A 57,671-nucleotide genomic window follows, 5' to 3' on the forward strand; every position below is an offset into this window, starting at 1 on the left:
CCCCCGCCGCCGCGCCTCCGGCGCGGCAGCATTACAGCAACCCCCGCCGCCGCGCCTCCGGCGCGGCAGCTAGCTCAAGTGCCGTAGCGGCGTTGGCGGTTGGCGTAGGAGCGCAGCGCGCGCAGGAAGTCGACGCGGCGGAAGCTGGGCCAGTGCACGTCGCAGAAGTAGAACTCCGAGTGGGCGCTCTGCCACAGCAGGAAGCCCGACAGGCGCTGCTCGCCGCTGGTCCTGATCACCAGGTCGGGGTCGGGCAGGCCGCGGGTGTACAGGTGGTCGGAGATGTGGTCGACATCGAGGATCTCGGCGAGCTCCTCGATGGACGTGCCCGCCTTCGCGTGCTCGTGCAGCAGGGAGCGGACCGCGTCGGCGATCTCGCGGCGCCCGCCGTAGCCGACGGCGAGGCTGACCTGGGCGCCGCCGGTGCGGTTGACGGTGCGCTCCTCGGCCGCCTTCAGGGACTGGGCGCTGGCGGTCGGGAGCAGGTCCAGGGCGCCGACCATGCGCAGCTGCCAGGGGTTGCCCTCGGCGGCGAGCTCGGCGGCGAGGTTCTCGATGATCTGCAGCAGCGGGTCGAGCTCGGCGGACGGCCGGGACAGGTTGTCGGTCGACAGCAGCCACAGCGTGACGTGCGAGACGGTCGCCCCGTCGCACCAGCGCAGCAGCTCCTTGATCCGCTCGGCGCCGACGCGATGGCCGTCGTTGGGGTCGACGTAGCCCATCTCGCGCGCCCAGCGTCGGTTGCCGTCGACGATCACCCCGACGTGCCGCGGCTGAGGTTTGCCGTGCAGCCGTCGGGCGAGACGCTTCTCGTACAACGAATACACCACGTCACGCAGGCCCACGGTCGAGAAGAGTAGCGACCTACCGGGCAAAGCGACACCGTCAGGCGTGCACCGGACAGTGCTGAACGGCGGGTGGGAGGGCGGCCGATCTCCTGACTGACCGGCCGCCGACCAGGGGCTATGCGGCGTCGAGGCGAGCCTTCAGACCGTCGAGTTCGGCCCAGAGCACGCTCGGCAGTTTGTCACCGAACCGCTCGAACCACTCGACCACCTGGGGGATCTCGGCGCGCCATTCGTCGGCGTCCACCCGCAGCGCCAGGGCCAGGTCCTCGGCCGTCAGGTCCAGGCCCTCGACGTCGAGCGAGCCGGGTGCCGGCACCCGGCCGATCGGGGTCTCCACGGCTGCCGCGGTGCCTTCGATGCGCTCGACGACCCACTTCAGCACGCGGGCGTTCTCGCCGAAGCCGGGCCACAGAAAGCGGCCGTCGTCGCCGCGGCGGAACCAGTTGACGTAGAAGATCTGCGGCAACTTGCCGGGATCCCCCGCGTAACCCTTCCCCATCCCGATCCAGTGGGCGAAGTAATCGCCGGCGTTGTAGCCGATGAACGGCAGCATGGCCATCGGGTCGCGGCGGACCACGCCGACCTTGCCGGCCGCCGCGGCGGTGGTCTCGCTGGACAGGGTCGCGCCGAGGTAGACGCCGTGCGTCCAGTCGCGCGCCTCCGTGACCAGCGGGATCGTGGTCTTGCGCCGGCCGCCGAAGAGGATCGCGTCGATCGGCACGCCGCGGGGATCGGCGTACTCGTCGGCGAGGATCGGGCACTGCTCGATCGGGGTGCAGAACCGGGAGTTCGGGTGCGAGGAAGGCTCGTCCGACGAAGGGGTCCAGTCCCGGCCCTTCCAGTCGGTGAGGTGCGCGGGCGGCTCGCCCATGCCCTCCCACCAGATGTCGCCGTCGTCGGTCATCGCCACGTTGGTGAAGAGCGAGTTGCCCTTGGCGAGGGTCCGCATCGCGTTGGGGTTGGTCTTCCAGTCGGTGCCAGGTGCCACGCCGAACAGGCCGAACTCGGGGTTGACCGCGTACAGCCGGCCGTCGTCGCCGAACCGCATCCAGGCGATGTCGTCGCCGAGCGTCTCGACCTTCCAGCCGGGGATGGTCGGCTCCAGCATCGCCAGGTTGGTCTTGCCGCAGGCGCTGGGGAACGCCGCCGCGACGTATTTCACCTGGCCGCTCGGGCCGGTCAGCTTCAGGATCAGCATGTGCTCGGCGAGCCAGCCCTCGTCGCGGCCCATGACGCTGGCGATGCGCAGCGAGAAGCACTTCTTGCCCAGCAGGGAGTTGCCGCCGTAGCCGGAGCCGTAGCTCCAGATCTCGCGGCTGTCGGGGAAGTGGGAGATGTACTTGGTGTCACTGCACGGCCACGCGACGTCGTCCTGCCCGGGCGCGAGCGGTGCGCCCACCGAGTGCAGGCAGGGCACGAAGGTCGCGTCGGCGCCCATCCGGTCGAGCACGTCGGCGCCCATCCGGGTCATGATCCGCATGGAGGCGACCACGTACGGCGAGTCGGTCAGCTCGACGCCGAACATCGGCTGCTCGGCGGTCAGCGGGCCCATGCAGAACGGCACGACGTACATGGTGCGGCCGCGCATCGAGCCGTCGTACAGCTCCGTCATCACCCGCTTCATCTCCGCGGGGGCCATCCAGTTGTTCGTCGGGCCGGCGTCGGCCTCGTCGGCGGAGCAGATGAACGTGCGCTCCTCGACCCGGGCCACGTCCGACGGGTCGGTGCGGGCCCAGAACGAGTTGGGCTTCTGCCGCAGTCGCACGAGCACCTGTTTGTCGACCAGCTCGTCGGTGATGCGGCGCCACTCCCCCTCGGAACCGTCGCACCACACGACGCGGTCGGGTCTGGTGAGCTCGGCGACCTCGCGAACCCACGCGAGGAGCTTGGGGTGGGCGGTGGGTGCCTGGTCGAGGCCGGGGACGGTGACCGGTGCGGACATGTTCGAGATCTCCTCGTGGTCGGCGTTGACCTGGGCGTACAAACCCTGACAAAAGCAACGCAATGCAAATGCCAAAGCACGGCGCGCGATGCTGCGAGCGGCCGTGGAAACGTTCGACTGATTTCCCTCAGCGTAAACCGGCCACACTGGCCGGGCAGTGTGAGAGCTTGTGAAAACCTGCACAAGGGACGAAGAATCTCGCACCCGTTCGCAGAATCACGCGTGAACTTTTCGTCAACCGCGCACCAATGCGCAAAGTGTTCGGTCTGGGGCACGTGGGCCCGCTGAGGTCACCGGTGCCGTACCCTCTGCGACGTGACGGAACTGCAGTCGGTAGCGGCCGGGCCGGGCCCGGGCGGCCTGCGCGGGCTGTTCGCCCGCTTCGAGCACCTCGTGCGCGAACTGGGCAAGTTCGGCACGGTGGGGATCGTGTCGTTCGTGGTCGACGTGACCATCTTCAACGTGCTGCTCTTCAGCGGGACGCCGACGCTGATCGCGAAGACGATCTCCACGGTGGTCGCCGCGACGGTCGCGTTCATCGGCAACCGGTTCTGGACCTGGCGGGACCGGGAGCGGACCAACCTGCGGCGCGAGTACAGCCTGTACTTCCTGTTCAACCTCGTCGGGCTGGCCATCGGCCTGGCCTGCCTCGGGGCGAGCCACTACGGGCTCGGCTCGGTGTGGCCGTTCTTCCAGGGCAAGATCGCCGACAACATCGCGGCCAACGTGGTCGGCTTGGTGCTCGGCACACTGTTCCGCTTCTGGTCATACCGGAACATTGTTTTCCGCAAGGCCGCCGAACCGGCCTGATCCGCTTTAAACTCGGCAGCAGGTAACGACCTGGTTGCGCAGTGGTCAAGATGCGGGTGAGCTGGCCCGCAGTCTGCGGTGTATCCGGGGCGATGGTTGGTGACCTACCGTAAGGTTGCACGGTGCGCCTTGCCAGCAACCTCCGCGACCGGTTCGTCCCCGAGCGGCATCGTTCGCTCGTCACCGAACTGTTCAAGTTCCTGTCGGTCGGCGGCATCAACACGGTCATCGACTTCGCGGTGCTCAACCTGCTGCTGTCGATCGGCCCGCTCAAGGCGAAGATCGTCGCCGCAGTGGTCGCGACGACCGCGTCCTACTTCCTCAACCGGCAGTGGACCTACCGGGCCAGCGACCGCAGGAGCATGCGGCGCGAATACACGATGTTCTTCGCCCTCAACGGCATCGGCCTGCTGATCCAGGGCGCGGTCCTCGCCGTGGCGAAGTACGGGCTGGGCTTCAGCGAGACCAACAGCGCCGACCGCCTCGCGTTCAACATCGCCAGCGCGCTCGGCATCGGCATCGCGATGGTGTTCCGCTTCTGGGCGTACCGGACGTTCGTCTTCCACGCCCCGGTCGTCTCGGACGACCCGCAGGTGATCGCGGACGCCGAACTGGAGGCCGAGGTCGAGGCCCTCGAGGTCGCGCTCACCGACGTCGCCGTCGCACCCGTGCCGCGGCACTCCCACGACGACGAGCTGATGGACGAGCTGGAGTCCCCCGCCGGCCACCGCTGAACGTCCGTGTTCCGGAAGGCCTGATGCACCAGGCCTTCCGGATGACGCGAAGCGTCAGGAGGTCGCGTCGTTCTTGATCTCGTCGACGAGCGCCTGACGGTCGTCGTCGCCGAAGGTGTGCTTCTGCCGGTCGGCGTCGACCAGCTCGTAGAGCATGCTCTGGGTCTTCTCCACCTGCGGGATGTCGGTGAGCTGGACCTGGCCCCGCTCGCCGGCCGACTCGATGGTCAGCGTGCCGCAGCCGAGCATCCGCTCGAACAGCGAGTGCGAGAACGACACGTCGTTGACCCGGCCCAGCGGGATGTCCCGGCCACTCCGCGAGAACACGCCGCTGCGCATGATCACCCGCTCGTTGGTGAAGACGTAGTGGGTGGTCTTCCACTTGATCCACGGCCACACGGTGACCACCAGCACGACCACCAGGCCGACGCCGGCCGCGATCAGCGTGCCGATCGTGCCCACGCCCGTGAACAGGGAAACGGCCGCGATCACGGCGGCGGTGAGGACGAACCACAGCACCGGCAGGAACAGTGCCTTCCAGTGGGGGTGCAGGTGCAGCACCACCTGCTCGTCCTTGGTCAGGACGCTTTCCGGGAACCCCACGCCAACCTCCTCGTTCATGAATGTCGAGGTGAGGCTAGACCCTTCGCGGCGCGCCCGACATTGGCCTACCCGGTCGTCTCGTGAGCCGGTCCTTGCGTCGGGTCTGTGGTCTGGTCGGTGCGCACGTGCACCACGTCGCCCGCCGCGACCGTGTGCACCTCGCCCGAAGGGTCCGTGACCTGCAGCCGGCCGTCGGGGTCGACGCCGGCGGCGATGCCGGTCAGGGTGCTGCCGCCGGGCAGTTCGACCCGGACCCGGCGCCCGATCGTCCCGCAGTGGAAGAGGTACGCCTCGCGAACGCCGGCGTCGTCACCGGCCTGCCACCGCCCGTACACCTCCTCGAAGCTGCGCAACAGGGCGCGCAGCAGCGGGTCACGATCGGCGCTGGTGGCACCCGCGAGCGCGAGTGACGTCGCGTCGGGGCGGGGCAGCTCATGTTCACGCAGCGTGGTGTTGAGCCCGATGCCGACCACGACGGCCCCGTCACCGACCCCCTCGGCGAGGATGCCGGCGGTCTTGCGGTCACCCTGCAGCAGCAGGTCGTTGGGCCACTTCAGGTAGGCGTCGAGGCGGGCCACCCGGCGCACCGCCTCCGCGAGGGCCACCCCGGCGAGCAGCGGCAACCAGCCCCAGCGGGCCACCGGCACCGCCGGGCGCAGCAGGATGCTCAGCGCCAGGCCGGCCCGGGGCGGCGACTGCCACTGCCGGCCCAGCCGGCCCCGGCCCGCGGTCTGCCGCTCGGCGACGATCACCAGGCCCTCGGCGGCGCCGGCCCGGGCGGCGGCGGCCACATCGGCGTTGGTCGAGCCGGTCTCCTCGACGACCCGCAGGTCCGTCCAGAATCCTCCCGGGACGACCAGCGCGCGCCTGAGCGCCGCGGCACGCAGCGGAGGGCGCTCGAGGTCGGTGTAAATGTTCACAGGTCGACCGTATCCCCGCGCGATTACGATGCCGAACGTGACCATTGAGCAGGTTGGTGTCGGCGCGGACATCCACACGACCGCCGGGAAGCTGGCCGATCTGGGCCGGCGCACCGACGAGGCGGTCCACGCGGGCTCGGCCCGGGCGGTGGAGAAACAGCACGCCAGGGGCAAGAAGACGGCCCGCGAGCGGATCGAACTGCTGCTGGACCCCGGCTCGTTCGTCGAGCTCGACGAGCTCGCCCGGCACCGGTCGACGAACTTCGGCATGGAGCAGTCCCGGCCGTACGGCGACGGGGTCGTCACCGGTTACGGCACCGTCGACGGGCGCCAGATCTGCGTGTTCGCGCAGGACTTCACGATCTTCGGCGGCAGCCTCGGCGAGGTCTTCGGCGAGAAGATCGTGAAGGTCATGGACCTGGCGATGAAGATCGGCTGCCCGGTCGTGGGGATCAACGACTCCGGCGGCGCCCGCATCCAGGAGGGCGTCGTCTCGCTCGGCCTGTACGGCGAGATCTTCTTCCGCAACGTCCGCGCGTCGGGCGTGATCCCGCAGATCTCACTGATCATGGGTCCGTGCGCCGGCGGCGCGGTCTACTCCCCCGCCGTCACCGACTTCACCGTGATGGTCGACCAGACCTCGCACATGTTCATCACCGGCCCCGACGTCATCAAGACGGTGACCGGCGAGGACGTCGAGTTCGAGGAGCTGGGCGGGGCGCGGACGCACAACACGAAGTCCGGCAACGCGCACTACCTCGCCTCCGACGAGGACGACGCGATCGAGTACGTCAAGGCGCTGCTGTCCTACCTGCCGTCCAACAACATGGACGACGTGCCGGTCGTGCCGCTGCCGGCATCGCTCGACCTCGAAGAGGACGACCTGGCGCTGGACACGGTCATCCCGGACTCGGCGAACCAGCCCTACGACATGCACACCGTCATCGAGTCGGTCGTCGAGGACTTCCTCGAGGTGCAGCCGCTGTTCGCGCAGAACATCCTGATCGGCTTCGGCCGGGTCGAGGGCCACCCGGTCGGTGTCGTGGCCAACCAGCCGATGCACTTCGCCGGCTGCCTGGACATCGACGCGTCGGAGAAGGCGGCGCGGTTCGTGCGGACCTGCGACGCGTTCAACATCCCGATCCTCACCTTCGTCGACGTGCCCGGCTTCCTGCCCGGCGCGAGCCAGGAGTGGGACGGCATCATCCGGCGCGGCGCGAAGCTCATCTACGCGTACGCCGAGGCCACCGTCCCGAAGGTCACCGTCATCACCCGCAAGGCCTACGGCGGCGCCTACGACGTCATGGGCTCCAAGCACCTCGGTGCCGACCTCAACTTCGCCTGGCCGACGGCGCAGATCGCGGTCATGGGGGCGCAGGGCGCGGTCAACATCCTGTACCGGCAGGAGCTGCGGGACGCGAAGGACCCGGCCGGGCTGCGAGCCGAGCTGATCCAGGAGTACGAGGACACCCTCGCCAACCCGTACGTGGCGGCGGAGCGCGGCTACATCGACGGGGTCATCCCGCCGTCGACCACGCGGGTGGAGATCGTGCGGGCGCTGCGGCTGCTGCGGACCAAGCGGGAGACGCTGCCCCCGAAGAAGCACGGCAACATCCCGCTCTAGGTGGGTTCAGGCGGTCACTCTGAACGACGCCTGGATGATGTTGTACTTGTTCACCGTCGCGAAGTCGTCCCACACCCCGTCCGGGGTCTGCCAGTAGATGGCGTGGCCCCGGCCGGGGTTGACCCGGCAGCCGAGGTTGGAGATGTGCAGCCGCCCGCTCGGCGCCGTGAACCGCCACTGCCAGTCGGCGCAGGCCCAGCCGTCCCGGAAGGTGAACGGCTGGATGTGGACCTGCTCGTAGTTGGGGTACATGCCGTCCTTGAGCCGCGACGCCTCCTGGTCCTTCCAGTCGGCGACCGGGTCTCCCTTCGGCGGGTTGAACGACGTGTCGATCGCCATCTCCCACCGCCCGTCGAGCGGGTCGGTGAAGGAGATCATCGACGGGTAGCTGGCCTTCTTGACCGAGCGCTGCCAGCCGTTGGGCACCGCGACCGCCCAGCCGTACTTGTCGTCGGTCTCCCAGTGGAAGCCCGGGGGCAGGTCCATCACGGTCGCCCCGACGCTGCCGCGCACGACCGGCGACACGCTGGGGGTGGGGCTCACCGAACCGGGCCCGGGGGTCTCCGGGGTCACGGCCGGCCCGGCCGGCAGGTTGGTGGTCTGCGCGCCCGGCGGCAGGGTCCGCTGCGGGTCGTCGTCGCCGGAGTCGGCGATCAGGACGATGGCCCCGACGAACAGGGCCAGCACGATGAGGACGCCCGCGATCCAGCGGGCGCGGTGCCGGCCGCGCGGGACGGTGTCGAAGGCGCCGCTGTCGTCGCTGGCGCTCACCACCTCCGGCCGCACGCCTTGCGCGTTTCGCGCATACAGGCCGGCGCCGACGGGTGGCGGCACCGCCGCGCTGCCCCGCGCCTTGCCCGGGAAGTCGATCGGTGCGGGTGACGGGCCCTGGTGCGTGGTCGCGGCCTCGGACGGCGCCGGGCTGGCCTGCTCCAGGCCCGCGGGCGGCGAGCTGACCGGCGCCTCGGGCCGCGACGCCGACCCGCCGAGCGGGTGCGACGAGCCGCGGGAGGAACCGCTGGAGGAGCTGCGCAACCCGGTCGGATGTCCTTCGCGTGACCGGCGCGGCCGGGGCAGGGTCCAGGTCCAGGCCCGGCCCTCGCCGGACGCGGCGCGCTGCAGCAGCCGCTCGGTCTCCGCGACGCCCGCCCGGGCCCGGGGGTCCTTGCGCAGCAGCGCGTTGAGGACCGGCTTGAGCACGCCCGCGCGGGTCGCCGGGTCGGGGTCCTCGGTGGCCAGGGCGGTCAGGGTCGCATAGGTGGTGGAGCGCGCATACGGGGAGCGGCCCTCGACGGCGGCGTAGAGCGTGGCGCCCAGCGACCACAGGTCGGACTCCGGGCCCGAGATGCCCTCCCGGGCCCGCTCCGGCGAGATGTACTGCGGCGACCCGAGGATCAGGCCGGGGCGGGTCACCGCGCCGTCGCCGCCCTCGAAGACGGCGAGGCCGAAGTCGGTGAGCACCACCCGTCCGGTGTCGGCGAGCAGCACGTTGCCGGGCTTGACGTCGCGGTGCAGCACCCCGGCGGCGTGCGCGGCCTTCAACGCGTTGAGCACGGCGAGACCGATCTGCGCGGCCCGTTCGGGCGGCACCGGACCGTCGTCGGTGATCACCTGATGCAGCGAGCGCGACGGCACGTACTCCATCACGATCCACGGTGCCTGCTCCGACTGCACGACGTCGTAGATCCGCACCACGTTGGCGTCGTTGAGCCGGGCCGCGGCGCGGGCCTCACGCAGAGTGCGCAGCCGCAGCTCCTCGCGCTCCTCGGGGGTCAGCCCCTCGGGCGGGATGACCTCCTTGATCGCGACGTCGCGGCGCAGCATCTCGTCCCGCGCGAGCCATACCCGGCCCATGCCGCCGGCGCCGAGCGACTCGATCAGTCGGTAGCGCTCGGCGATCAGGGATCTGGACTGCATCATCACCGCAGACGCTACCCAACGAGCGCCCGTTCCAGACAGCCCGGATCCTGCTCAGATCACTCTTTTCAGTCGGTGCGGGACCGCAGGACCATGATCAATAGGATGACGAGCCCGATACCGACCAGTCCGGCACCGATCAGGGCCACCGGCAGGATGCGGAACGTGTCCAGCACCTTCTGCTGGGTCGGTGCCGCATCGTCGGCGGTGTACGTCACCGTCACGGTCACGGTGTAGAGGTCGACGTCCTTGCCGGCGTCCTCACCGATGGCGACGGTGCCCGGGATCGACAGCGGCGCGTTGCCGGGCGCGGGGTCCAGCGTCGCGCCGATGCTCACCGTCGCGCCGCCCGCCACGGGGGTGGCCGGGCGCTGCACCGTGCACTTCGTGGGGTCGAGGAAGCCCAGCGGCGTGGGCAGCGTCGCCTCGCTGTTGTCGTCCGCCGGGAGCACGACCCGGCCGGTCGAGCCGTCGGTGCACTCCAGGTCGAGCACGACGGGGCCGTCGCGGCCGCTGGTGCTGCCCGCGAACCGGACCGTGACCTGCAGCTGGTGCGCCTCCTCGAACAGGTAGCTCGCGGTGCACTTCGCGGCCGGCTCGGCGGCGGTGAGCGGCACGACGTCCGCGCCGACGTTGGGCAGCTCCTGCGACTCGCCCGGGTCGCAGGCGAAGGAGCTCAGGCGCCAGCTGCCGTCGACGGTGGCGAGCGGCGGCAGCGGCGTGACCAGGTATTCGCCCAGCGGCAGCGCGCCGGGCACGCCCTGGGCGAGGGCGGCGTCGCCGAGCGCGGTGGTGGTCGCGACGCCGGACCAGCCGGGCGTGCCCTGGGCGAGCGGCGCGATCACGAACGACGCCGCCCCGATGCCGCCGACGGTCACCGACCGCAGCTGGATCGTGCCGCCCTTGCGGGTGACCCGCAGCGTGCAATCGGTGGGGGTGCCGGCGGCGACCAGGACCGTGACGGACAGCCCCTCGGGCTTGAGCTCGGTCCCCGCGCAGCTGGCCCCGGCGAGGGCCCACGCGGCGGCCTCGCCGGCGGGGGCGGTGAGCGTCACCGGATACGCGCCCGGCAGCAGGGTCGACAGGTCGGCACCGGTCGCGACGACCGCGGACCCGTCGCCGCCGGGCGCGGCCTGCAGCAGCCGTGGCGGGTCGGCGCCGCCGCCCGAGGCCACCGACACGTTGAACGCCCCGCCGGGCGCGTCGCCGAACAGCCGCAGCGTCAACCCGGCCGGCGCGACCGGCGGGGTGTAGGTGAACGTGCAGGTGACGACCTCCCCGGCGGCGAGGGTCACGGTGGCGGTGCCGGTCGGCACGTCGGTCGCGGTGAGGCTGCGCCCGGCGCCGCTCTTCGCGCAGGTCAGGTCGGTGAGCGTCCAGCCGGCCGGGGTCCGCGAGACGACCGTGCCGGGCGACCCGCCGGAGCTGCGCACCAGGGTCGCGTCGGTGGTGGTGTCGGCGTAGATCCGCTTGTCGGCGGTGTAGCTCGCGGAGGCGTCGAAGGCGAAGCGCTGCGGGTAGCCGACCGGGGTCGCGGTGCGGGCCTTGACCACGAGCGTGCCCGGGGCCTGCGCGGACCTCACGTAGTACGCGAAGCAGAACACGTGCCGCGCCCCGGCCGGGAAGCCGAGCCACTGCACGTTGCCGCCGGAGTGCCCGTCGGCCGCGCAGCGCAGGGCGCCGAACCCGTAGCCGGGCCGCGGGCCGGCCAGCAGCGGGTCGCCGGGGGTGCCGCCCTGCACCCAGAGCTGCCGGTGCGTGGACGCGCCGGCCTGCTCCGGCGTCAGCTGCAGGGTCACCGCACCGTCGATGAGCTTGTCGGTCTTGTGCCCGGTCGCGTCCAGCAGCGGCACCTGGGCGACGGTCTCACCGGAGTCCACGGCGGGCGTGGTCACCGTCGACAGCGGGCCCTTCTTCTCCTGGCCGGCGCCCAGTGAAAAATGCCATCCGGGCAGGGCGGTGCAGCCGCCGCCGTTGGCCGCCTCGACCGCCGGGTCGACCGCCTGGCCGTCCTTGTACGCGTTGCCCCGGCCGGGCGCCGACGCCGCTTCGAGGTGGTCGTCGCGGACCCGGTTGGCCATCACGTCGGCGTAGGAGTCGCAGGACCGCGCCACGAACGTGACCTGGTATCGGAGCGAGGCGGAGATCGACGCCGGTTGCTCGCCTTCCCGGGCGTGCGCGGGCACCGCGGGCAGCAGCACACCGAGGAGCACGCCGACCACGAGCATCGATGCGGCCCGGAGTGGGACGTTCGTCAATGCGTCCCCCAACCTCGCCATCGACTCCCGTTCCGTTTGAGTATGCGCCGCCGATGCATGCGTATGCTCGCAAGACGGCAACGTTTCGCACACTTTCAGGGGGTCACGGTGGCCGAGGAACCGCTGATCAAGGTCGTTCGGGGGACGCCGACGGCGGAAGAGGTCGCGGCGATCGTGGGCGTGTTGTTCAGCCGCCCGGCCGTTACCGCGGCGCCGGCGCAGGCGCCGGTCCCGGTGTCGCGCTGGCGCCAGAGTGCCCGTCCGGGCGCTCCTCGTCGCTGGCTGTAGACTTCCGGTAACGCGTTCGGAGATCGATTAGGATCGGTTTGCTAGCGTCGTGAAGAAGGCCGCGCGACGTCGGTTCGCCGATGCCGTGCAAAGGGTTTCGCGAGCCCCACAAGGGGTTTCGGTGCTGCTCCCAGCCGGTCGTCCGGTGAGCGCGCGGAGGTCACGGCGCCTCGTCCTGGCGGGGCGGCGGTCCGGGTGCGGGGTGCCGGCGGCGTGGGATCGCGATCGGTGGCAGGGCCGGCAGGGTCGGCCAGCGGCGGGCCTCGCGCTCGTCCTGCAGGAACTCCGCCTGGGCGAGCGTCGGCAGGTCCTCGACCAGTTGCTGGCCGCACGACCGGCACAGCAGCGCGGCGGTCGGGACCCGGTCGTAGCAGAACGGGCACTGCCGCGTGTCCAGGGACCGGCCGCGCTCCACGCCGATCCAGGTCATGAACTTGATGATCACGAAGAGGGCGACGGCCAGCAGCAGGAACTGCAGCAGGTCGTTGAGGAACTGGCCGTACTTGATCGGCGTGCGGTGCACCGTCACCGTCAGCTGCTGGAAGTCGGGCTCCCCGACGACCGAGGCGACCGCCTGCAGGAACAGGTTGGTGACGAACGACTGGACCAGCGTGGCGAACGCCGAGCCGATGATGAAGCCCAGGGCCAGGTCCAGGACCGTGCCGCCGATCGCGATCGCCTTGAACTCGGCCCAGAGCTTCCGCATGGCCGCGATGGTACTAACGTCCGTCCCGTGAAGACGTTCATCCTCGCCTCGGCCAGCCCCGCCCGCCGCAACTTGCTGCGATCCGCCGGCATCGATCACCAGGTCATCGTCAGCGGCGTCGACGAAGCCGCGGCGGAGGCCGAGTTCGATCCGTCCGGCGGCGGCACGCTCGCCACGGTCCTCGCCGAGCTCAAGGCCCAGGCGGTCGCGGCGGCGCTGGAGCCGTCGCTGCGGGGGGCGCTCGTGCTCGGCTGCGACTCGATGTTGTCCTTCGAGGGCGCGGCGCTCGGCAAGCCCGTCGACGCCGCCGACGCGGTGGCCCGCTGGAAGGCGATGCGGGGTCGCTCCGGCGTGCTGCAGACCGGGCACTGCCTGATCGACACGGCGACCGGCAACAACACGTCGAAGACCGTCGAGACGGTCGTGCACTTCGCCGAGCCCAGCGACGAGGAGGTCGACGCCTACGTGGCGACCGGTGAGCCGCTGCACGTGGCCGGCGCGTTCACCATCGACGGGCTCGGCGGCGTGTTCATCGACCGCATCGAGGGCGACCACGGCAACGTCGTCGGGTTGTCGCTGCCGACGCTGCGGGTGCTGATGGCGATCCTCGGGGTCCGGCTGACCGACTACTGGTCGGGCCGGATCGAACCATGACGGCCCCCCCGGCCGAGCCGGATCGAAACCACGACGGGCCACCGGCCGAAACGGACCGAAACCACGACGGGCCACCGGCCGAAACGGACCGAACCGTGACGGGCCACTGGTCGGGACGGACCGAACCATGACGGGCCACTGGTCGGGACGGATCGAACCATGACGGGCGACCGGTCGGGCAGGATCGAACCATGACGAGACAGACGCTCTCCCTCACCGACGCGCTGCACGCCTACGTCGTCGCCAACGGCAGCGAGCCCGACGACCTGGTGCGGGACCTGATCGCGGAGACCGCGGCGGTGCTGCCGGACGACGCGGTCATGCAGGTGGCGCCGGAGCAGGCGGCGCTGCTGACCCTGCTGACCCGGATCACCGGTGCCCGGCGGGCGGTGGAGATCGGCACGTTCACCGGCCTGTCCTCGATCGCGATCGCCCGTGGTCTCGCCGACGGTGGCCGGCTGACCTGTTTCGACGTGTCCGAGGAGTTCACGTCGATCGCCCGGCGGTACTGGCGGCGCGGCGGCCTGGAGGACCGGGTCGAGCTGCGCATCGGGCCGGCCGCGGAGACCCTGGCGGCGCTGCCCGAGGAGCCGCACCTCGACCTGACGTTCATCGACGCGGACAAGACCGGCTACCTCGGCTACTGGGAGGCGATCGTGCCCCGCACCCGGCCGGGCGGCCTGATCCTGGTCGACAACGTGCTGCGGCACGGCCGCGTGCTCAACCCCGACCCGGACGACGCGGGCACCCTCGCGATCGTCGAGTTCAACCGGCGGGTCCTCGCCGACGACCGGGTCGAGTCGATGATGCTGCCGATCGCCGACGGGCTCACACTGGCTCGACGGCTCTGACCGGCACCGGGGGCAGGGTGGCGCGTTCCAGGCGTGCCACCACCACCGCGCTGAGCAGCAGGAACGCCGGCACGAGCAGAAACGCGGTGTGCGGCCCGACCTGGTCGGCGATCGAGCCCAGCGCGAACGGGGCGACCGCGAAGGAGATCCCGACGGCGAAGGACGCCCGCGCGGCCGCGAGGTCGGGCTGCCCGTCGGAGTGGGCGAGGGCCAGCCCGATGCCCAGCGGGTAGTGCAGGCCGACGCCGAGCCCGCAGATGAACAGGCCCGCCATCGCCGGCCACGGCACGGTCGCCGACCAGAACAGCGCGAAGCCGGCCGCCGACACGCCCAGGGCCGCCAGCAGCATGCGGGTCGGGCGGAACCGCAGCAGCAGCCGCCCGCCGACGAGCCGTCCGGTCACCATCCCGGCGATCATCGTCGACACCGCTGCCGTGGCCACCCCCGCCGAAACGCCCGCGTGGGCGCGCAGGACGTCACTGCCCCACAGCGTCAGGCAGACCTCGACGGACCCGGTCGCGAACAGGCTCGTCGCGGCCAACCAGTAGGTGCCCGGAAGGCCGCGAACGCGCCGACCGTCCGACCCGGTGCGGGCGAGCGGCTCGGGCACTCGTACCCCCGCGAAAAACGCTAGAAGAGCGGTGGGGATGACCACGAGCACCAGTCCGACGCGCCAGCCGAGGCCGGCGCTGTAGGTGAGGCCGACGATCAGCGGGGCGACCAGGCCCACGGTGGCCGCGGCGGCGTTGGCCTCGCTGATCGCGGCCGGACCGGCGGTGCCGTGGTGCTCGGTGAGCGCCGCGACGACGCCGTTGACCAGCAGCGAACCGCCGAAACTGCCGAGGGTCGCGAAGGTCAGCGTCAGGGCGAGGTGGTGCGCGGCGAACATGCCCACGGCGGCGGCGCTGACCAGGATCAGGCCGCCCCAGATGAGGCGGTGGCGGCCGTACCGGCGGGTCAGGGCCGGGATGACGGCGCCGCCGACGATGCCGCCGACGGCGAAGCCGGTCCCGTGCAGGCTGGCCAGGGTGCGGCTGATGTGCAGCTCGTCGCGCAGCAGCGGGGCCACCGGCCCGAACCCGTAGAGGAAGTAGCACCACAGGGAGAGCTGCACATAGATGACCCAGGTGAGGCGGTCACGGACGAGTCGCGGCACGGGTTGACGGTGTCACGGCCCCTCCCTGTGGTGGAAGGGGCCGGGACGGTGACGGTCGTTACCGGTACAGCTGTCTACCTGACGCCCTTGGCGAAGGCGCGGCTGGCCCAGACCACGGTGATCAGGGTCAGGCCACCGACCACGACCGCGGCCTGCCAGACGGAGTCGGCGCCGGGGTCGCCGGCGAACAGGGCCCGGACGCCGTCGGTGGCCCAGGAGAACGGGTTCCAGTCGGCGACCCGCTTGAGCCAGGTCGGGGCGAACGTGAGCGGCAGCAGGATGCCCGCGGTCAGCAGCAGCGGCTGCGAGATCGTGTTGAGCAGCGGCGCGAGGGCGTCCTCGCTGCGCAGCTTCAGCGAGATCGCGTAGGAGAACGCCGACAGCATCAGCGAGATGATCGCCATCAGCGCGAACGCCGCCAGGACGTCGAGCAGGCCGACGCTGAGCCCGAACCCAACCGCGATGACGACGATGAGCGCCGCCTGGAACAGCAGCGACACGACGTCGCGCAGCGAGCGGCCGACCAGCAGGGCCAGGCGGCTGACCGGGGTGACCCGGCTGCGCTCGATGACGCCGGCGCGCAGCTCGGCGATCAGGCCGAAGCCGGTGAACAGCGAGCCGAACATGGCCAGCAGCACCAGCAGTCCGGGGACGAACAGCTTGTACGCCTCGGCGTTGGTCTGCACCCCCAGGGCCGGCTTGAGCAGCGGCGCGAAGAGCAACAGGTAGAACAGCGGCTGGACGACCCCGACGATCAGCCACACCGGCTGGCGGAGCATGAGCTGCATCTGGCGGCTGAAGACGAGCCAGGTGTCGCGGAGGAATTTCATCGCTACTCAGCTTTCCCGAAGTGAACGGCCGGTCTTGGTGAGGAAGACGTCGTCGAGGCTGGGGCGGTGCAGCTCCATCTGCTTGAGCTCGACCCCGGCGGTGTCCAGGACCCGCAGGATGTGCGGGATCGCGACGGCGCCCTCGTCGACGTACAGGCGCAGCGAGTGGTCGTCGTTCTCCTCGATCTTGCGCACGTACTCCTGCGTCCTGAGCAGTTCGGTGGCTTTCGTGCCGGCGCCGTTGACGCCGACCGTCACCACGTCGCCGGCGACCTCGCGCTTGAGGTCGTCGACCGTGCCCTCGGTGACGATCTCGCCGTGGTCCATGATCGCGATCCGGTCGCAGAGGGCGTCGGCCTCGTCGAGGTAGTGCGTGGTGATGAAGACGGTCATGCCCTCGTCGCGCAGGCGGCGGACCTCGACCCACATGTGGGCGCGGCTCTGCGGGTCGAGACCGGTGGTGGGCTCGTCGAGGAACACGACCTTCGGCCCGTGGATGATGCCGAGCGCGATGTCGACCCGCCGGCGCTGGCCGCCGGAGTAGGTCTTCGTCTTGCGGTCCGCGTATTCGGTGAGCTGGAACGCGTCCAGGGCCTTCGTGGCTCTCTGGAGCGCCTCGGCCTTGTGGATGCCGTAGAAGCGGGCCTGCAGCACCAGCTCCTCGCGGGCGGTGCTCTCGTCCCAGGTGCTGCCGCCCTGGGCGACGTAGCCGATCCGGCGGCGCACCTCGCCGGGGTTCTTCAGCAGGTCGGCGCCGGCGATGACGGCCTCGCCGCCGTCGGGCGTGATGAGCGTGGCCAGCATCCGCAGTGTCGTGGTCTTGCCGGCGCCGTTCGGGCCGAGGAAGCCGTAGATCTCCCCCTCCTTGACGGAGAGGTCGACCCCCCGCACCGCTTCGACGACCTTGGTCTCGCGACCGGCCCTTGAGCGGTACGACTTCCGCAGACCCTTCGTCTCGATCATGACGGTCTCCCTGTCGTCTCGTGTCTCGCAGGGAGAAACTAACGCGATATAGTTCGCGCGGTCAAGCTTTATATCGCGTTTTACTCGTCGTCCTCGTCGGTCGGCTCGCCGAACTGCTCGCGGATCGCCTTGCGCCAGGCCTCGGCGCCGTGCTCGCCGTCCGTGCCGGCAGCCTCGTTGAACTGCATGCCCTCACCGGCCTCGACCCGGGTCGCGACGTCGTGGCACCAGCGGGCCTCCGCCTCGGCCCGCACCATGGTCAGCTCGAACTGCCAGCCCACGTGCGCCGGCTTCCCGGCGGTCCACTCGTCGCCGCTATCGCGATAGGTCGCCACCCAGCTCTCCAGGAGCCGCGCCCGGGCCCGCAGGGCGCCGGCCGCCTCGGAGCGCGACAGCGAGGGCAGGAACGCGAAGGCGGCGAGGAACGGGTCGACCGGCTCCTGGTACTCCCACCAGTACCGGCGCAGCATCGCCTGATACTCGACCTCGCCCGCCTTGGTCAGCCGATACCGCGTGCGGGCCGGGCGCCCGTCCACCTGCTCGGTGTCGACGGCCTCGAGCAGGCCCTCCTCGGTCATCCTGCGCAACGCGTGATAGATCGACCCCGGCTGCACGTTGGCCCAGCTCTCCACGTTCCAGCTGGTCAACTCCTTGCGGATGTCGTAGCCGTGGACGGGCTGCAGGTAGCTGACCAGGCCCATGATCATCAGACGCGTAGTAGACACGACACTATCGTAATGGTGATTCTTGACTACGGCACTCAGTGACATTGTTGGCAGCGGTACCGGCACACCAGGTCGCCTAGACTGCGCTGAGGGTTACCCGAGGGAGCGTTCAGCGTGCGTAAGGTTCTCATCGCCAACCGGGGCGAGATCGCCGTCCGCGTCATCCGGGCCTGCCGTGACGCCGGTCTGGCCAGTGTCGCGATCTACGCCGACTCGGACCGCGACGCGCTGCACACCCGCCTCGCGGACGAGGCCTACGCGCTCGGCGGCGACACCGCCGCCGCCTCCTACCTGCGCATCGACAAGGTCATCGAGGTCGCCGTGGCGGCCGGTGCCGACGCGGTGCACCCCGGCTACGGGTTCCTCTCCGAGAACGCCGACTTCGCCCAGGCGGTCATCGACGCCGGGCTGACCTGGATCGGGCCCACCCCGCAGGCGATCCGCGACCTCGGCGACAAGGTGACCGCCCGGCACATCGCCCAGCGGGCCGGCGCGCCCCTGGTCCCCGGCACCGCCGAGCCCGCCCGCGACGCCGACGAGATCGTCACCTTCGCGCGGGAGCACGGCCTGCCCGTCGCGATCAAGGCCGCCTTCGGCGGTGGCGGTCGCGGGCTGAAGGTCGCCCGCACCCTCGAGGAGATCCCGGCCCTGTTCGAGTCCGCGACCCGCGAGGCGGTCGCCGCGTTCGGGCGCGGCGAGTGCTTCGTCGAGCGGTACCTCGACCAGCCCCGCCACGTCGAGGCCCAGGTCCTCGCCGACCAGCACGGCAACGTGATCGTCGTCGGCACCCGCGACTGCTCCCTGCAGCGCCGCCACCAGAAGCTGGTCGAGGAGGCGCCCGCGCCGTTCCTCACCGACGCGCAGCGCACCCAGATCCACGAGTCGGCGAAGGCCATCTGCCGCGAGGCGGGCTACCACGGCGCCGGCACCGTGGAGTATCTGGTCGGCAACGACGGCACCATCTCCTTCCTCGAGGTCAACACCCGCCTGCAGGTCGAGCACCCGGTCAGCGAGGAGACCGCCGGCATCGACCTGGTCCGCGAGCAGTTCCGCGTCGCCGACGGCGAGAAGCTCCGCTTCGACACCGACCCCGAGCCGCGCGGGCACTCCATCGAGTTCCGCATCAACGGCGAGGACCCGGGCCGCGGCTTCCTGCCCGCCCCCGGCACCGTCACCGTCCTGCGGCTGCCGACCGGCCCCGGCGTCCGCGTCGACACCGGCATCGAGTCGGGCAGCGTCATCGGCGGCAACTTCGACTCGCTGCTCGCCAAGGTCATCATCACCGGCGAGACCCGCGAGCAGGCCATCGAACGCGCCCGCCGGGCCCTCGACGAGATGGTCGTCGACGGCATGGCCACCGCACTGCCCTTCCACCGGGCCGTCCTGCGCGACGACGCCTTCACCGCCGCGCCGTTCCGGGTGCACACCCGCTGGATCGAGACGGAGTGGGTCAACACGGTCCCGCCGTTCGCCGCGCCGGCCGGGGACCTGCCCGCGGCGGAGGAGCGCTCGACGGTCGTCGTCGAGGTGGGCGGCAAGCGCCTGGAGGTCTCGCTGCCGGCCGGTTTCGGTGCCGGACCGGGTTCCGGCCCCGGCGCTTCGGCGGGCCCCGCCGCGCCGCGCCGCCGCTCGGCGGCCAAGAAGCAGGCCGGCACCGCCGGCGGGGACGCGCTCACCAGCCCCATGCAGGGCACGATCGTGAAGATCGCGGTCGCGGAGGGCGACACCGTCGCCGAGGGCGACCTGATCGTCGTGCTGGAGGCGATGAAGATGGAGCAGCCCCTCAACGCCCACAAGGCCGGCGTCGTCACCGACCTGGCCGCCACCGTCGGCGAGGTCGTCTCCGCCGGCGCGGTCATCGCGACCTTGAAGTAGACCTCTCCGTCCACGCGGCCGTTTCCGCCCACGCGGCCGCCCCAGTCCGCGCGGCCGCCCCAGTCCGCGCGGCCGCCCCAGACCGCGTGGCCGCCTCCGGACGCGTGGCCGTCTCCGGACGCGTGGCCGTCTCCGGACGCGTGGTCACTTCGACTTCACGGTCGGTCGCCTGGCCGGATCGGTCATCTCGCTCCCGCGGTCGACCGCTCCGCCGCGTGGGCGCCCGAGCTGGCATGCAGCGGGACGGCGACGACGGCCGTGCCGTAGGCGCACATCTCCGCCCAGGTGTTCGTGAAGTCCCGATGGTCGAACCGCATCCCGACCACGGCGTTCGCGCCGCGCTGCTCGGCGACGTGGATCATCTGCCCGACCGCCTTCGCCCTGGTCTGCACCAGGAACTGCGACATGTCCAGCCCCGGCCCACCCTCGGTGGACCGCAACCCGGCCGCGAACGGGTTCCGCGACGTCGCACACACGCCCAGCACCTCACCGAGCACGGTGGTGATCTCGTACCCCGGTAAGCCCTCAGTCGTTACAACCAGCACAAATGAATCGTATGCACATATGTACGGTTTAGGGAGGATCTACCGGGAACCACCCCGCCGCTCCCCTGCCTCGAGGACCATGCAGCCGTATGCAGGGTCAGCCCCGCCCCGGGGTGGCGGCCGGGTTGACGGTGATGCCGGCGGCGAAGCGGATCAGGTCCGGCTCCGGCAGCGGCACCCGCACCGCGGACTGCACCACGAGCAGCCGCCCGTCGCCCAAGTCGACCTGCAGGGCGGTCCAGCCGTCCGCCGAGCTGGTCACCGTGCCGGGATGGCCGGCGACGTCGACCTGGCGGCCCGGGGCCTGTTCGCCGGTCACGCCCAGCATGACGGTGATCTTGCCGACGAAGGACTGGTCGAAGGGGACGTCGGCGGGGCAGAAGGTGACGGCGGAGGTGTTGATGTTGTCGATGGTGTAGCCGGCGGGGACGACGGTGAACGTGAAGGGCGCCGGGGTGGTCACCGGCACGGGCATGAGGCTCTTCGCGGTGCCGGCCAGGTGGTCCACCGGCACCGGAGGGTAGGCCCGCAGCTCGAACCACTGCTCCGCGCTCTCCTGCCACACCAGCGAGACCCCGTCGTCCGGCAGGACGGCGGCGAGACCGGGGCGGCCACGGACAGCGGCAGGGGTGGCGGTGGCCGGCATCGCCGGGCGGGTCGGGCTCATGGTCAGGGTGGCGGTGGCGTCGGTGCCCGGCAGCGACCAGCTCAGCGTCGGCAGCCCCGCGGCCAGCCGCACCTCAGCCGCCCCGGAACCAGCCTCGGAACCGGCCTCGGAGCCGGAGGGCGGGCTGAGCGGGAACGTGACGGTCGCGGACGCGTCCGGCGTGGTCAGCGCCGACGGCGCGGCGACCGTGACCGGGGCGGCGGCGAGCCGCAGCGGCAGGGCCGCGAGGGCGCCGGCGAGCACGGTGACGACCGCGGCGACCAGGAGGCGGGTGCGGCGGGTGCGGCGGCGGCTCTCGGTGCGGACCGCGGCGAGCAGGGTCGCGCCGGCCGGGGCGTCGGTGGCGTGGCGCTGCAGCAGGTCGCGGACGCGGTGTTCGACGTCGCTCATGACGTGTCCCCACGGAACGGAAGCGGATGCGAGAAGGCGGGGGTCAGCACGGACCGGAGCCGGTGCAGTGCGTGGAACGCGTGGACCCGGACGGTCGCCGGGGCGCAGCCGAGCAGCCTGGCGATCTCGGCGTCGGGAAGGTCCTCGTAGTAGCGCAGGACGACGACGGCGCGCTGGGAGCGGGGCAGGGCGCGCAGCGCGGTCCACATCTCGTCGGCGTCGACGACCCGCTCGGCCAGGTCGGCCAGGTCGGCCGGACCGTCGGGCGGTGAAGCGATCGGCCGTTCGGTGCTCGCCCGGCGGCGGCGCCACGACAGGTACTGCCGCAGGATCGCCCGGCGGACGTACGGCTCGGGGCCGTCCTCGCCGACGATCGCGTGCCAGCGGCGGTGGACCCGCACCAGCGCCTCCTGGGTCAGGTCCTCGGCGAGGTGGCGGTCGCCGGTCAGCAGGTACGCGAACCGCAGCAACGCCGCGCTGCGCCCCGTCACGAAGTCGTCGAAGTCCCGCACCCAGCACCCCCTCACCTCCTAGACGGCGCCGGAGGGTCCGGGCGTTTATGGCGATTCCTCGGGAGTCGGGTCGTTGTACTGGCCGGAGCGCCCGGCATATGACCTCCCGTCGACGATCGGCCACGGGTTGGCCACGCAGCCGTGCAGGCCGAGGGTCTGCTGCTGCATGACGGGCGCCGGGCGGCCGGGGCCCGGGCACAGCTCGTGTCCGCGGCCGAGGCGGTGGCCGGTCTCGTGGTTGACCACGTATTGCCGGTAGGCCGTGAGGTCGGCGCCGTAGCCGGGGATGCCGCGCACCCAGCGCGCCACGTTGACGACGACCGTGTTGCCGTTCCTGCACGAGGTGTACCGGTCGTAGCCGTTGCCGCACAGCACGTCGCGGGTCGCCGGGGTGGCGAGGTAGATGGTGTAGTCGAACCGTTCGCCGGTGCCGGCCCGGCGCAGCCGCCAGTTGCCCGTGCCCGGCCAGCTGCGCGGGTCGGCGTAGATCAGCTCGACGGCGTCGCCGAACGTGGCCGCGTCGACACCGGTGATGCCGCGCTCCACGCCGACCCGGTAGGTCAGCAGCGTGCCCCTGCTCCCGACGACCGGGCCGCCGGCCTGGGCGAAGTCGAACGCGCCGCCGCCCTCCACCGGATACCGGATGACCGGCACGTCCACCGTCGCCGGCCCCCTGGTGGGAGGGGCGGCCGACGACGGCGCCGCCGGGGAGGCCGGGGCCGCGGGGGCCGAGAACGACGGCGTGGACGAGCAGCCGGCCACGAAAGCGAGCATCACGACGATCCGGAAGATCCGCACACCTGGACTGACGCACCGGCCGCACCGACCTGTTTATGGGGCCGAGCACACCTCCGACAGCGCGGCGATCGCCGAGCCGATCGGCAGCACCCCCGACAGCGCGCCCGGGTCCCGTGGGCGCAGCGACACCGCGCCGTCCGCGGCCTCCCGCTCCCCCACGACCGCGACGAACGGCACCTTCCGCGCCGCGGCCTGCCGGATCCGGGCGCCGAGGCTGCCCGCGTGCCACTCCTCGACGCGCAGGTCGGCGGCGCGGCAGGCGCGCAGGAACTCGCCGCCCGCGCAGGCGTCGGAGACGGGGAGCACGGCCACCTGCAGCGGCGCGTACCAGGCCGGGAACGCCCCGTCGTGCACCTCGATCAGGTGCGCGAAGAGCCGCTCCAGGCTGCCGGCGGCGCTGCGGTGCACCATGACCGGGCGGCGCCGCGCGCCGTCGGCGTCCACATAGGACAGGTCGAACCTGGCCGGCTGGAAGTAGTCGACCTGCACGGTGGCCAGGGTGCTCTCCCGGCCGGCGTGGTCCAGCAGCTGCACGTCGACCTTCGGGCCGTAGAACGCCGCCTCACCGGCGGCCTCCACATAGGACACGCCGGCGTCGGCCAGGGCGTCGCGCAGCACCGACGACGCCTTGTCCCACATGGCCGGGTCGTCGACGTACTTGCCGCCGTCACCGCGCAGCGACAGGCGGAACGACGACGGCTGGAAGCCCAGCGCCTCGTGCGCCACCCGCATGAGCCGCAGCGACTCCACGACCTCGGCGTGCACCTGTTCCTCGGTGCAGAAGATGTGCCCGTCGTTGAGGGAGATCGCGCGGACCCGGGACAGCCCGCCGAGGACGCCGGAGCGTTCGGCGCGGTACTGACCACCGATCTCACCGATGCGCAGCGGCAGCTCGCGGTACGAGCGGCCGCGCGCGTTGAACACCGCGGCGTGGTGCGGGCAGAGGCTCGGGCGCAGCACGAACGCGTCGTGCTCGCTCAACGCCATCGGCGGGAACATGTCGTCGGCGAAGTGTGGCAGGTGCCCGGATCTGACGTACATCTCCTGTTTGGCCAGGGGCGGCGAGTAGACGTGCTGGTAGCCGTTGCGGCGTTCGAGGGCATGGATGTAGTCCTCGACGGCGCGGCGGGCGGCGGCGCCGGCCGGCAGCCACAGCGGCAGCCCGGCGCCGACGAGCGGGTCGGAGTGGAAGAGCTCGAGGTCGCGGCCGAGTTTGCGGTGATCCTGCATGTCGATGACTCCCTTGGCAGACCAAGGGGCGCCGCGCGCACGAAAAAGCTCCGGAGCGCGACGCCCCGGAGCTTGGCTGAACAGTGAGTGTCAGCGCCGCCGGGGAAGGCCCGGCGTCGTCGTGAACAGTGCGCTGCGACTCATACGGGCAACAATAGCTCGCCGTCGCGGTGGCAGGAACAGGTATAAACGTGCGGTGCCTGAAGGTCACACCATCCACCGCCTCGCCGCGCGCCACCGGGCCCTGTTCGCCGGCCGGCCCGTGGCGGTCAGCAGCCCGCAGGGCCGTTTCGCCGACGGCGCCCGGCGCGTCGACGGGCGGACGCTGATCGACACCTCCGCCCACGGCAAGCACCTGCTGCACCGGTACGAGGGCGACATCACGCTGCACGTCCACCTCGGGCTCTACGGCAAGTTCACCGACGGCGACGCGGACCCACCGCCGGCGGTCGGGGAGGTCCGGCTGCGGATGGCCAACGGCGCGCACTGGCTCGACCTGCGCGGCCCGACGGCGTGCGAGCTGCTGGACCCGCCGCAGGTCGAGGCGCTGCACGCCCGGCTCGGCCCGGACCCCCTGGCCGAGGAGGACGACGGCGGGGTGCAGGCGTTCGCGGCGATCAAGAAGTCGGACCGGCCGCTCATGGCGCTGCTGATGGACCAGTCGATCGTGTCCGGCGCCGGGCTCATCTACGTGACGGAGGCGCTGTTCCGGGCCGGGCTGCGCCCCACGGTCACCGGCCGGCGGCTGACCCGCCGGCGGTGGGACACGATCTGGCACGACCTGCGGACGCTGATGCGCGCCGGGGTCGAAGACGGCCGGATCGACACCGTCCACAGTGTCCACCTGCCCGAGGCGATGGGCCGCGCCCCACGCGTCGACCGGCACGGCGGCGAGGTGTACGTGTACCGCCGGACGAATCAGCCCTGCCTGGTCTGCGGCACGCTGGTGCAGACGGCGGAGCTCAACGCCCGCAACGCGTACTGGTGCCGGGTCTGCCAGAGGAGCCGCTGATGGTCGCCGCCCTGGAGATGCACCTCGACGAGCGCGCCACCCGCCGAATCCGGGTGCTGTGGGACCTCCTCGAGGAGCTCGGCGTGCAGACCCTGCGCACGCCGCACGACGGCAAGCACCGGCCGCACGTGTCGCTGATCGGCGCCCGCGCCCTCGACCCGGACGCCGTCGAGGCGGCCCTGAAACCGGTGCGGGTCGCCACCCCGCTGCGGCTCAACTTCCAGTTCGCCGGCGTGTTCATCGGCCGGGTCGTGTTCCTGGGGCTGGCGCCGACCCCGGACCTGATGCGCCACCAGGCCGACGTGTGGCGGCACCTCACCGGTGCCGGCATCGAGAGCCTGCCCCTGTACGACCCCGGCGAGTGGGTCCCGCACTGCACCGTCTCGATGCGGGTGCCGCGCCCGATCCTCACCGAGGCGCTGCGCCGCTGCCTGGAGGTCCTGCCGATCGAGGCGACCGTGACCCGTGCCGCGGTCGTCGACTACGCCCGCGACATCTACCGGGAGCTGCCCTGAGGTCTAGTCCTCCGCGTGGATCATCAGCTGCCGGGCGGCCTCCGCGACCGAACCGGAGATCGACGGGTAGATCGTGATGGTGTGGGCGAGCTGGTCGACGCTCAGGTGGTTCTCCACCGCCATCGCGATCGGCATGATCAGCTCGCTCGCCTTGGGCGCGACGACGACCCCGCCGACGACCAGCCCGGACGCGGGCCGGCAGAAGATCTTCACGAACCCGTCGTCGAGCCCGTCCATCTTCGCCCGGGCGTTGCCGGCCAGGGGCAGCATGACCGAGCGCGCCGGGACCTTGCCGCTGTCGATGTCGGACTGGGTGATGCCGACGGAGGCGAGCTCGGGGTCGGTGAACACGTTCGCGGCGACGGTGCGCAGCTTCAGCGGGGCGACGGCCTCGCCGAGCGCGTGCCACATGGCGATCCGGCCCTGCATGGCGGCGACGCTGGCGAGGGGCAGCAGCCCGGTGCAGTCGCCGGCCGCGTAGATGCCCGGGACGTTGGTCCGCGACACCCGGTCGACGGTGATGTAGCCGCCGGGGGCGACCTCGACGCCATACTCCGTCAGCCCCAGCGTGGACGTCTGCGGCACCGAGCCGACCGCCATCAGCACGTGCGAGCCCTCGACCGAGCGGCCGTCGGCGAGCTCGACCACGACCCCGCCGTCGACCCTGCGGGCGGCGGCCGCCCGGGAGTTGTTGAGGATGGTCATGCCCCGGGCCCGGAACACCCGCTCGATCGCCATCGCCGCGTCGGGGTCCTCGTGCGGCATGACCCGGTCCCGGCTGGAGACGAGCGTCACGTGGATGCCCATCGCCAGATACGCCGAGGCGAACTCCGCGCCGGTCACGCCCGAGCCGACGACGATCAGGTGCTCGGGCAGCTGCGGCAGGTCGTACACCTGGCGCCAGTCGAGGATCCGCTCGCCGTCCGGGACCGCGGTCGGGAGCACCCTGGGCGTGGCTCCGGTGGCCAGCAGCACCGTTGAGGCCGCAATCACATACGGAGCGTCACTACCGGCCGGTGTGACCTGCACCGCATGGGTGTGACCGAGCGTGTCCTCACCGAGGCGGGCAGTGCCCGTGACGAACTCCACGCCCGCCTTGAGCAACTTGGAGTGGATATCGCTGGACTGCGCGGCGGCCAGCCGCTTGACCCGCCGGTGCACCGCCGGGCCGTCGACCCGCACGTCGTCCCCGGGCGGGCCCATGACCCCGAACTCCTCGGTGTCCAGGTGCGCGGTGACCACGCTCGAGCTGGCGATGAACGTCTTGGACGGCACGCAGTCGTGCAGCACGCACGCGCCACCAGCACCTTCGGCCTCGATCACGGTGACCTCGGCACCGAGCTGCGCGGCGACCAGGGCCGCCTCATAGCCCGCCGGGCCCCCTCCGATGATCACGATCCGGCCCACGAACGCCCACCCCTTCTCGGCTTTGTCCCGCCATTCTCCCCCGTCGGCACCCGCCCCTGGGCAGCGACCCAGCCGAACGGCGCCGCCGCGCCGACGAGTGGATCCGAATCCGACACGCTCCGCAGTATTCTCTCCCGCACCCTGACGGGTTTATCGTCATCGCCGTGCGTCATTACGCCGCGTATGGCTCGAACCTGGACCCAGCCCGCATGCGGGCCTACTGTCCGTATTCGCCGATGATCGGCACCGGCTGGCTGGAAGGCTGGCGGCTGACGTTCGCCGGTGAGGATGTCCTCGGCTGGGAGGGCTCGGTCACCACGATCGTCGAGTCACCCGGCGACCGGGTCTTCGTCGCGCTCTACGACGTCCACCCCAACGACGAGAAGCAGCTCGACGAGGTCGAGGGTGCGCTCGCCGGCACGTACCAGAAGCTGCACCTGCGGGTGGCGACCCTCGACGGGGACGCGACCGCGTGGGTGTACGTCTTCAACGGGTACGAGGGCGGCCTGCCGACGGCCTGGTATCTCGCCGAGATCGCGAACGCGGCGGCGAAGGCCGGGGCGCCCGCCGACTACCTCGACGCGCTGCGCGCCCGCCCCACGAAGACCGCCATGCCGTAGCCGCTGGTCGTCGGGCGCGGCGAACAGTCACCCACACGGCCGCGCGGCCTCAGCCGCCGAGCGGCCGCTCGTAGACGTCCGCCGCGAAGACCACCGACATGCCCACGCCGGTGTACAGGTGGTACGCGCCCGTCGGGTTGGTCAGGTCGACGCCGAGACCCGCCGCGGTGCGCCCCTTGGCGGCGTACGCCGCGAACGCCGTGCGCAGCAGCGCCCCACCGATGCCGGTCTTGCGGTGCCCGCGCAGCACGGCCAGGTTCTTGACCCAGCCCTCGCCGCGCTCCACGGCCTGGTCGGCGGACTGCAGCACGCCCACGATCTCACCGCCGGACAGCGCCACGAACCACTCGTCCCAGCTGGTCGACACCAGGCTGTCGATCCAGGTGCGCCAGTCCTCGTAGGACGTCGGCTCGAAGTCGGGGGCGTCGGCGAAGGCGGCCTCGAGCACCTCGTGAAACCGGGGCAGCTCGTCGGGGCGGACCGGACGGATGTCGAAGCCGGTGGGCGGGCGCTCGTCACCGGTGAGCGGGCGGGTCATCCGGGCGTGGCGCTTGACGAACGCGAAACCGTTGGCCTCCAGCACCGAGACCAGCGCCGTCTCCGAGGCGAGCGTCCCGGCCCGCAGCACGCCGTCGGCGAAGCCGTTGCCTCGCGACCGCTCGACCGCCCTGGCGACGGCCAGGTCCAGCAGCGGGCCGTAGGCGGGCTCGCCATGGCCGGGCCAGGCGTAGAGCTCGACGTTGTCGCGGGCGCCGCGCTTCGGGTTGTCGACATACGCCCAGGCGACCGGGACGCCGTCGGGGCCGGCGGCGAGCCACGTGTCGACCGCCGGATCCTCGGCCGGGGCGGTCAGGGTCTCCACGACCTCGTCCTCGGACCAGTCGGGCTCGCCGAGGGCGGCCATGTCGCTGGCCCGGGTGATCGCGAGGATCGCCGGCACGTCGCGCAGCGTGCAACCACGGACGGTCCAGCCGTCAAGGCCGGCCAAGGAATGAGTCATACCGGTGCCGCCTCCTGGACGGTGGTCACCGCCGCGTCGAGCAGGTTGACGAGCTCGATGCGTTCGGTGGGTGCCAGTGCCCGGAACGCCTCGCCGGCGATCCGGTCGGTCAGGGCCTCGGCCCAGCTGCGGCGGCGCACGAGCGGCTCGAACGGCGGGAACGGTGGCTGCCAGCCGAACGCCGTCGCGCCGGCCTCGCCCTCCGGGCCGGCGATGATCGCTTCGAGGGGGCTCAGGCCGCTGGCCCGGATCGCCAGGAGGTGCGCGGCGCCGCGGTGCTCGCGCAGCAGGTGGGCCAGGACGGCGGCGCGGGCGCCGGGTGAGTCGTCCGGCAGCGGCATCGCCCGCCACGCCGCGAACAGCGGCATGCCGGCGGTCTCGGCGCTGACCACGACCCGCTCGGCGAGCTCGACCAGCTTCGGCAGCGCGTAGAAGCTCTCCAGGTGCTCGCGGCCCCACCGGCAGCACTCGTCGAGGTTGTCGGCGGCGATCTGCTCGGGCGGGGCGACCTTGCGGGCGGCGTCCCAGCCGTCCTGCACCGCCTCGGGCGCGATGAAGCCGAGCGCCGCGGCGACGGTGTCGGCCCGCACGTCACCGAGGGCACCGCCGCGGCCGGCGACGTAGAACGCCCAGCCGGTGAGTCCGATCTGCCGAGCGCGGCGCATGGTCTTGGGGTCGTCGCTGAACGCGCCGCCCAGCATCAGGACGGCCTGCTTCGCTGCCGCTGCCGCCTGCTCGGGAGTCACCCGGCTCATTCTGCCTGCTCGGGTGGATCACGCAGTAGGCACACGTTCGTGGGAGGGCATCCGGTCGGGTTCAGGACAGGTCCGCGAGGGCGTCCTGCGCGATTTTCACCCGCTTCTCAGCTGATTTGATGGCTTTCTCCGCGGCGGCGACGGCGCGTTCCGCCTCGGACTTCGCGGTCTCCGCGTCGGTCAGCTGCTGCAGCGCCGTCATCAGTTCGCGCCGGGCCTGCTTGACGACCCTGGCGTGCTCCTCCTCGGCGCGGCGCCGCTCCTCCTCCCGCCGCCGGGCCTCGGCCCGCTGCTCCCGGTCGTCCTGGGTCGGCGCGGACCGTTTCGGGGTCACGGTGCTGAGGTAGGGCCCGTCGTCGCCGCCCTGGACAAGCCGCAGCTGCGGTCGTGGGGTCTCCCCGAAGCCGGTGTACTCGAGCGATTTCGTCAGCGCTCCCTCCTGTACCGCCGCCGCCACCGTCGAATCAGCGAGCGCTGCCGCGAAGGTTCCCTCCACCTCCTGCAACGGAAGGTTGCCCCGGTCGGGTCCGGCGAGGCGGGCGGCCTCCCTCGCCAGGGCGGCGACGGTGGAGCGGCGCCGGGTCGACAGCTCGCGCAGCTCGGCGCCACGCAGCTCGCGTTGCGCGTCGCGGAGCTCCGCGGCCAGCTCCAGGAGCTCCTCGACCAGGTCGGGCCGCTCGTGGGCGAGGAGGTTGACCAGCCACGCGGCGACCGTCGGCTTGCGCAGCTTGCCGATCGTGCCGGCGAGCCCGGTGTCGCGCGCCGCGCGGGCCCTGGCGACCTCCTCGGCGCGCACCGCGACGAACTCCTCCGGCGGCACCGCGTACAACCTGGCCACCACGGCGGCGAGCGCATCGTCCACCACCCGATCGTAGGATCAGTGGATGCGCGCGGACGTCTATTTCTCCCTCGACGTCGAGGCCGACGGCCCGATTCCGGGGCCGTACTCGATGGTGAGCCTCGGCCTGGCCGTCGCCGGGCGCTCCGACGGGGTGTTCACCGCGGCGGATCCGACCGCCGACACGTTCTACCGGGAGCTGCGCCCGATCAGCGACGACTTCGTCCCCGAGGCCCTGGCGGTGTCCGGTCTGGACCGGGCGGCCCTGCTGCGCGACGGTGCCGACCCGGCCACCGCCATGGGCGAGCTCAGCGACTGGGTGACCCGCACCGCGGGCGCCGGGCGGCCCGTCATCGTCGCCTACCCGGCCGTGTTCGACTGGATGTTCCTGTACTGGTACCTGCTGCGCTTCACCGGAGCCAGCGTGTTCGGCCACTCGGGCTGCCTGGACATCAAGACCCTCTACGCGGTCAAGGCGGGCGTCCCGATCGGGGCGGCCGTGAAGAGCCGCATGCCGGCGCACCTGCTGTCCAAGCGCCGGCACACCCATCACGCCCTGGACGACGCCGTCGAGCAGGCGGAGCTGTTCGCGAACCTGATGGCCTGGACCCCGTAACCCCAGTCTCAGCCTCAGCCTCAGCCTCAGCCTCAGCCGATGCTGGTGCCCGGCTCCAGGCGGGCGTAGCGGGTGCCGGACAGCCGGGTCATGTGTCCGGTGACCATCTGCTGGCCGGCGTCCACCAGCAGGCTGTCGTGCAGCGCGAACGCCCGCTCCGGGGCGACGTCCCGGGTGAAGTCGATCGCCTCCGCGAGCTTCAGCCACGGCGCGGACACCGGCACGAACAGCGTGGCGATCTCCTCGTCCGGGACGTGGAACGCGTCGCCGGGGTGATACAGCGGGCCGTCCGGGGTGTCGATCACGAAGCCGACGTTGACGATCCGCGGGATGTCGGGGTGGATGACCGCGTGCCGGCCGCCGTGGGCGCGGACCGTCATCCCCGCGGCGACGAAGGTGTCACCCGGGGCGACCGCGTACAGGTCGGCGTCGAGGTCGGCGAGCTGCGCCTCCACGTCGGCGTGGGTGTGCACGGTGAGCTCGGGGCGTTTCAGCGCCCGCAGCGCCTCGATGTCGACGTGGTCGAAGTGCTCGTGGGTGATGAGGACGGCGTCGGCGCCGTCGAGCGCCTCCGCCTCGGTGAAGACACCCGGGTCGATCACCAGCACCCCGCCGCCGTGCTCGATGCGCAGACACGCGTGCGTGAACTTGGTGATGCGCATGACTCCGTGTCCCTTCGCCGTGTTCTCGCCGTGGCCCTGCCGTGTCGTAACCGTGACGCCGCGCCCGGGAACCGGTGCGGCGCCCGGGTGCGTCCCAGGTGGCAGTTCGATCGCTCCGGTCGACCCTACCCAGGAGGCGTCATGTCAGTCAGGCGCACGAGACTGTTCCTCGCGGCGGTGAGTGCCGTGCTGCTCGTCGCAGTGAGCGGCTGCGGCGCCAGTGACAAGGCGGAATCCCCCGCCAGCACCGCTGACCGCGGCGTGGCCGCGCCCGGGGTGGCACAGGAGGGCGGCGCCGGCCCCGCCAAGGAGCCGAACAAGGTCCCCGACAACCTCGACGTGGAGAACCGTTCGATCATCTACGCCGGCACGATGACCGTCCGCGTGGACGACGTCGACGCGGCGGCCGCCAGGGCCATCTCGTTCGCCACCCAGGCGGGCGGCTTCGTCGGCGGCGACAACCGCCGGCGCGACGACCGCCGCTCCACCGGCACGCTGGTGCTGCGCATCCCGGCGGCGAAGTTCACGCCGACCCTCGAGCAGCTCAAGGACCTCGGCGACGAGGAGGACCGCACCATCACCGCGCAGGACGTCACCGACCAGGTCGTCGACGTCCAGGCCCGGCTGGACAACGCCGCGGCGAGCGTCGACCGGATCCGCGCGCTGCTGGCGAAGGCGACCACGATCGGCGAGATCACCTCGCTGGAGTCGGAGCTGTCCCGCCGCCTGTCCGACCTCGAGTCCCTGCAGGCGCGCAAGCGCAAGCTCGACGGCCTGACCGCGCTGTCGACGATCACCCTGCAGCTGCTCGGCCCCGAGGCGGCGATCGCCAAGGACAAGGACGAGATCGGGATCGCGGCCGGGTTCAAGAACGGCCTGGCCGCGTTCCTGGCCTCGCTGCAGGTGGCGCTGACGGTGCTGGGCTGGTTGACCCCGTGGATCCTGCTGCTGGGTGTTCCGCTGTACGTCCTGATCCGGCTGATCCGCCGGTACCGGCCGAAGCGACCGGCACTGGTCCCCGCTGGCGCTCCGGCGGCGGGTCCGGTTCCGGGCTGGAACCCGCCGCCGTTCCCGGCCACCCCGCGCCCGGGACACGGCCCGCGCTCCGGCCCGCTGCTGGCACCGGTGCCGCCCGCCCGCGGCCCGGTCTCCGGACCGCCCGCCGCCACCGGTCCCGGCGCGGCTGGTCCCGGCGCGGCTGGTCCCGGCGCGGCTGGTCCCGGCGCGGCTGGTCCCGGCACCGCACCGCCCGCTCCCGCTTCGCCCACCACGGCGCCGGCGGCCACTGGTGGTTCGGCGTCGGGTGGGGCCGGCACCGATCCCGTGTCCACTCCGCCGGTCTCCGCGCCGCCCGAATGGACGAGCCCCTCACCGGTGGCCGAGGGCCCCTCGCCGAAGGCCGGAGACGGAGACAGGGACGGGGACGGGAACGGGGACGGGGACGGGGACGGGGACGGCAAGCCGGGCGGGTCACCGTTGCGCGACGAGGACGACCCGAAGCCGCGGTGACCGTCGCACCACCGGTGATCCACGTCCGGTCAGGGAGCCGAGGAGATCGAGGGCGCCGACGGGTTCGAGACCGTCGGCGGCTCGTCCGAGGCGCCCGACAGGACCGTCACGAGTCCGGCCACGGCCGCGCCGAACGCGGGCCGCAGCTGATAGCCGGAGTGTCCGTCAACCTTGGGGAACACCGTGTCACCGGGCGCGATGTCGAAGCTCGGCGGGTCCACCAGCCGCACATCCCGTGCGGTCGGTGCCTGCACCGGGCCGCCGATCGGGTCGGTGTCCCGCCAGAGGTTGACCCAACGGGGGCTGTGCTGACCCGCGTCGAGGACGCCATCCTCGGGTCGGGCCAGCACCGCGCCGATCCGCGCCAGCACCGCGTCGTTGACGTAGGCGGGGAAGAAGCGGGCGTACAGGCGGCGCAGTGGCGAACCATAGGTCAGCAGCGTGGTGCGGGCCTGCGCCTCGGGCGGCAGCTGCAACACGGTCGCGGCGGCCAGGACGGTGCCCTGGCTGTGCCCGGACAGGATGACCCCGCCCTGCTCGGCGGCGAGCCACCCGGTGCGCCGGGCGAGCTCGGGCACGACCCGTTCCGCGTAGCAGGGCGGCGCGAGGGGGTGCGCGGCCCGCGGCCAGAACGTGCCGAGGTCCCACAGGACGCCGACGATCCGGCGGAAGCGTTGATACCGGTACGCCAGAATCCCGATGAACACGAGCGCGAACGCTGACAGGCCGATGAGATAGGTGCCCAGGTTGACGACGGTCGACGTCACCTCGGCCGCCGCCGAACCCGACGCCGCCAGCCGGATCGGCCGCAGCCCGAGCAACGCGAACCCGGTCGCGACGACCGCCGCCGCGGCGGCCGGGACGAACACCCAGACCAGCATGCGCCCGACCTGGTCGGTGACGAGGGCGTCGGCGACGGCGGTGTCGATGTGCCGGGCCCGCGCGGCGTCGCGCTGCCGGCCACCGCGGAAGTCCGCGTCGGTGACGACCCGGGCGTACCGGCGCAGGCGGCGCACCATCGGCAGCCCCATCGTCAGCGCGACCAGCGCGGCGAGGACGAGCAGCAGGACGAAGCCGGCGGCGGCCCACTCGTAGGCGGGCGGCGGCTCGATGACCAGGCGGCCCTCGTCGTAGTCCGCGGTGGACGGCAACGAGCGCCGGTCGAGGAAGTCGGCGACCCGGTAGGCCATCCCGGCGGCGAACGCGACCGCGACACCGAGTCCGGTGCTCGCGATCAGCGGCCCCGCGAGCCCCAGCAGGACCGTGCCCTTCGGGCGGGTCGCCAGGACGACCCCGCCGAGGATCAGCATCAGCAGGACCTGCACGGCGAAGAGCACGGTGACGGTGCCGCTGAACGCCGGCAACCGGTCCCTGGCGGTCCACGGGTCCCGGGTGAGGCAGGCGTATCCGATGACGAGGCCGGTCAGCACGACGGCGGCGTGGCTCATGGTGCGGGTGAAGGGCTTCGCCCACGCGGCCGGCGTGTCGCGGTGCACGACGGCGCTCAGGGTCACCGCGACGACGCCGGCCAGCAGGATGACGGCGGTGACGGCGGCGAGGACGTAGCCGGCGGGGTGCCGGTCGTGCGGGACGAGGACGCCGAGCAGCGCCGCGTCGAGGGTGGCGAACGCGACCGCGATGTGCAGCGACCGGAGCCGGCCGACGAGCGGCCGGCCGTTCCAGAAGCACGGGTGCGCCAGTCCGTCGCCGTCGCCTTCGGTGGTGATCGGGTACGCCTCGTAGCGGGCCCAGGTGCGCCGGCCCAGAAACCACAGGAACGCGATCGCGAGGACCGGGATCAGCGCGGTGACGGCGAGCCGCCGGCTGGTGGTGGCGAACGTGCCGTCCGCGAGCACCGACAGGTACCCGCGGTCCTGCAGGCAGCGGGGCAGCGCCGCGCACTGCCAGCCGACCAGGTCCATCGAGATCTCGACGAACGCCAGGACGAACGACGCGGTCATGGTCAGCGCGAAGACGCGGGTCAGCGCCCGGATCGCCGTCCTGGCCCGGTCGCCGACGTCGGGGCGCAACCAGATCGCGACGTTGGCGAACATGAACGGCAGCAGGAGCAGCCAGAGCGCGCGGGCGGCGGCGCCGGCGGTGAGGTTGCCCCAGCGGTACGCCTCCAGGGTCACACCGCCCGCTCCGGCGCCTCCGCCGTACTCCGCGCGGGGACGGAAGAACCCGGCGTCGGTGTCGCCGGCGACCCGCCGCAGCAGGGGCCGGTCGAGGACGTCCTCCGCCGGGGTTCCCGTGACGCCGTGCACTCGCAGCTCAGTGACCACGGTCCATGGCTATCAGACCGGTGGTGCCTTGAGATATCCCCCGCGGGCTTTAAAAAGCGCCCGCGCTCAGTGCGGCGAGGGCGGTGTGCACCATGACCCGGACGCCGTAGCCGATCGAGCGCTCGTCGACGTCGAACAGCGACTGGTGGATGTCGAACTTCTGATCCGACCCGGGCACGCCGACGCCGAGGCGGATCATCGAGCCCGGCACGCCGTCGAGGTAGAACGCGAAGTCCTCGCCACCCATGCTGATCTCCGCCTCGACGACCCGGTCCGGGCCGAGGGCGGCACCGGCGGCGCCGGCGATGATCGCGGTGGCCAGGCGGTCGTTGACGACCGGGGGCACGCCGCGGGTGTACTTGACCTCGACGTCGGCACCGGTCGGCGCAATGACGTCGTGGACCAGCTTGGTGACCAGCTCCGGCACGTCGCGCCAGGCGTCGCGGCTGAGCACCCGGATGGTGCCGCGGGCGATGCCCTCGATCGGGATCGCGTTGGCCGCCTCGCCGGCCCGCACGGCACCCCACACCATGGAGACCCCGGCGCGGGCGTCGAGCTTGCGGTCCAGCAGCGACGGCACGTCCACCAGGATCCGGCCGAGCGCGTGCACGAGGTCGGCGGTCAGGTGCGGCCGGGCGGTGTGCCCGCCGCGTCCCGTGAGCCGGACCTCGATCTTGTCGGCGGCGGCGGTGAACGGCCCGGAGCGGACCCCGACCAGCCCGACCGGCAGCTGCGGCGCGCAGTGCAGCGCGAAGATCGCGGCGACGTCCTTGAGCCCACCGGCGGCGATGACCTCGGGCGCGCCCGACGGCATCGTCTCCTCGGCCGGCTGGAACAGCAGCCGCACCCGGCCCGGCAGCTCGTCGCGCTCGGCCAGCTGGGCCAGGGCGAGACCGACGCCGAGCAGGATCGTGGTGTGGACGTCGTGCCCGCACGCGTGGCAGACGTTGTCGACGGTGGAGCGGTAGGGCACGTCCTTGGTGTCCGGCAGCGGCAGGGCGTCCAGGTCGGCGCGCAGCGCGATGACCCGGTCGCCGTAGCCGATGTCGCACATCACGCCGTTGCCCTTGGGCAGCATGCGGGGCGACAGACCGGCGCGGGTCAGCTCGCGGGCGACCAGGGCCGCCGTCTCGAACTCCTGGCCGGAGAGCTCCGGATGCGCGTGAATGTGACGTCGCACGGCTACGAGCTCGGCACCCCGGGAGGTGAGCCAGCGGTCGAGCTGACCGGGCAGCGGATCGGCCCCGGGTGGAGTCTCGGGCCAGGACGACGTCAACTTGCTGACCCGTGCCGCCGCGGCGGCAGGATCGGGCAGCGTCAGCGCTCTCGTCACGGTGAGTTCTCTATTTCGGTCTAAAGGAGCGGCCCGCCCCATGCGTGCCACGGACAGACTAACTGGGTCAAGGTGACGGAGCGCAACATCATTCTCGTGATGTTGAGATAGCTGAGCGTCACTTGATTGGTGCTGGAGGCGTAAAGTTGCTGGCCTCGTCGGAAGTGTGCGGTCCGCTTCAGACAAGTACCCCTCACCTCCTACAACGGGTGACAGGCGCCACGGTCACGTGGTGTCGCGAGTAACTTTTCGCCTCGGTGCTGCCGTCATCGTCGCCGATGGTCGACGCACAGTGACGGAAGACGTCGCAGAGTGGCATGAACCCGGGGGTTGACGCCGCACCGTGCGTGCGTCTGGCTCCCCCGATCGGCAGGTGCACCAGGAAATCCAGGGAAAGTAGTCCCCCGATGTTCCGGATGCGTTTCAGTCCTCCTGCGTAGACGCTCCGCCCGACCCTCCGGGTTCCCCGAATGAGCGGATTCAATCCAACCGTTTCAGCAGCGCGACAAGATCAGCACGCACGGTTGCCTGCGGGTCACGGTACGGTGAAGGACGGGACCCCACCTTTCTTAACGGGCGAGCAGCACGCAAGATAGGGGGGACCGCGGTCGTACAGCGAGAAAGTCATCTCCCCTCCATGACGACGGTTTACTGCCTGTGACTCAGCTCCCGACGTGGCACGGCGAGCCCCTGCCACCCACCGGCGCTCTGGCCTCCGCCGGAGCCGGGCGTGACCCTGCGCGCGGCCCCGACCAGCGGGAGCCCCGCGAGCCTGGCTCCACGAGCATGCCCGTGCCCGGGCAGCGCGCCGCCCCGGGCGTGGTGATCGGCGGGCGCTATGCCCTGCGCACCGCCATCGGTCACGGCGGCATGGGCACGGTCTGGCGCGCCAGCGACACCGTGCTGCGCCGCGACGTAGCGGTCAAAGAGGTGATACTGCCGCCCAACATGGCCCCCAGCGACCGCGACTCGATGTATCAGCGGACGCTGCGCGAGGCCCGCGCCGCGGCGGCACTGTCGCACCCCGCCGTCGTCCAGGTGTACGACGTGGTCACCGAGGCCGGCCGCCCATGGATCGTCATGGAGCTGCTGCAGGCCCGCAGCCTCGCCGAGATGATCGTGGAGGACGGCCCCCTGGCCGCCCGCGCCGTCGCCAAGATCGGCATCGCGCTGCTCGGCGCGCTCGAGGTCGCCCACGCCGCCGGCGTCCTGCACCGCGACGTCAAGCCGGCCAACGTCCTCATCGCCGGCGACGGCCGCTGCGTGCTCACCGACTTCGGCGTGGCGCGGATGCCCACCGACAGCGAGCTGACCACGCCCGGCATGGTGCTCGGCTCCCCGCACTTCATCTCCCCCGAGCGGGCCATCGGCGCGAAGTTCGGGCCGCCCAGCGACCTGTTCTCCCTCGGCGTCACGCTCTACACGGCGGTCGAGGGCCGGCCGCCGTTCGACCGGCGCGACCCGTTCGAGACGATGCGCGCCGTCGTCGAGGAGCCCCCGGCCCAGGCGGTCCGCGCCGGCCCCCTGGCAGGCGTGCTCTACGGGCTGCTGGAGAAGGACCCGGCCCGCCGCTGGAACGTCGAGACCGCCCGCGCGGTCCTGCGCGACCTGCTCGCCGGCCCCCTCGCCAGCAACGCTCCCGCGCACATGACCGACCCCTACGCGGTGGTCCGCCCGACGCACCAGCCGACGGTCGCGACCCCGCAGCAGCCCCCGACCGGCCAGATCGGCGGCCGGGCGATGATCGCCCCCGGCGAGACGGTCAGCGGCGCCATGCGGCGCATGCACTCCGGCGGCCCGTCCCACCAGGCCCAGGACGCCGAGCTGGAGCGCACCGACGCCAGCCGGTATGCGGCCTACCAGGACGGCCCGCTCGGCACCACCGACTGGACCCAGGCCCCGGCCGAGCCGCCGAAGCAGTCCGGCCCCGACCTCAAGCGCATCGTCACCCAGGCACCACGCTGGGCGAAGGTCGCCGTCGCCGCGGGCGTCGTGGTCGTGCTGGTCGTCGCGCTGTCGATGTCAGGGCTGTTCGCCGGCGGCGGCTCGGACGCGCAGAACGGCAGGCCCCCGGTCACCACGTCGAGCGGCCCGCCGAAGCCCCTGATGGACGTGGAGTCCTTCACCCACACCGGCGGCATCACCGTCAACATCCCCAAGGGCTGGACGAAGAAGCAGCTCGGCAACGCGGCCGCGCCCTACTGGGACATCACCGACCCGAACGACGCCAACCGCCGCATCCGGGTCAACATCGAGAAGGCGTCGAACACGCCGCGCGCCTTCCTCGAGGGCGCGGAGAACCGGCTGAAGGCGACGGCGTCCAGCTGCACCCAGCCGTACACGCACGTCGACATGACCGACAACAAGCTCGACGGCCACGACGCCGCGGTCCTCGAATACACCTGCGGCGCCGGCGACCAGCAACGGCACGCCCTGTGGAACGCCGTGGTCGTCAACGGCAAGAGCTACCACTTCTTCGTGACCGTGCCCGAGGCCAAGTTCGCCGAGAGCAAGGTCATCTTCGAGGAGATGGTCCGCTCGTTCAAGCTCACCACCCCGTCGGCGGGCGCCTCCACCGGCCAGTGACCCCACCCTCGGTCCACGATCAGCGACGGCGGGGTGGGGCGGGGAAGGCCGAGGCGGCTCGGGGTCGGGCGGGGCGTGCTAAGAACGACGGATGAGTGATCTGCGCGCCGAAGCGGAGGCCTGGCTGGCCGACGATCCCGACCCCGCCGGCCGGGACGAGTTGCGGGCCGTGCTCGACGATCACCAGGAGCTGCGGGACCGGTTCGCGGGGCCGTTGACGTTCGGCACGGCCGGGCTGCGCGGACCGCTGCGGGCCGGGCCGAACGGCATGAACCTCGCCGTCGTGCGGGGCGCCGCGGCCGGGCTCGTCCACTGGCTGGCGCAGACCGGGGTCGAGGGGCCGCTCGTCGTCGGCTACGACGCCCGCCACGGCTCGAAGGCGTTCGCCGAGGAGACCGCGAAGGTGGCTCAGGGCGCCGGCCGGCGCGCGTTGCTGCTGCCCAGGCCGCTGCCGACGCCGGTGCTCGCGTTCGCCGTGCGGCACCTCGACGCCGCCGCCGGGGTCATGGTGACCGCGAGCCACAACCCTCCGCAGGACAACGGCTACAAGGTGTATCTCGGCGACGGCTCGCAGATCGTGCCGCCCGCGGACCGGGAGATCGAGCGGGCGATCCGGGCGGTCGGGCCGCTGCGGGACGTGCCGCTGGGTGACGCCGGGGAGACGCTGGGCGAGGACGTGGTCGACGCGTACGTGGACGGGGCCCTGCGCACCGTCGAGCCCGAGGTGCCGCGGGACCTCGTCATCGCGTACACCCCCATGCACGGAGTGGGAAACGACGTATTTGTCCGGACTATCACCGAAGCGGGATACCCGGCACCGAACGTCGTGGCGGAGCAGGCCGAGCCCGACCCCGAGTTCCCGACGGTCAAGTTTCCGAACCCGGAGGAACCCGGCGCGACCGACCTGCTGCTCGCGCTCGCGACGCGGAGCGACGCGGACATCGCGATCGCCAACGACCCCGACGCCGACCGGTGCGCGGTGGCGATCAAGGCCGCGGACGGCTGGCGGCTGCTCCGGGGTGACGAGGTCGGGGTCCTGCTCGCCGACCACCTGATGCGCCGCGGCGTCAAGGGCCGGTATGCGACCACCATCGTGTCCTCCAGCCTGCTGTCCAGGATGTGTGAGGCCCACCAGGTGCCCTACGGCGAGACGCTCACCGGCTTCAAGTGGATCGTCCGGGCCGGCGACGACCTGGTCTTCGGCTACGAGGAGGCGCTGGGGTACTGCGTCGCGCCCACCCACGTGCGGGACAAGGACGGCATCACCGCCGCCCTGCTGGTGTGCGAGCTGGCCGCCGGGCTGAAGTCCGAGTTCAAGGACCTCGGCGACCGGCTCGACGAGCTCGCGCTGCGGCACGGCGTGCACGCGACGGACCAGCTGAGCGTCCGCGTCGACGACCTCGCCGACATCGCCACCGCCATGGCCACGATCCGGCGGCAGCCGCCGGTGGCGCTGCTCGACGAGCCGGTGCACGCGGTCGAGGACCTGCTGCCGGACGCCGACGTGCTGATCGTGCGGGCGGGCACGACCCGGGTGGTGGTGCGGCCGTCGGGGACGGAGCCGAAGCTGAAGGCCTACCTGGAGGTGGTCGAGCCGGTCACCGGCGGTGACGTCGCCGCCGCCCGCGAGAAGGCCCGCGCGTCCCTGGCCGCCCTGCGCACCGAGACGGCCGCCGCCCTGGGCCTATAGCGTGACGGCGAACACCGTCGATGCGGCCAGCTTCTGGAACTCCGAAAGGGCCGCCGGTGAGCTGTCGGGCCGTGTGTCGCCCTTCGGGGCGTTCGGCGAGTCGAAGTACACCAGGGCCTTGATCGCGGGGAACCGGCCGAGCTGCTGGCGGACCGTCGAGTAGATCCAGGCCTTCTGCGCGGGGTCGGCGGCGTGCTCGTACACCCCCCATTCCGCGATCATGAGCGGCTTGTTGCCGTGCGTCCGGGTGGCCCAGGTGTAGAACCCGGGCCACTTGGCCGGATCCGAGGTGCGGTCGACCAGGTACGCGAAGTCGCCGTGGCCGTAGCCGCCGGGCTTGGCGAACAGGTAGGGGTCCATGCCGATCCAGTCGACGACGTCGTCACCCGGGTACAGGTCGCCGAACCACGGCTGCACGCACCACGGCTCGTACGCCATGTAGACCATGACGAAGACGACGTTGGTGACGCCGGCGGCGCGCAGGCGCAGGACGGTGTGCCGGTACATGGCGGCGTAGTCGCGGGCGGTCATGCCGCCGCCGGCCCGCACGTCGTTCTCCGGCTCGTGGTGCAGGGCGACGAACAGCTTCCCCGGAAACGCCCTCAGCCGGGCCGCGGCCCGGTCGATCCGGGCGTCCTGCCCGCCGGCGGCGACGTCGGCCCAGGTCGTGCCCCAGGCGACCTTCCAGTTGGCGAACAGGATCCGCTTGCGGGCCTGCTGCACGGTGGCGATCTCGTCGGCGGTCGGCCAGACCTCGTCGCCGCGGTGGTAGGAGTGCAGGATGTCGGCGGGGCGGCCGGTGGTGCGCTCGAAGTCGCCCAGCGCCCTGGACGACGGCAGGTCGGTGAACGCGCCGGGCGCGACCCCCCACAGCAGCCCGCAGCCCGGCACCAGTTTCGCGCTCAGCCCGCAGCGGGTGGCCTCCGTCGCTTTCGGCGCCGGCGCCTTGCTCGTCGGCGCGGCCTTTGTCGGCCGGGCCGCGGTGCCGAGGTTTTCCGTGTCTGGTCGCTGCGTCGCCGGTACGGCGGCAGCCCGCCGTTCGGGTCTGCCCCCGCCGGTCGCCGCGAGGGCGCCCGAGCCGACGAGGATCCCCACCGTGACGGCGACGGCGAGGACCGGGTGCGTGCGCAGGAACGAGCGTCGGTGTTTCATCGCCGGTCACCGTAGGCCGCTGCTCAGCCCGTCAGGCAATGGCTGAGCAGCGGGAATCCCCCGAACCGGCGACGAGAATTAAGGCGCTACTCAGAAACGCGGCATGCCGCCGAACTGGCGGTCGCCGGCGTCACCGAGGCCCGGAACGATGTACATGCGCTCGTTGAGCTTCTCGTCGATCGCGGCCGTGACCAGGCGGATCGGCAGGCCGGAGTCGGCCAGGCGCTCGATGCCGGCGGGCGCCGCGAGCACGCACAGCACGGTGATGTCGGTCGCGCCGCGGTCGACCAGCAGCCGCACGCAGTGCAGCAGCGAGCCGCCGGTGGCCAGCATCGGGTCGAGGACCAGCACCGGAATGCCCTTGAGGTCACCGGGCAGTGACTCCATGTAGGCGCGCGGCTCGTAGGTCTCCTCGTCGCGGGCCAGCCCGACGAAGCCCATCGAGGACTCCGGCAGTAGCGCCAGGGCCGAGTCGGCCATGCCCAGCCCGGCCCGCAGGACCGGCACCAGCAGCGGCGGGTTGGCCAGCCGGGTGCCCTCGGCCACGGCGACGGGCGTCTGCACCGGGAACTGCTCGGTGGCGAAGGAGCGGGCCGCCTCATACACCAGCATCGTCGTGAGCTCGTGCAGCGCGGCCCGGAACTGGCCGTTGTCGGTCCGTGCGTCACGCATCGCGGTCAGTCGCGACTTGGCCAGGGGGTGATCCACCACGAGTACGTCCACAGCGACTAAGCCTAGACTCAGGTCATGTCCCTCACCGCCGAGGTCGCGCGCTCACAAGGCGCCCTGCGGACCTTCCTGCACGGTTTGCCCGGTGTCGACCAGGTTGGCGCGGAGCAGCGCGCCGCCATGCTGGGCACCCGGTCGATCAAGACGACAGCGAAGGCGCAGGCCCTGGATCTGGCGATCCGCATGGTCGACCTGACGACACTCGAAGGCTCCGACACCCCGGGCAAGGTCCGGGCGCTGTGCGCGAAGGCGGTCCGGCCCGACCCCGCCGACCCGACCTGCCCGAGCGCCGCCGCGATCTGCGTCTACCCGGCGATGATCTCGGTGGCCGCCGAGGCGTTGCGCGGCAGCGGGGTCCACCTGGCCAGCGTCGCCACCGCCTTCCCGTCCGGGCAGGCGCCGCTGGACGTGAAGCTCGCCGACACCCGGGCGGCCGTCGCGGACGGCGCCGACGAGATCGACATGGTGATCAAGCGCGGCGCGTTCCTGGCCGGGCGGTATGCCGAGGTCCACGACGAGATCGTGGCGGTCAAGGAGGCGTGCGGCGACGCGCACCTCAAGGTCATCCTGGAGACCGGCGAGCTGGCCACCCTCGACAACGTGCGCCGCGCCTCCTGGCTGGCGATGCTGGCCGGCGCCGACTTCATCAAGACCTCGACCGGCAAGATCCAGCCGGCGGCGACGCTGCCGGTGACGCTGGTCATGCTGGAGGCGGTGCGCGACTTCCGGGCCGCGACCGGCCGGATCATCGGGGTGAAGCCCGCCGGCGGCATCCGCACGGCGAAGGACGCGATCAAGTACCTGGTCATGGTCAACGAGACCGCCGGCCCCGACTGGCTGGACCCGGACCGGTTCCGGTTCGGCGCCTCCACGCTGCTCAACGACCTGCTCATGCAGCGGACCAAGCTCGCCACCGGCCACTACGCGGGCCCCGACTACTTCACCTTGGACTAGGGCGATGGACTTTCAGTACGCACCGGCGCCGGAGTCACGTTCGGTCGTCGACATCCGGTCCTCCTATGGCCTGTTCATCAACGGCGCGTTCGTCGACGGGCGGGGCGAGTCGTTCAAGTCGGTCAACCCGGCCACCGAGGAGGCCCTGGCCGACATCGCGGCGGCCTCCGCGGAGGACGTCGACGCGGCGGTGCGGGCGGCACGTCACGCCTTCGACACGGTCTGGGGCCCGATGCCCGGGCGGGAGCGGGCGAAGTACCTGTTCCGGATCGCCCGGATCATCCAGGAACGGGCCCGTGAGCTCGCGGTGCTCGAGTCCCTCGACAACGGCAAGCCGATCCGCGAGTCGCGGGACGTCGACGTGCCGCTCGTCGCCGCCCATTTCTTCTACTACGCGGGCTGGGCCGACAAGCTGCCGTATGCCGGGTTCGGTCCGGACCCGAAGCCGCTCGGCGTGGCCGCTCAGGTCATCCCGTGGAACTTTCCGTTGTTGATGTTGGCGTGGAAGATCGCGCCGGCGCTCGCGGCGGGCAACACGGTGGTGCTGAAGCCGGCCGAGACGACGCCGCTGACGGCGCTGCTGTTCGCGGAGATCTGCCAGCAGGCGGAGCTGCCGCCGGGCGTGGTCAACATCATCACCGGCGCCGGGGACACCGGCCGGCTGCTCGTCGAGCACGCCGGCGTCGACAAGGTGGCGTTCACCGGCTCGACCGAGGTCGGGCGGGCCATCGCGCGGGCCGCCGCCGGCACCCGCAAGCGGCTCACCCTCGAGCTGGGCGGCAAGGCCGCCAACATCGTCTTCGACGACGCGGCGCTCGACCAGGCGGTCGAGGGCGTGGTCAACGGCATCTTCTTCAACCAGGGGCACGTCTGCTGCGCCGGGTCCCGGCTGCTGCTGCAGGAGTCCGTGGCGGAGGAGTTCCTCGAGTCGCTGAAGCGGCGGATGGCTTCTTTGCGGGTCGGCGATCCGCTGGACAAGAACACCGACGTCGGCGCGATCAACTCCTCGGCCCAGCTGGCCCGCATCCGGCAGCTGTCGCAGATCGGCGAGGACGAGGGCGCTGAGCGCTGGTCCGCGCCGTGCGAGCTGCCGTCGCGCGGCTACTGGTTCGCCCCGACGATCTTCACCGGCGTGACGCAGGCGCACCGGATCGCCCGGGAGGAGATCTTCGGGCCGGTGCTGTCGGTGCTGACGTTCCGCACCCCGGACGAAGCCGTCGAGAAGGCCAACAACACGCCCTACGGGCTGTCCGCCGGGATCTGGACCGAGAAGGGCTCCCGGATCCTGCACATCGCGGACAAGCTGCGGGCCGGCGTCGTGTGGGCCAACACCTTCAACAAGTTCGACCCGACGTCACCCTTCGGCGGCTACAAGGAGTCCGGCTACGGCCGCGAGGGCGGCCGTCACGGGCTGGAGGCCTACCTTGAGCACTGAGTCACCGGCACGGCTCGCCGTGCGCAAGACGTACAAGCTGTACATCGGCGGTGCGTTCCCCCGCAGCGAGTCCGGGAGGTCCTACCAGGTGCATTCCGCGTCCGGCGCGTTCCTGGCCAACGCCGCGCTCGGCTCCCGCAAGGACGCCCGCGACGCGGTCAAGGCGGCCCGCGCGGCCGTCGGCAAGTGGTCCGGCGCCACCGCCTACAACCGCGGCCAGGTCCTGTACCGGGTGGCCGAGGTCCTCGAGGGCCGCCACGAGCAGTTCGTCAGCGAGGTGAAGGCCGCCGAGGGCGGCTCGCGCAAGGAGGCCGCGGCCCAGGTGGACGCCGCGATCGACCGGTGGGTCTGGTATGCGGGCTGGTCGGACAAGATCGCGCAGATCCACGGCGGGGCCAACCCGGTCGCCGGGCCGTACTTCAACCTGTCCGCGCCCGAGCCGACCGGGGTCGTGGCCGTCGTCGCGCCCGCCGGCTCGTCGCTGCTCGGCCTGGTCAGCGTCATCGCGCCGGCGATCGTGACGGGCAACACCGTCGTGGTCGTCGCCTCCACCGACAAGCCGCTGCCGGCGATCTCGCTCACCGAGGTCCTCGCGACCTCCGACCTGCCGGGCGGCGTCGTCAACGTCCTCACCGGCAAGGTCGCCGAGATCGCGCCGTGGCTCGCTTCGCACCTGGACGTCAACGCCATCGATCTCACGGGTGTGACGGACGACACGCTCGCCAAGGACTTGGAAGTCGCGGCGGCGGAGAACCTGAAGCGGGTGATCCGACCTGCTGACCCTGACTGGAACGCCGATCCGGGTGTGTCACGCATGCTGGCCCTGCTGGAGATCAAGACGGTCTGGCACCCCAAGGGGGTCTGACCGTCGCCAACCGGGCACACTAGGGTGTTTGTGCGCGAGGCCATGTAAGTGAGCAGTGTGCCCGCACGCCGAGCCGACTACGGAGGTCACAGTGGCCCGCCAGTCTTCCCGTCCGTCTTCTTCACGTCCGGCGTCCTCGCGCCCAGCAGCGGCGAAGAAGAGCACACCGGCCCCGGAGCCGGCCGCCGCCGAAGAGGTTTCGGACATTTCGGACACCACTGAGACGACGGACGTCGTCGAGGACGTCGACGCCGTCGAGGCGGTTGAGGATGTCGACGCGGTCGAGGACGACGAGGTCGAGGACGACGACGCCGACTTCAACGAGGAGGACGGCGGCCGGGAGCGCTCCGCACAGGCCGACGCGATGTGGACCGACGTCAACATCGAGCCGGTCGAGATCGCGCTGCTGAAGGGCGTCGGCTACACCCTGCGGGCCTACCGGCTGTCGACCGAGCTCACCCCGACCGAGCTGGACGAGGAGGAGGACGACTTCGCGATCCTCCACCGCCGCGAGGTGGACGAGGAAGAGGTCGTCATCCTCGACGAGAACGCGGAGCTGTTCGCCGAGGAGGAGCCTCCCGCGGCCCTGACCAAGTCCGCGAAGAAGAAGTCCGCCCGGGACGAGTCCGACGACGAATCGGACGACGAGTCCGACGAGGACGACGCCGTCGCGAAGGACGAGTCCGATGACGACGACGATTCCGACGAAGCGGACGATGTCGACGCCGAGGCCTCCGAAGAGGACGAGGATGACGACGAGGACGAGGACGAGGAGGAGCCCGAGGAGGTTCCCGCGTTCCTCGGTCACCGCGGCAAGCTGCTGCTGTTCCGCAGCGTCGAGGGGCTCGTCGAGTTCGTGAAGTCCGACGAGGAGCACGACCTGCTCCAGCTCGACACGTGGAGCAGCCTGAAGACCCGCATCACCGCCTCCTCGGTGGTGCCGAAGGACGAGGACCGCTACGAGCTGGACCTCGTCGTGGAGAACCTCCGCGGCGGCCAGGACGCCTGGGACGGCGAGCTGCTCATCGCCGCCGGCGAGGCCGCCCGCGACCTGGCCTACTCGCTGCGCCTGGAGCCGGTCCGCACCGCCCTCTCGCCGGGCTCCCCCCTCGACGACCTCGACGAGGCACTGCGCGCGGCGGCCGGCGGCGGCGTCGGCGGCTTCTTCGCCAAGCGCCGGCTGAGGAAAATCGGGGCACAACAGGCAGCGCTCGGCTGGCGGACCATAATCGGCAAGATTTCTGCCGCTGTGGACTGGCGTGATTGATTTGTGACCGACAGGATCTAAGCCGTGGGCATTTTGGCACGGCGGGCAAGACCCGACCTTTGACCGGACGGGTGCGGCGCCGCGCGACGATCAGCCGATGAGGGCATTCAACCGAAACGGCTGATCGCGTCATCGCTTCACCTCCTGTTCACTAGAGGTCGTTCAGTTTGACCTGCGGCAACACACGGCGGGGCGCCGGGACACGCCCCCGCCGACGTGATGAAAGCTCAACTTGCTGTCCCGAGAGGAGGACGACGCGGTGGCGCTCGTTCGGGTGTACTGCGGTCTGGCGTCGGCTGATCTCGCCGAGCCGCAGTCAAGCTCCGAAATCTGGTTGACCGTCGCGGTCGTCGACGACGCCGGCCGACTCATCGACATCTGCGAGGTGAGCGACGACGCCGGCGGCTACGCCGAGCTCAGCGCGCTGCTCGCGCAACGCTCCGGCGGCCAGTCCGCCGTGGCGGTCGCGGCCGAGAGCGACGACCACGTCGTCACCCAGCTGCTCACCGCGGCCGGGCGCAACCTCGCCTTCACCGACGATGACTCGGCCGACGACTACGCCGAGCGCTTCGCCGACGACGAGTCGCCGGAGGAGATCCAGTCCAACGCCGCCGAGCGGCGCGCCGTGGGCCTCGCCCGCGCGCTGCAGGCCGGCGTGCTCTCCGCGGTCGGGCAGTCCCCGCCGCGCGACATGCTGCCGCTGAAGCCGGTCCTGGCCGCGCACGCCGCGGTCGTCGCCGGCCGGCAGAGCGCCGCCGCGACGCTGCGGGAGGTGCTGCGCGAGCTGTACCCGGCCGCGCTGCGCGCCTACCCGGACCCGGCCGAGACGATCCCGCTCGCGATCCTCGACGCGCTGCCGGAGCCCGGCATCCTCGGCGGCGGTGCCGCCGGGCGGAACCGGGACGCCCAGGTCGTCACCGAGCTCGCCGCCGGCGGGGTCGCCGACGCCACCACCCTCGGCGAGGCGATCACCGCGCTGCGGGTCGCGATCGCCGAGACCCCCCGCCGCACCGGGGTCAACCGGGCGCTCACCGCCGCGGTCGCCGAGACCATCCGGCAGTCCGTCGCCGCGGTCCGCGCCTGCGACGCCGCCGCCGCCTCACTCGTCGGCGTCCTCGCCGAGAAGATGAGCCCGTCGCGCCAGCAGCCCGGCCGCCAGCGCTCGCCGCTGACGCCGGTCGCGCCGCTGCGCGCCGCACCGCCCGTGCCCACGTCCGCCCCGAGCTCGGCCGGGTCCCTCGGATCCGTCGCCGCCGTCGGGCAGGACGCGCCGCCGACCCGCAGCCGGGTCGCCGCCCGCGCCGCCGAGGCAGCCCGGGCCGCCGAGTCGACCGCCGCCCAGGCCACGCCCGCCGCGTTCGGGGCAGGAGCCCAGCCGGCCGCCGGTGGACGCACCAACGCCGCCGCGGCCACCGGTGGCCGCCGTCGGGCCCAGACCGCGCCCGCCCAGGCCCAGCCGCCGGCCGTCTCCGCGCCGCCGGCTGCCGCCTCGGGCCTGCCGTCGCGCCGTGGCGTCGTGTCCGGGCCGCCCGCGGCCGCCACGACCCCGCCGGTGACCTCGACGCCGCCGGGCTACCAGCCCGCGGCCGCCGCGTACGGCCAGCCGGTCACCTCGACCCCGCCGGGCTACCAGCCCGCGGCGGCCGCGTACGGCCAGCCGGTGACCTCGACCCCGCCGGGCTACGGCCAGCCGGTCACCTCGACGCCGCCCGGGTTCGGGCAGCAGGTGGCGTCCGCGCCGCCGGCGTACGGCCAGCCGGTCACGTCCACGCCGCCCGGCTACGGGCAGCAGGTCCCGTCCGCGCCGCCGGCCTACGGCCAGCCCGTGACCTCGACGCCGCCGGACTTCGGGCAGCCCGTCACGTCCACGCCGCCCGGTTACGTCACGTCCACGCCCCCGGCGTACGGGGTCAGCTCGACGCCCCCGGCCTACGGGGTCACCTCGACGCCGCCCGGCTACACGGCACCGCCGAGCTACTCGGCGACCTTCCCGGGCGCGTTCGACAGCACGCCGGCCGGTGGGCCGGGTCAGCCGGCCGCCCCGCCGTACCAGCCGGCCGCCTACCAGCCGCCGGCACCGACCTACGCACCCGCGCCGCCGATCCCGCCGACCTACCAGCAGCAGCCGGTCCCGGCGTCGATGCAGTCGATCCCGGTGCCGCTGCAGCCCGCGCCGCCGCAGCCGGTGCCGGTCGCACCCCTGCCCGTCGCGCCGGCCCCGGTCGCCCCACCGCCGGTCGCACCGACCCCGGTGATCCCGCCGCCGGCCGCGACCGAGCCGACGTTCGCCTCGCTGATGCCGACGCCCCCACCGGGCATCGCCCCACTGCTCTCCGACGGTGGCTTCGACTTCACCCGCCCCTCCTCCGCGCCTCCGGCCGCGGCCCAGGAGAGCGACAGCGGCGCCATCCGGCTCAGTGACCTCAGCTCCCTCGGCGAGCCGCCGACCCTGGACCCGGCGACGCCGGCGCCCGGGACGCGGAGCAGTTGGCCGCTGAGCGGCGCCGAGAGCGGCGACGCGTTCGACGGCGACCCGCTGAAGATGACGACGTCGGCGTTCGCGGTCGAGACCCCGGCCCCGCCGTTCTCGTCGGAGGCACCGTCGTTCTCGTCGGAAGCCCCGTCGTTCTCGTCGGAGGCTCCGTCGTTCTCGTCGGATCTGAGCAGCCTGCCGCGCCTGAGCGACCTGCCCAAGCCGCCGGTCGAGCTGCGCGACCTCGAGACCACCGGCGACTTCGGCCGCCGCGGCACCGCGGACGCGTCCGACGCCGCCGGCCGCACCGAGCACGCGGAGCTGCTCAACCGCTCCGAGCTCAGCCGGTCCGAGCGCAACCGGGCGGACCGCAACCGGGCCGACCGCGACCCGCTCAACCGCTCCGACCTGTCGACCTCGGAAGACGACGCGGGTGCGGAGCCGAGCCGGGGACGGCGCGGTAGCCGCGCCGACGAGGCAGCGTCGACCGCGAGATCCGAAGGCCGCCGCTCGGAGCGCTCGGAGCGCTCGCGCGCCGAGGCCGCAGAGCCGTCGCGGTCCGAGCGGTCCCGCACGGAGATCCCGCGCTCGGAGCGGTCCCGGACCGAGATCCCGCGGTCCGAGCGCTCCCGCACCGAGATCCCCCGCAGCGAGCGGTCCCGGGCCGAGCGCCCGGTCGAGCTGCCCCGCCAGCGTGAGGGTCGCGTCCCGCCCCCGTGGCAGACCGGCGACCTGCCGGCCGAGCCCGCCGGCCTCCGGCTCGTCGAGCCCGCCCCAGTGCCGGACCCGGCGCTCAGCGGATACTCCGACGAGCTGAGCGGGGAGTACAGCGGCGAGTTCCGCTTCGAGCCGCCCGCCCTCCGCCTCGTCGAGGGCCCGGCCGAACGCGCCACCGCCCGCAGCAACGGCACCGGCGCGGGCCGCAGCCGCCGCGCCGCCGCCGAACGCGCCGAGGCCACCACCAAGCCCGCCGACGAGGCGGACGGTGACCTGTTGATATTCGCCGCGGCACGCTCCGCGTGGTTCACCGACTGGGACGCCGACAGCGAGACGGAGACCCCGGCCGAGCGCCCCACCGTCAACTGGGACAACCAGAACGACTCCGCCTGGCGGGCCGCCGAGGAGGCCGCCCAGCCGAAGCTCGGCGACGAGACCTCCACCGGCCTGCCGCGGCGCGTGCCGCAGCAGAACCTGGTCCCCGGCTCTCCGATCAACTCCCCGGAGCGCCCGCTGCGCATCGTCCGCGACGCCGCGCAGATCGCCGCCCACACCACGGGCTACTTCCGTGGCTGGCGCCGGGGCCAGGAGGTCGGCGGGTTCGCCGTCGGCGGCCGCCCGGGTCGCGAGGCGGCCGGCGGCTGGGACTTCAGCCGCGAACGCGAGGCCAGCCGCGAGTACCAGGAGCGCGAGTTCGAGTACCGCTCAGCACGCCGCTGAGTCTTTGTGCACCGCCGCAGGGCCGCTCTCTTCCGGGGGCGGCCCTGCGGCGTTTTGCCGTGTCCCTACGCATCGTCCGGCCCTCGCCGGTCGTGCCCCCCACCCGACCAGACCGCTCCTTCGATCGCCGGCAAGATCTACCCGGCGGGCAGCGGTGTAGCGGATTGGTGACGCATCGTCGACAATTGCGGCGGGCGGTGGACCCGGCAGTGTGTCGACGGAAGAATCGATGGCACGGCACCACGGCGATCGCCCCATCGAGCTCGGCCCGGTTCCAGTAGCGCCGCAATCCCGCCCAGACGCACCGTGACCGGCTGCACGACCCCTGGCCACATTCGGATATCCATCGCACACTGTCGAACTTTCAGCGGCTTCTCAGAGCTTCCCCGGCCCGGACGCGATCTGAGTTCGTCGCTGTGATCCCACCCGCCCTAGGACCACGACGTAACCGCCCGACTCCGACCGGCACGCCGATCCCGCTCGACCAGCGCACGATCACGGCCCGCTCCCGCAGGGTGACCCGACCAGCCAACCGGCAGGCGGACGCCACAACCGACCGCAGCAGACCTCACGACCAAGCCCCACGCCAAGCCCGCGCGAGCGGCCCTGGGCGGGCAGAACCCACGCGAGCGGACTCTCGTGCGGGCAGAACCTTGCGGGCAGAACCCCGCCGGGGCGGACCCACAGGCAGCAGGTCACGCGAACGAGATTCACCCGCAGGCCCCAGCCGCCCAGACCGCGCAAGCGAAACCCAAACGCAGACCCCAGCCGCCCACCCGCCCAGGCCACGCGAGCAGGGACGACACCGGCAGGCGGCGCGAGCGAAGCCCCGAGTGAGCAGGACCAATCGCGTGGAGAAGCCGGAGACGGCTCGTCGTGCCGGCGAAGGGGCGGCGGTGGGCGCAGACAGACGCGCGCACCGGGTCCGCCCTGCTGAGGAGGCGGACGCGGTGCGCGCGGAGACGTGCTGAAGAGAGGGGTTGTTGCCGGAGGTTACGCGGGGGCGGTCGCCCGGGTGCGGCGCATCGACAGGACGTACTCCACCAGGGAGATGAGCACGTTCTTCGTCGACTCCCGGGAGCGGGCGTCGCAGGAGACGACCGGGACGTCGCTGGAGATCGCGAGCGCCTCACGGACGTCGTCGGCGTTGTGGTACTGCACGCCGTCGAAGCAGTTGATCGCGACGAGGTACGGCAGCCGCCGATGCTCGAAGAAGTCGATCGCGGCGAAACAGTCGGCGAGACGCCGGGTGTCCACCATGACGACGGCACCGATGGCGCCGCGGACCAGTTCGTCCCACATGAACCAGAAACGGGTCTGGCCCGGCGTGCCGAACAGGTACAGGATCAGGTCACGGTCGATCGAGATACGACCGAAGTCCATCGCGACCGTGGTCGTCGTCTTGCCGGGGACATTGCGGGTGTCGTCCACACCGACGCCGGCGGACGTCATGATGGCCTCGGTGGTCAGCGGCGTGATCTCCGAGACCGAGCCGACCAGTGTGGTCTTGCCCACGCCGAACCCTCCGGCGATGACGATCTTCGCTGACGTGACCCGCCCTGGGCGGACTGCCACGTCAGAGCCTCCGAAGTCCACTCAGCACCCTCTCAAGCAGTTCTGTGCCCACCGACTCGTTTTCGTCGAGCGAGGTCGGCTCGTACACCGCGACGAGTCCGTCGGCAGCCATGTCCGCAACGATGACCCGCGCGACACCCAGCGGAAGCTGCATGCGCGCCGCGATCTCAGCGAGAGACTGCAAGCGACCGTCGCAAAGCGTGGAAATGTATTGCTGTTCTTGTCCGTGAGCACCGCCCGGCCGAGAGTTGGCCGCTCGACCACGCACGGTGGTCTCGACCAGCGCCTCGATCGCAATATCCAGCTTTGGCCGGGTGCGACCTCGGGTGACGGCGTACGGCCTGACCAACGCGCCGGTTGGTTCATCACGCTCGGCCATGGTCGCCGTTCACCTCCTCACTCGTCGGGCGTCGTCAACAGCTAATGCGTCAACAGCTATGTCGTCATGAGCTAACGCGTAAAGCACCTAGTTCAGTTTCAGCCGAGCATCGATGCAGTCGGCCGGGGTGGCGGTGTCAAAGCGTCACCGACCCGGTCGACCAGCAGCGCCATTTCGTATCCGACCTGACCGACGTCGCACGCACGGGCCGCGAGGACCGCGAATGAGGAGCCGTCGGAGATCGACATGAGGAAGAGGAAACCGTTGTCCATTTCGACGACGGTCTGCAGCACCGCCCCGCCCTCGAAGCAGCGGGAGGCGCCCTGCGTGAGGCTCACCAAACCGGAGGCGATCGCGGCGAGCTGGTCGCCCCGGTCGCGCGGCAGGTCACGAGAGGCGGCCAACAGCAGACCGTCTGCCGAGACGGCTACCGCGTGGGCGACGCCCGGCACCCGGTCTGCGAAGTTGGCGAGCAGCCAACCGAGATCCTGCGTAGATGTCATGCCTCTTGCTCCTTGCCAACCTGCGAGTTTTGAGGCCCGGCCGAAGTGGGCTCCGGGGTTTTCGAGTCGTCGGACCGGGTGCGGCCGCGCTGAACGCCTCGGTGATACGCGGACAACAGACCACGCACGGACTCCGGCGTGCGCCGATGCACCGTGGCGGGGTTCTTCTCCACCCCACCGGGGACCAGCTGCGCCTGCGGCACGCGTTTTGGCAAACCCGTGTCGGTCGTCGCAAATTCCTGTTCCTCGGCGAGCGCGGCCGCCGCCTGCCATCCTTCGTCAGCCGCAGTCTGCCAGTTTACCGCCGGACCGCCGGATGTCCGGTCGGCCGAACCTCGCGAAGCTTCACCCGGAACCCGGGTTTCAAAACGCTGCGGCGGCACGTATGCCGTGTCGCTGTAGGTCACCTCGACCGGCCGCGTCGCCGAGGCACCGTTGGACACCGGAGCCGGGGCCGGCGGTGCGGCAGGAGCGGCGGCGACAGGCTCGTCGTCGAAGGTCGGGTGCTTGCTGGTGCTCTGGAACCAGGCCGACTCCAGCTCGCGGAAGATCGGCAGCTCCATCGTCTCGTCGACGAAGCGCTGGCGGGAGTCGCCGGCGTCGCTGTCGGAGGTCGAGGGGTCCCAGTCGAGCCGCACGCGCGGGATCTCCGCGGTCATGTCGACCGGCGGGTAGGCCTCGGGTTGCGGCGGCGCGTAGGCGTCCGCCTGCTGGGCCGCCGCGGCCGCATACCTGTCGGGCTGCGACGCGCCGGGCGCGGGCGCCGGGGACACCGGCGGCCAGGCGGGCGGTGCCGCCGCGGCCGGAGGCGGCCCACCGGCCGCGTACGCCGTGGGGGCGTCGTAGCCGCGCGGTCCGGGTGCCTCGGGGCGCTGCCGCGGGATCTGGCCGCCGGGCTCGTCCTCGACCTCGCCGTCGACGTCCCAGTTCTCGTTGGCGCGACGCTGCGGCAGCGGGTTGAGGTCGCCGGGCGACTGCCGGCCCTGGTCGCCGCTGACACCGGTCAGGTCCGACCACGCGGGCAGGCTGCGAGCGGGACCGGGTCCGACCGGCGGACGGCCGCCGAAGCCACCGTCCCGGGGACCGGGGCCGACCTCGCGGGGGTCGGAGCCCTGGCCGCCGGCGAAGCCCTCGCGGGGCGCCGGGCCGGACGGGCCCTGACCGAAGCCGCCGCCGTCGTGGAAGGCGCTGGGTCCGCCACCGTACGGAGGCTGCCCGTTGCCCGTGGGCGGGATCTCCCGCCGCGGCGGCGCACCGTTGGCGAAGCCGTTGACCGTCGGCCGCTCGCCGGTGTGGCCACCACCACCGAACAGACCGCTGCTGGTGAGCGTGCCGAAGCGCGGGCCTCCGTTGCCGCCGCCGACCGGCGCCGGACCGCTTTCCAGCGCCAGCGGCGAGGCGAGCGGGGAGCGCGGTGCGGGCGTCGACGGGATCGGCCGGGCCTGGACCATGTCGTTGGGACCGACGGCGGGCATGCCCGCGGTCGGCATGCCGGCGTTGGCGCGGCCGGACAGCGCCCGCGGCACCAGGACGCCGGCGGGCAGCGTCATGTCGGCGATGGTGCCGCGCTCGCGCGCGGCCCGCAGCTCGACCTTGACGCCGTGCCGGGCGGCCAGCCGGGCGACCACGACGAGGCCCATCATCCGGGAGACGGCGACGTCGACCATCGGCGGGTTGGCGAGGCGCTCGTTGAGCTCGTTGAGCTGCTCGGGCGAGACGCCGATGCCGTGGTCCTCGACGAGGAGGACGGAGCGGTCGCCGACCCGGCGGGCCTCCACGATGACCGCCGAGTCCGGCGGGGAGAAGGCGGTCGCGTTGTCGAGCAGCTCGGCGACCAGGTGGACCATGTCGTTGACCGCGTGGGCCGCGATCTCGATGTCCCGGTCGATCATGCCGAACTCGATGCGCGTGTAGTGCTCGACCTCGGACTGCGCGGCGCGGAGCACGTCCATGAGCGGTGCGGGCTCGCGCTGGATGCGGGTCGAGTCGGCGCCGGCGAGGACCAGGAGGTTCTCGTCGTTACGGCGCATCCGGGTGGCGAGGTGGTCGAGCTGGAAGAGCTCGGCCAGCCGGTCCGGGTCCTCCTCGCCACGCTCCAGGCGGTCCAGGTGGCCGATGAGCCGGTCGACCAGGATCTGGGAGCGGCGGGCGAGGTTGACGAACATCGTCGCGACGCTGGCCCGCAGGGCGGCCTGCTCGGCCGCGGTGCGGACGGCTTCCAGGTGGACGGCGTTGAACGCCTCGGCCACCTGGCCGAACTCGTCGCGACTTCGGACCGGCAGCGGCTCGGCGATCTGCAGCGCCAGCTGGTGCGGCGACATCTGACCGGCGAGCGCCGGGTCACGCAGTCGCTGGACGGCCTGGGGCAGCCCGTACTGCGCGACGGTGAGCGCGCCGTGGCGCAGCTCCCGCAGCGAGCGGGCCATGGACCGGGCCACGATCCAGGCGAAGAGGATGGCGAGCAGCAGCATGCCCAGCAGGGCGCCGGCGGTGACGAGCACCTGGCGCTGCAGGTCGTTGCGGTGCGCCGTGGCGTCCTCGATGTTGTGCTCGTCGAACTCGATCTCGATGCCGCGCAACAGGTTGGTCTTGTTCACCATCGCGTTGTCCCAGTTGGCGACGCTGAAGATGCCGCTGGGTAGTTCCTCGGTGGTGAGCGGGGTGAGCTGGCCCTCGAACTTGGCGGCCTCGCGCAGGTCCGAGCCGGCGATCTTCTTGTCGAACAGGTCGCGGTGCCACGGCTCGGAGACGACCCGGAACTGCTCCTCGGCCTGTTCCTGGCCGTTGAGCGCGGCGTCGAACTCCTTGCGCAGCTGCGGGGTGAACGCCTTGGTGGTGAGGACCCGCAGCACGACGACCCGCTCGAGGGAGACCTGCTCCTTCATCTCGGAGATCGCCGCGGCGGCACGCATGTCGGCGCCGAGCGCCGGGTTGTTGGACAGCTCGGCCGCGGAGTCGCGGATGCTCAGCAGGTCGTCGATCAGCGTGCGGTAGCGGCTGACGACGGTGCTGGCCAGGATCTCCTTGCCGCCCTCGGTGATCTGCTTGCGCATCCCGGGCAGGTCGAGCAGCTGGATGTCGATCGCCGCGAGCTGCTTGCGGAAGTCCTCCGGCGGGTCGGCCAGGCCGGACCGCGTGAGCCGGTAGTCCTTGCTCGCGTCCTCGCTCTTCTGGATCTGGCGCTCGAACGTGGCGCGCGCCTCGACGTCGGCCGGCGAGTTGATCACACCGAGCAGCAGCGCCGCGTTGGCGCGCTCGCTCTGCAGCTCGTGCACGAGGGCCGAGGCCTGGGCCGACAACCCTGAGAGGGTGCGCGCCCGGTCGGCGTCGTTGGCCTGACCGATGTTGTTGACCAGGCCGTTCGTGCCGACCACGATCGTCGCGATGATTGGGACGATCATGATCAGGCCGAGCTTCGACCAGATCGGCAGGTCTCGGAGCCGGCCCACCGGCAGACGCAGACGCGACGAGACGGGCTCCCGCGTCGTTGGCCGTTTGCTCACTTCACCGCCCTCCGAACCGGGGCCTTGTGAAACAGCAGGCACCCGCGACCGGCCGACCCTACTGGGCCAGACCTCCGAGATTCCACCATGTCCCGTCGCAAGAAGAAAGCCCAGGCCTCCCGCTAGACGTTATGTACCGAGTCAGGAAATACGTCCGTTTAACGCATGCTTCATCCGATCATTCCGTTACGCTGGGCGATTTACCCGATGCACGCAGATGATGACGCCTGACAAATCCGGACAAAATTACGACATCAACTTCGCATACGAGGGCTTGATGACGTCATTGATCAACGACAGGCGCTCATCAAACGGAATGAAGGCACTCTTCATCGCATTGACCGTGAACCACTGCAACTCGGACCACCCGTAGCCGAAGGCCTCCACCAGCAGCGCCATCTCGCGACTCATCGAGGTCCCGCTCATCAGCCGGTTGTCCGTGTTGACCGTGACCCGGAAGCGCAGGTCACGGAGCAGCCCGATCGGGTGCTCCCGGATCGAGGCGGCGGCGCCGGTCTGGACGTTGGACGACGGGCAGAGCTCCAGTGGGATGCGCTTGTCCCGCACATACGCGGCGAGCCGACCGAGGGAATTGTCGGCCGCCACGTCGTCGACGATGCGCACACCGTGTCCGAGCCGGTCGGCGCCGCACCACTGGATCGCCTGCCAGATGGACGGCAGGCCGAACGCCTCGCCGGCGTGAATGGTGAAATGCGAGTTCTCGC

48 protein-coding genes and 2 pseudogenes (1 of these 50 running past the window's edge) are annotated in these 57,671 nt (G+C 71.9%); 20 read left to right on the forward strand and 30 right to left on the reverse strand.

Annotation, left to right across the window (positions count from 1 at the left end):
* Nucleotides 1-74: 74 nt before the first annotated feature.
* Nucleotides 75-845, reverse strand: a complete 771-nt coding sequence (locus Dsi01nite_RS21845; RefSeq protein ID WP_203848077.1) for an isoprenyl transferase — start codon at nt 843-845, stop codon at nt 75-77.
* A gap of 118 nt (nt 846-963) precedes the next feature.
* Nucleotides 964-2,790 (reverse strand): phosphoenolpyruvate carboxykinase (GTP), encoded by a 1,827-nt coding sequence (locus Dsi01nite_RS21850; RefSeq protein ID WP_203848172.1) that lies wholly within the window; start codon nt 2,788-2,790, stop codon nt 964-966.
* Between the two features lie 315 nt (nt 2,791-3,105).
* On the opposite strand from Dsi01nite_RS21850, the gene Dsi01nite_RS21855 reads away from it, so the two are divergent.
* Together Dsi01nite_RS21855 and Dsi01nite_RS21860 are read left to right on the forward strand one after the other, a co-directional pair.
* A complete protein-coding gene (locus tag Dsi01nite_RS21855) occupies nt 3,106-3,600 on the forward strand; it encodes a GtrA family protein (protein WP_203848078.1) in 495 nt (164 codons plus the stop codon).
* Between the two features lie 122 nt (nt 3,601-3,722).
* Complete coding sequence (locus tag Dsi01nite_RS21860; RefSeq protein WP_203848079.1) at nt 3,723-4,334, forward strand: GtrA family protein; 612 nt, start codon at nt 3,723-3,725, stop codon at nt 4,332-4,334.
* Between the two features lie 54 nt (nt 4,335-4,388).
* On the opposite strand, the gene Dsi01nite_RS21865 is transcribed toward Dsi01nite_RS21860, so the two are convergent.
* Entirely contained in the window at nt 4,389-4,937 is a 549-nt protein-coding gene (locus Dsi01nite_RS21865; protein WP_203848080.1) for a PH domain-containing protein, read from the reverse strand.
* Between the two features lie 65 nt (nt 4,938-5,002).
* Nucleotides 5,003-5,902 carry a biotin--[acetyl-CoA-carboxylase] ligase gene (locus Dsi01nite_RS21870; RefSeq protein WP_203848081.1) on the reverse strand — a complete coding sequence of 300 codons (900 nt, stop codon included), beginning with the start codon at nt 5,900-5,902 and terminating at the stop codon, nt 5,003-5,005.
* Here Dsi01nite_RS21870 and Dsi01nite_RS21875 point away from each other — a divergent pair.
* Nucleotides 5,886-7,481, forward strand: coding sequence for an acyl-CoA carboxylase subunit beta (locus Dsi01nite_RS21875; protein WP_203848082.1), 1,596 nt, complete (start codon nt 5,886-5,888; stop codon nt 7,479-7,481). The genes Dsi01nite_RS21870 and Dsi01nite_RS21875 overlap by 17 nt on opposite strands.
* A gap of 6 nt (nt 7,482-7,487) precedes the next feature.
* Here Dsi01nite_RS21875 and Dsi01nite_RS21880 read toward each other — a convergent pair whose 3' ends face one another.
* Complete coding sequence (locus Dsi01nite_RS21880; protein ID WP_203848083.1) at nt 7,488-9,401, reverse strand: serine/threonine-protein kinase; 1,914 nt, start codon at nt 9,399-9,401, stop codon at nt 7,488-7,490.
* A gap of 65 nt (nt 9,402-9,466) precedes the next feature.
* Nucleotides 9,467-11,677 carry a prealbumin-like fold domain-containing protein gene (locus tag Dsi01nite_RS21885; protein ID WP_203848084.1) on the reverse strand — a complete coding sequence of 737 codons (2,211 nt, stop codon included), beginning with the start codon at nt 11,675-11,677 and terminating at the stop codon, nt 9,467-9,469.
* Nucleotides 11,678-11,719: 42 nt separating this feature from the next.
* On the opposite strand from Dsi01nite_RS21885, the gene Dsi01nite_RS21890 reads away from it, so the two are divergent.
* Nucleotides 11,720-11,944: an acyl-CoA carboxylase subunit epsilon gene (locus tag Dsi01nite_RS21890; protein WP_203848173.1), complete on the forward strand. Its 225-nt coding sequence runs from the start codon at nt 11,720-11,722 to the stop codon at nt 11,942-11,944.
* A gap of 160 nt (nt 11,945-12,104) precedes the next feature.
* Here the strand turns inward: Dsi01nite_RS21890 and mscL are convergent, their stop codons facing one another.
* The gene (gene mscL, locus Dsi01nite_RS21895) at nt 12,105-12,650 is read right to left on the reverse strand and encodes a large conductance mechanosensitive channel protein MscL (RefSeq protein WP_203848085.1); all 546 of its coding nucleotides are present in this window, start codon (nt 12,648-12,650) and stop codon (nt 12,105-12,107) included.
* A 27-nt stretch (nt 12,651-12,677) separates the two neighbouring features.
* Here mscL and Dsi01nite_RS21900 point away from each other — a divergent pair, with 27 nt between their 5' ends.
* On the forward strand, nt 12,678-13,304 hold the full coding sequence (locus tag Dsi01nite_RS21900; RefSeq protein ID WP_203848086.1) for a Maf family protein: 627 nt from the start codon (nt 12,678-12,680) through the stop codon (nt 13,302-13,304).
* 191 nt (nt 13,305-13,495) lie between these two features.
* On the forward strand, nt 13,496-14,155 hold the full coding sequence (locus Dsi01nite_RS21905; RefSeq protein WP_203848087.1) for an O-methyltransferase: 660 nt from the start codon (nt 13,496-13,498) through the stop codon (nt 14,153-14,155).
* Here the strand turns inward: Dsi01nite_RS21905 and Dsi01nite_RS21910 are convergent.
* From Dsi01nite_RS21910 to Dsi01nite_RS21925, 4 genes are all read right to left on the reverse strand, one after another.
* On the reverse strand, nt 14,133-15,311 hold the full coding sequence (locus Dsi01nite_RS21910) for an MFS transporter (protein ID WP_203848088.1): 1,179 nt from the start codon (nt 15,309-15,311) through the stop codon (nt 14,133-14,135). The genes Dsi01nite_RS21905 and Dsi01nite_RS21910 overlap by 23 nt on opposite strands.
* Before the next feature lie 74 nt (nt 15,312-15,385).
* Nucleotides 15,386-16,141, reverse strand: a complete 756-nt coding sequence (locus Dsi01nite_RS21915) for an ABC transporter permease (RefSeq protein WP_203848089.1) — start codon at nt 16,139-16,141, stop codon at nt 15,386-15,388.
* Nucleotides 16,142-16,147: 6 nt separating this feature from the next.
* The gene (locus tag Dsi01nite_RS21920) at nt 16,148-17,104 is read right to left on the reverse strand and encodes an ATP-binding cassette domain-containing protein (protein WP_203848090.1); all 957 of its coding nucleotides are present in this window, start codon (nt 17,102-17,104) and stop codon (nt 16,148-16,150) included.
* Nucleotides 17,105-17,184: 80 nt separating this feature from the next.
* Nucleotides 17,185-17,829, reverse strand: coding sequence for a PadR family transcriptional regulator (locus Dsi01nite_RS21925; RefSeq protein WP_239136074.1), 645 nt, complete (start codon nt 17,827-17,829; stop codon nt 17,185-17,187).
* A 114-nt stretch (nt 17,830-17,943) separates the two neighbouring features.
* Here Dsi01nite_RS21925 and Dsi01nite_RS21930 point away from each other — a divergent pair, with 114 nt between their 5' ends.
* Entirely contained in the window at nt 17,944-19,704 is a 1,761-nt protein-coding gene (locus Dsi01nite_RS21930) for an acetyl/propionyl/methylcrotonyl-CoA carboxylase subunit alpha (protein ID WP_203848091.1), read from the forward strand.
* A 182-nt stretch (nt 19,705-19,886) separates the two neighbouring features.
* On the opposite strand, the gene Dsi01nite_RS21935 is transcribed toward Dsi01nite_RS21930, so the two are convergent.
* The 5 genes from Dsi01nite_RS21935 to thrS form a co-directional block, all read right to left on the reverse strand.
* Entirely contained in the window at nt 19,887-20,249 is a 363-nt protein-coding gene (locus tag Dsi01nite_RS21935; RefSeq protein ID WP_203848092.1) for a heavy metal-binding domain-containing protein, read from the reverse strand.
* Nucleotides 20,250-20,346: 97 nt separating this feature from the next.
* Entirely contained in the window at nt 20,347-21,306 is a 960-nt protein-coding gene (locus tag Dsi01nite_RS21940; RefSeq protein WP_203848093.1) for a hypothetical protein, read from the reverse strand.
* On the reverse strand, nt 21,303-21,818 hold the full coding sequence (locus Dsi01nite_RS21945; protein ID WP_203848094.1) for a SigE family RNA polymerase sigma factor: 516 nt from the start codon (nt 21,816-21,818) through the stop codon (nt 21,303-21,305). Before Dsi01nite_RS21945 ends, Dsi01nite_RS21940 begins: the two co-directional genes overlap by 4 nt.
* 45 nt (nt 21,819-21,863) lie before the next feature.
* Nucleotides 21,864-22,616, reverse strand: coding sequence for a DUF3152 domain-containing protein (locus Dsi01nite_RS21950; protein WP_239136075.1), 753 nt, complete (start codon nt 22,614-22,616; stop codon nt 21,864-21,866).
* Nucleotides 22,617-22,649: 33 nt separating this feature from the next.
* Nucleotides 22,650-23,846, reverse strand: coding sequence for a threonine--tRNA ligase (thrS, locus tag Dsi01nite_RS21955; RefSeq protein ID WP_203848095.1), 1,197 nt, complete (start codon nt 23,844-23,846; stop codon nt 22,650-22,652).
* 196 nt (nt 23,847-24,042) lie between these two features.
* On the opposite strand from thrS, the gene Dsi01nite_RS21960 reads away from it, so the two are divergent.
* On the forward strand, nt 24,043-24,858 hold the full coding sequence (locus tag Dsi01nite_RS21960) for an Fpg/Nei family DNA glycosylase (protein WP_203848096.1): 816 nt from the start codon (nt 24,043-24,045) through the stop codon (nt 24,856-24,858).
* Nucleotides 24,858-25,373, forward strand: a complete 516-nt coding sequence (locus tag Dsi01nite_RS21965) for a 2'-5' RNA ligase family protein (RefSeq protein WP_203848097.1) — start codon at nt 24,858-24,860, stop codon at nt 25,371-25,373. Before Dsi01nite_RS21960 ends, Dsi01nite_RS21965 begins: the two co-directional genes overlap by 1 nt.
* 3 nt (nt 25,374-25,376) lie before the next feature.
* Here Dsi01nite_RS21965 and Dsi01nite_RS21970 read toward each other — a convergent pair whose 3' ends face one another.
* Entirely contained in the window at nt 25,377-26,780 is a 1,404-nt protein-coding gene (locus Dsi01nite_RS21970) for an NAD(P)H-quinone dehydrogenase (RefSeq protein ID WP_203848098.1), read from the reverse strand.
* 164 nt (nt 26,781-26,944) lie between these two features.
* On the opposite strand from Dsi01nite_RS21970, the gene Dsi01nite_RS21975 reads away from it, so the two are divergent.
* Nucleotides 26,945-27,400, forward strand: a complete 456-nt coding sequence (locus Dsi01nite_RS21975; protein WP_033358353.1) for a gamma-glutamylcyclotransferase family protein — start codon at nt 26,945-26,947, stop codon at nt 27,398-27,400.
* Between the two features lie 49 nt (nt 27,401-27,449).
* Here the strand turns inward: Dsi01nite_RS21975 and Dsi01nite_RS21980 are convergent, their stop codons facing one another.
* The 3 genes from Dsi01nite_RS21980 to Dsi01nite_RS21990 all read right to left on the reverse strand — a co-directional run bounded on the left by Dsi01nite_RS21980 (nt 27,450) and on the right by Dsi01nite_RS21990 (nt 30,017).
* A complete protein-coding gene (locus tag Dsi01nite_RS21980) occupies nt 27,450-28,400 on the reverse strand; it encodes a GNAT family N-acetyltransferase (protein WP_203848099.1) in 951 nt (316 codons plus the stop codon).
* Entirely contained in the window at nt 28,397-29,146 is a 750-nt protein-coding gene (locus tag Dsi01nite_RS21985; RefSeq protein ID WP_203848100.1) for an SCO6745 family protein, read from the reverse strand. Before Dsi01nite_RS21985 ends, Dsi01nite_RS21980 begins: the two co-directional genes overlap by 4 nt.
* Before the next feature lie 70 nt (nt 29,147-29,216).
* Nucleotides 29,217-30,017, reverse strand: a complete 801-nt coding sequence (locus Dsi01nite_RS21990) for a TolC family protein (RefSeq protein WP_203848101.1) — start codon at nt 30,015-30,017, stop codon at nt 29,217-29,219.
* 22 nt (nt 30,018-30,039) lie between these two features.
* Between Dsi01nite_RS21990 and Dsi01nite_RS21995 the strand changes: the two genes are divergently transcribed.
* Nucleotides 30,040-30,609 carry a 3'-5' exonuclease gene (locus Dsi01nite_RS21995; RefSeq protein WP_203848102.1) on the forward strand — a complete coding sequence of 190 codons (570 nt, stop codon included), beginning with the start codon at nt 30,040-30,042 and terminating at the stop codon, nt 30,607-30,609.
* 32 nt (nt 30,610-30,641) lie between these two features.
* Here the strand turns inward: Dsi01nite_RS21995 and Dsi01nite_RS22000 are convergent, their stop codons facing one another.
* A complete protein-coding gene (locus Dsi01nite_RS22000) occupies nt 30,642-31,271 on the reverse strand; it encodes an MBL fold metallo-hydrolase (RefSeq protein WP_203848103.1) in 630 nt (209 codons plus the stop codon).
* A gap of 141 nt (nt 31,272-31,412) precedes the next feature.
* Between Dsi01nite_RS22000 and Dsi01nite_RS22005 the strand changes: the two genes are divergently transcribed.
* Nucleotides 31,413-32,780, forward strand: coding sequence for a DUF4349 domain-containing protein (locus Dsi01nite_RS22005; RefSeq protein ID WP_203848104.1), 1,368 nt, complete (start codon nt 31,413-31,415; stop codon nt 32,778-32,780).
* A 29-nt stretch (nt 32,781-32,809) separates the two neighbouring features.
* Here the strand turns inward: Dsi01nite_RS22005 and Dsi01nite_RS22010 are convergent, their stop codons facing one another.
* Both Dsi01nite_RS22010 and Dsi01nite_RS22015 read right to left on the reverse strand, forming a co-directional pair.
* Nucleotides 32,810-35,065, reverse strand: coding sequence for a hypothetical protein (locus Dsi01nite_RS22010; RefSeq protein ID WP_203848105.1), 2,256 nt, complete (start codon nt 35,063-35,065; stop codon nt 32,810-32,812).
* Nucleotides 35,066-35,114: 49 nt separating this feature from the next.
* Nucleotides 35,115-36,398, reverse strand: a complete 1,284-nt coding sequence (locus Dsi01nite_RS22015) for an amidohydrolase (protein WP_308442078.1) — start codon at nt 36,396-36,398, stop codon at nt 35,115-35,117.
* A 657-nt stretch (nt 36,399-37,055) separates the two neighbouring features.
* Here Dsi01nite_RS22015 and Dsi01nite_RS22020 point away from each other — a divergent pair.
* The 3 genes and pseudogenes from Dsi01nite_RS22020 to Dsi01nite_RS22025 all read left to right on the forward strand — a co-directional run.
* Nucleotides 37,056-38,466 (forward strand): annotated as a pseudogene (locus Dsi01nite_RS22020) (serine/threonine-protein kinase); the annotation flags it as partial.
* A 38-nt stretch (nt 38,467-38,504) separates the two neighbouring features.
* A complete protein-coding gene (locus Dsi01nite_RS59185; RefSeq protein ID WP_444542523.1) occupies nt 38,505-38,984 on the forward strand; it encodes a serine/threonine kinase C-terminal domain-containing protein in 480 nt (159 codons plus the stop codon).
* Between the two features lie 91 nt (nt 38,985-39,075).
* Nucleotides 39,076-40,674, forward strand: a complete 1,599-nt coding sequence (locus tag Dsi01nite_RS22025) for a phospho-sugar mutase (protein ID WP_203848106.1) — start codon at nt 39,076-39,078, stop codon at nt 40,672-40,674.
* On the opposite strand, the gene Dsi01nite_RS22030 is transcribed toward Dsi01nite_RS22025, so the two are convergent.
* The gene (locus tag Dsi01nite_RS22030; RefSeq protein WP_203848107.1) at nt 40,669-41,826 is read right to left on the reverse strand and encodes a glycoside hydrolase family 26 protein; all 1,158 of its coding nucleotides are present in this window, start codon (nt 41,824-41,826) and stop codon (nt 40,669-40,671) included. The genes Dsi01nite_RS22025 and Dsi01nite_RS22030 overlap by 6 nt on opposite strands.
* Before the next feature lie 90 nt (nt 41,827-41,916).
* Nucleotides 41,917-42,549: a uracil phosphoribosyltransferase gene (gene upp / locus Dsi01nite_RS22035; RefSeq protein WP_203848108.1), complete on the reverse strand. Its 633-nt coding sequence runs from the start codon at nt 42,547-42,549 to the stop codon at nt 41,917-41,919.
* A 24-nt stretch (nt 42,550-42,573) separates the two neighbouring features.
* Between upp and deoC the strand changes: the two genes are divergently transcribed.
* From deoC to Dsi01nite_RS59190, 5 genes and pseudogenes are all read left to right on the forward strand, one after another.
* Entirely contained in the window at nt 42,574-43,509 is a 936-nt protein-coding gene (gene deoC, locus Dsi01nite_RS22040) for a deoxyribose-phosphate aldolase (RefSeq protein WP_203848109.1), read from the forward strand.
* Between the two features lie 4 nt (nt 43,510-43,513).
* Nucleotides 43,514-44,944 (forward strand): aldehyde dehydrogenase family protein, encoded by a 1,431-nt coding sequence (locus Dsi01nite_RS22045; RefSeq protein ID WP_203848110.1) that lies wholly within the window; start codon nt 43,514-43,516, stop codon nt 44,942-44,944.
* Nucleotides 44,934-45,809: an aldehyde dehydrogenase family protein gene (locus Dsi01nite_RS22050; protein ID WP_203848111.1), complete on the forward strand. Its 876-nt coding sequence runs from the start codon at nt 44,934-44,936 to the stop codon at nt 45,807-45,809. Before Dsi01nite_RS22045 ends, Dsi01nite_RS22050 begins: the two co-directional genes overlap by 11 nt.
* Nucleotides 45,810-45,900: 91 nt before the next feature.
* Nucleotides 45,901-47,076, forward strand: a complete 1,176-nt coding sequence (locus tag Dsi01nite_RS22055; RefSeq protein ID WP_239136076.1) for a SatS C-terminal domain-containing protein — start codon at nt 45,901-45,903, stop codon at nt 47,074-47,076.
* Nucleotides 47,077-50,251: 3,175 nt separating this feature from the next.
* Nucleotides 50,252-50,986, forward strand: a pseudogene (locus Dsi01nite_RS59190) (transposase); the annotation flags it as partial.
* Nucleotides 50,987-51,979: 993 nt separating this feature from the next.
* Here the strand turns inward: Dsi01nite_RS59190 and Dsi01nite_RS22065 are convergent.
* The 5 genes from Dsi01nite_RS22065 to Dsi01nite_RS22085 all read right to left on the reverse strand — a co-directional run.
* Nucleotides 51,980-52,582: a GTP-binding protein gene (locus Dsi01nite_RS22065; RefSeq protein ID WP_203848113.1), complete on the reverse strand. Its 603-nt coding sequence runs from the start codon at nt 52,580-52,582 to the stop codon at nt 51,980-51,982.
* On the reverse strand, nt 52,563-52,940 hold the full coding sequence (locus Dsi01nite_RS22070) for a DUF742 domain-containing protein (RefSeq protein ID WP_033358337.1): 378 nt from the start codon (nt 52,938-52,940) through the stop codon (nt 52,563-52,565). The genes Dsi01nite_RS22065 and Dsi01nite_RS22070 overlap by 20 nt, the downstream gene beginning before the upstream one ends.
* Nucleotides 52,941-53,038: 98 nt before the next feature.
* Entirely contained in the window at nt 53,039-53,443 is a 405-nt protein-coding gene (locus tag Dsi01nite_RS22075) for a roadblock/LC7 domain-containing protein (RefSeq protein WP_033358336.1), read from the reverse strand.
* Nucleotides 53,440-56,892, reverse strand: a complete 3,453-nt coding sequence (locus tag Dsi01nite_RS22080; RefSeq protein ID WP_308442080.1) for a sensor histidine kinase — start codon at nt 56,890-56,892, stop codon at nt 53,440-53,442. Before Dsi01nite_RS22080 ends, Dsi01nite_RS22075 begins: the two co-directional genes overlap by 4 nt.
* 300 nt (nt 56,893-57,192) lie before the next feature.
* Nucleotides 57,193-57,671 carry the final stretch of an adenosine deaminase gene (locus Dsi01nite_RS22085; protein WP_203848115.1) on the reverse strand. It continues 592 nt past the right edge of the window, so the window shows 479 of its 1,071 coding nt (coding positions 593-1,071); its start codon lies beyond the right edge, outside the window; its stop codon occupies nt 57,193-57,195.

Source organism: Dactylosporangium siamense (genome assembly GCF_016862795.1).
In the GTDB taxonomy this organism is placed as follows: Bacteria; Actinomycetota; Actinomycetes; order Mycobacteriales; family Micromonosporaceae; genus Dactylosporangium; species Dactylosporangium siamense.

Coding starts and splice junctions, on each gene's coding strand:
- Dsi01nite_RS21850 (WP_203848172.1), bottom strand. CDS start 2,790: ATGTCCGCACCGGTCACCGTCCCCGGCCTCGACCAGGCACCCACCGCC.
- Dsi01nite_RS21875 (WP_203848082.1), top strand. CDS start 5,886: ATGCCGAACGTGACCATTGAGCAGGTTGGTGTCGGCGCGGACATCCAC.
- Dsi01nite_RS21870 (WP_203848081.1), bottom strand. CDS start 5,902: ATGGTCACGTTCGGCATCGTAATCGCGCGGGGATACGGTCGACCTGTG.
- Dsi01nite_RS21880 (WP_203848083.1), bottom strand. CDS start 9,401: ATGATGCAGTCCAGATCCCTGATCGCCGAGCGCTACCGACTGATCGAG.
- Dsi01nite_RS21885 (WP_203848084.1), bottom strand. CDS start 11,677: ATGGCGAGGTTGGGGGACGCATTGACGAACGTCCCACTCCGGGCCGCA.
- Dsi01nite_RS21890 (WP_203848173.1), top strand. CDS start 11,720: ATGCTCGCAAGACGGCAACGTTTCGCACACTTTCAGGGGGTCACGGTG.
- mscL (WP_203848085.1), bottom strand. CDS start 12,650: ATGCGGAAGCTCTGGGCCGAGTTCAAGGCGATCGCGATCGGCGGCACG.
- Dsi01nite_RS21905 (WP_203848087.1), top strand. CDS start 13,496: ATGACGAGACAGACGCTCTCCCTCACCGACGCGCTGCACGCCTACGTC.
- Dsi01nite_RS21915 (WP_203848089.1), bottom strand. CDS start 16,141: ATGAAATTCCTCCGCGACACCTGGCTCGTCTTCAGCCGCCAGATGCAG.
- Dsi01nite_RS21920 (WP_203848090.1), bottom strand. CDS start 17,104: ATGATCGAGACGAAGGGTCTGCGGAAGTCGTACCGCTCAAGGGCCGGT.
- Dsi01nite_RS21940 (WP_203848093.1), bottom strand. CDS start 21,306: ATGAGCGACGTCGAACACCGCGTCCGCGACCTGCTGCAGCGCCACGCC.
- thrS (WP_203848095.1), bottom strand. CDS start 23,846: ATGCAGGATCACCGCAAACTCGGCCGCGACCTCGAGCTCTTCCACTCC.
- Dsi01nite_RS21965 (WP_203848097.1), top strand. CDS start 24,858: ATGGTCGCCGCCCTGGAGATGCACCTCGACGAGCGCGCCACCCGCCGA.
- Dsi01nite_RS21980 (WP_203848099.1), bottom strand. CDS start 28,400: ATGACTCATTCCTTGGCCGGCCTTGACGGCTGGACCGTCCGTGGTTGC.
- Dsi01nite_RS21995 (WP_203848102.1), top strand. CDS start 30,040: ATGCGCGCGGACGTCTATTTCTCCCTCGACGTCGAGGCCGACGGCCCG.
- Dsi01nite_RS22000 (WP_203848103.1), bottom strand. CDS start 31,271: ATGCGCATCACCAAGTTCACGCACGCGTGTCTGCGCATCGAGCACGGC.
- Dsi01nite_RS22005 (WP_203848104.1), top strand. CDS start 31,413: ATGTCAGTCAGGCGCACGAGACTGTTCCTCGCGGCGGTGAGTGCCGTG.
- Dsi01nite_RS59185 (WP_444542523.1), top strand. CDS start 38,505: ATGGACGTGGAGTCCTTCACCCACACCGGCGGCATCACCGTCAACATC.
- Dsi01nite_RS22025 (WP_203848106.1), top strand. CDS start 39,076: ATGAGTGATCTGCGCGCCGAAGCGGAGGCCTGGCTGGCCGACGATCCC.
- Dsi01nite_RS22030 (WP_203848107.1), bottom strand. CDS start 41,826: ATGAAACACCGACGCTCGTTCCTGCGCACGCACCCGGTCCTCGCCGTC.
- deoC (WP_203848109.1), top strand. CDS start 42,574: ATGTCCCTCACCGCCGAGGTCGCGCGCTCACAAGGCGCCCTGCGGACC.
- Dsi01nite_RS22045 (WP_203848110.1), top strand. CDS start 43,514: ATGGACTTTCAGTACGCACCGGCGCCGGAGTCACGTTCGGTCGTCGAC.
- Dsi01nite_RS22070 (WP_033358337.1), bottom strand. CDS start 52,940: ATGGCCGAGCGTGATGAACCAACCGGCGCGTTGGTCAGGCCGTACGCC.
- Dsi01nite_RS22075 (WP_033358336.1), bottom strand. CDS start 53,443: ATGACATCTACGCAGGATCTCGGTTGGCTGCTCGCCAACTTCGCAGAC.